Source organism: Burkholderia sp. BE12 (assembly GCF_002959955.1).
Classification (GTDB): Bacteria; Pseudomonadota; Gammaproteobacteria; order Burkholderiales; family Burkholderiaceae; genus Burkholderia.
This window is the reverse complement of sequence record NZ_PREY01000014.1, coordinates 111,588-166,658: the sequence shown is the minus strand read 5'-3', so window position 1 is coordinate 166,658 and position 55,071 is coordinate 111,588. Positions and strand designations below refer to the sequence as shown.

At 67.1% G+C, this 55,071-nt stretch carries 57 protein-coding genes and 6 tRNA genes (2 of these 63 running past the window's edge); 22 read left to right on the top strand and 41 right to left on the bottom strand.

The window, feature by feature from the left end:
* Window positions 1-207 carry the final stretch of a cytochrome c oxidase assembly protein gene (locus tag C4B30_RS18110; protein ID WP_027783955.1) on the top strand. 663 nt of this gene lie to the left of the window's left edge, so the window shows 207 of its 870 coding nt (coding positions 664-870); the start codon falls outside the window, past its left edge; it ends in the stop codon at window positions 205-207.
* Between the two features lie 22 nt (window positions 208-229).
* Here C4B30_RS18110 and C4B30_RS18105 read toward each other — a convergent pair whose 3' ends face one another.
* Window positions 230-721, bottom strand: coding sequence for a GNAT family N-acetyltransferase (locus C4B30_RS18105; protein WP_027783954.1), 492 nt, complete (start codon window positions 719-721; stop codon window positions 230-232).
* Between the two features lie 151 nt (window positions 722-872).
* Window positions 873-1,739 carry a pirin family protein gene (locus C4B30_RS18100; RefSeq protein WP_027783953.1) on the bottom strand — a complete coding sequence of 289 codons (867 nt, stop codon included), beginning with the start codon at window positions 1,737-1,739 and terminating at the stop codon, window positions 873-875.
* A gap of 111 nt (window positions 1,740-1,850) precedes the next feature.
* On the opposite strand from C4B30_RS18100, the gene C4B30_RS18095 reads away from it, so the two are divergent.
* Together C4B30_RS18095 and C4B30_RS18090 are read left to right on the top strand one after the other, a co-directional pair.
* Window positions 1,851-2,768: a LysR family transcriptional regulator gene (locus C4B30_RS18095; protein WP_027783952.1), complete on the top strand. Its 918-nt coding sequence runs from the start codon at window positions 1,851-1,853 to the stop codon at window positions 2,766-2,768.
* 102 nt (window positions 2,769-2,870) lie between these two features.
* The gene (locus C4B30_RS18090; protein ID WP_027783951.1) at window positions 2,871-3,374 is read left to right on the top strand and encodes a GAF domain-containing protein; all 504 of its coding nucleotides are present in this window, start codon (window positions 2,871-2,873) and stop codon (window positions 3,372-3,374) included.
* Between the two features lie 100 nt (window positions 3,375-3,474).
* Here the strand turns inward: C4B30_RS18090 and map are convergent, their stop codons facing one another.
* Both map and C4B30_RS18080 read right to left on the bottom strand, forming a co-directional pair.
* Window positions 3,475-4,281 carry a type I methionyl aminopeptidase gene (gene map, locus C4B30_RS18085; protein WP_105132788.1) on the bottom strand — a complete coding sequence of 269 codons (807 nt, stop codon included), beginning with the start codon at window positions 4,279-4,281 and terminating at the stop codon, window positions 3,475-3,477.
* Window positions 4,281-4,517, bottom strand: coding sequence for a ParD-like family protein (locus C4B30_RS18080; RefSeq protein ID WP_027783949.1), 237 nt, complete (start codon window positions 4,515-4,517; stop codon window positions 4,281-4,283). Before C4B30_RS18080 ends, map begins: the two co-directional genes overlap by 1 nt.
* Before the next feature lie 147 nt (window positions 4,518-4,664).
* On the opposite strand from C4B30_RS18080, the gene C4B30_RS18075 reads away from it, so the two are divergent.
* Window positions 4,665-5,285, top strand: a complete 621-nt coding sequence (locus tag C4B30_RS18075; protein WP_027783948.1) for a helix-turn-helix domain-containing protein — start codon at window positions 4,665-4,667, stop codon at window positions 5,283-5,285.
* 50 nt (window positions 5,286-5,335) lie between these two features.
* Complete coding sequence (locus tag C4B30_RS18070) at window positions 5,336-5,884, top strand: GNAT family N-acetyltransferase (RefSeq protein WP_027783947.1); 549 nt, start codon at window positions 5,336-5,338, stop codon at window positions 5,882-5,884.
* 100 nt (window positions 5,885-5,984) lie between these two features.
* Here the strand turns inward: C4B30_RS18070 and C4B30_RS18065 are convergent.
* The 6 genes from C4B30_RS18065 to uvrC all read right to left on the bottom strand — a co-directional run bounded on the left by C4B30_RS18065 (window position 5,985) and on the right by uvrC (window position 9,345).
* Window positions 5,985-6,058, bottom strand: a tRNA-Cys gene (locus C4B30_RS18065).
* Between the two features lie 99 nt (window positions 6,059-6,157).
* Window positions 6,158-6,233 (bottom strand) — tRNA-Gly (locus C4B30_RS18060).
* Window positions 6,234-6,284: 51 nt separating this feature from the next.
* Window positions 6,285-6,360, bottom strand: a tRNA-Gly gene (locus C4B30_RS18055).
* A 53-nt stretch (window positions 6,361-6,413) separates the two neighbouring features.
* Window positions 6,414-6,489: transfer RNA gene (locus C4B30_RS18050), tRNA-Gly, on the bottom strand.
* A gap of 138 nt (window positions 6,490-6,627) precedes the next feature.
* Window positions 6,628-7,215: a CDP-diacylglycerol--glycerol-3-phosphate 3-phosphatidyltransferase gene (gene pgsA, locus C4B30_RS18045; RefSeq protein WP_011544951.1), complete on the bottom strand. Its 588-nt coding sequence runs from the start codon at window positions 7,213-7,215 to the stop codon at window positions 6,628-6,630.
* Between the two features lie 90 nt (window positions 7,216-7,305).
* Entirely contained in the window at window positions 7,306-9,345 is a 2,040-nt protein-coding gene (gene uvrC / locus C4B30_RS18040) for an excinuclease ABC subunit UvrC (protein WP_027783946.1), read from the bottom strand.
* A gap of 76 nt (window positions 9,346-9,421) precedes the next feature.
* On the opposite strand from uvrC, the gene earP reads away from it, so the two are divergent.
* The 3 genes from earP (at window position 9,422) to C4B30_RS18025 (ending at window position 12,963) form a co-directional block, all read left to right on the top strand.
* Entirely contained in the window at window positions 9,422-10,615 is a 1,194-nt protein-coding gene (gene earP, locus C4B30_RS18035; RefSeq protein WP_027783945.1) for an elongation factor P maturation arginine rhamnosyltransferase EarP, read from the top strand.
* 137 nt (window positions 10,616-10,752) lie between these two features.
* The gene (efp, locus tag C4B30_RS18030) at window positions 10,753-11,310 is read left to right on the top strand and encodes an elongation factor P (RefSeq protein ID WP_006476487.1); all 558 of its coding nucleotides are present in this window, start codon (window positions 10,753-10,755) and stop codon (window positions 11,308-11,310) included.
* A 267-nt stretch (window positions 11,311-11,577) separates the two neighbouring features.
* Window positions 11,578-12,963 carry a sigma-54-dependent transcriptional regulator gene (locus C4B30_RS18025; RefSeq protein ID WP_006497719.1) on the top strand — a complete coding sequence of 462 codons (1,386 nt, stop codon included), beginning with the start codon at window positions 11,578-11,580 and terminating at the stop codon, window positions 12,961-12,963.
* A 171-nt stretch (window positions 12,964-13,134) separates the two neighbouring features.
* Here C4B30_RS18025 and nagZ read toward each other — a convergent pair whose 3' ends face one another.
* The 22 genes from nagZ to C4B30_RS17915 all read right to left on the bottom strand — a co-directional run bounded on the left by nagZ (window position 13,135) and on the right by C4B30_RS17915 (window position 32,949).
* Window positions 13,135-14,163 carry a beta-N-acetylhexosaminidase gene (gene nagZ, locus C4B30_RS18020; protein WP_027783944.1) on the bottom strand — a complete coding sequence of 343 codons (1,029 nt, stop codon included), beginning with the start codon at window positions 14,161-14,163 and terminating at the stop codon, window positions 13,135-13,137.
* Window positions 14,164-14,179: 16 nt separating this feature from the next.
* The gene (gene acpS, locus C4B30_RS18015; RefSeq protein WP_027783943.1) at window positions 14,180-14,614 is read right to left on the bottom strand and encodes a holo-ACP synthase; all 435 of its coding nucleotides are present in this window, start codon (window positions 14,612-14,614) and stop codon (window positions 14,180-14,182) included.
* 81 nt (window positions 14,615-14,695) lie between these two features.
* On the bottom strand, window positions 14,696-15,472 hold the full coding sequence (pdxJ, locus tag C4B30_RS18010) for a pyridoxine 5'-phosphate synthase (protein WP_027783942.1): 777 nt from the start codon (window positions 15,470-15,472) through the stop codon (window positions 14,696-14,698).
* Window positions 15,469-16,305, bottom strand: coding sequence for a DNA repair protein RecO (recO, locus tag C4B30_RS18005; RefSeq protein WP_027783941.1), 837 nt, complete (start codon window positions 16,303-16,305; stop codon window positions 15,469-15,471). The genes pdxJ and recO overlap by 4 nt, the downstream gene beginning before the upstream one ends.
* Entirely contained in the window at window positions 16,292-17,191 is a 900-nt protein-coding gene (era, locus tag C4B30_RS18000; RefSeq protein ID WP_027783940.1) for a GTPase Era, read from the bottom strand. The genes recO and era overlap by 14 nt, the downstream gene beginning before the upstream one ends.
* 60 nt (window positions 17,192-17,251) lie before the next feature.
* Window positions 17,252-18,481 carry a ribonuclease III gene (gene rnc, locus C4B30_RS17995; RefSeq protein WP_027783939.1) on the bottom strand — a complete coding sequence of 410 codons (1,230 nt, stop codon included), beginning with the start codon at window positions 18,479-18,481 and terminating at the stop codon, window positions 17,252-17,254.
* Between the two features lie 154 nt (window positions 18,482-18,635).
* Window positions 18,636-19,529 (bottom strand): signal peptidase I, encoded by an 894-nt coding sequence (lepB, locus tag C4B30_RS17990; RefSeq protein ID WP_027783938.1) that lies wholly within the window; start codon window positions 19,527-19,529, stop codon window positions 18,636-18,638.
* Window positions 19,530-19,545: 16 nt separating this feature from the next.
* The gene (gene lepA, locus C4B30_RS17985; protein ID WP_027783937.1) at window positions 19,546-21,339 is read right to left on the bottom strand and encodes a translation elongation factor 4; all 1,794 of its coding nucleotides are present in this window, start codon (window positions 21,337-21,339) and stop codon (window positions 19,546-19,548) included.
* A 195-nt stretch (window positions 21,340-21,534) separates the two neighbouring features.
* Window positions 21,535-21,771, bottom strand: a complete 237-nt coding sequence (locus C4B30_RS17980; RefSeq protein WP_027783936.1) for a glutaredoxin family protein — start codon at window positions 21,769-21,771, stop codon at window positions 21,535-21,537.
* Between the two features lie 7 nt (window positions 21,772-21,778).
* Complete coding sequence (locus C4B30_RS17975) at window positions 21,779-23,281, bottom strand: DegQ family serine endoprotease (protein ID WP_105132787.1); 1,503 nt, start codon at window positions 23,279-23,281, stop codon at window positions 21,779-21,781.
* 16 nt (window positions 23,282-23,297) lie between these two features.
* Window positions 23,298-24,350, bottom strand: coding sequence for a MucB/RseB C-terminal domain-containing protein (locus tag C4B30_RS17970; protein WP_027783934.1), 1,053 nt, complete (start codon window positions 24,348-24,350; stop codon window positions 23,298-23,300).
* 5 nt (window positions 24,351-24,355) lie between these two features.
* Complete coding sequence (locus tag C4B30_RS17965; protein WP_027783933.1) at window positions 24,356-24,973, bottom strand: sigma-E factor negative regulatory protein; 618 nt, start codon at window positions 24,971-24,973, stop codon at window positions 24,356-24,358.
* A gap of 86 nt (window positions 24,974-25,059) precedes the next feature.
* Window positions 25,060-25,659 (bottom strand): RNA polymerase sigma factor RpoE, encoded by a 600-nt coding sequence (gene rpoE, locus C4B30_RS17960; RefSeq protein ID WP_006490873.1) that lies wholly within the window; start codon window positions 25,657-25,659, stop codon window positions 25,060-25,062.
* Window positions 25,660-25,750: 91 nt separating this feature from the next.
* Window positions 25,751-26,215 carry a hypothetical protein gene (locus C4B30_RS17955; RefSeq protein WP_027783932.1) on the bottom strand — a complete coding sequence of 155 codons (465 nt, stop codon included), beginning with the start codon at window positions 26,213-26,215 and terminating at the stop codon, window positions 25,751-25,753.
* Between the two features lie 11 nt (window positions 26,216-26,226).
* Window positions 26,227-27,459 carry a beta-ketoacyl-ACP synthase II gene (fabF, locus tag C4B30_RS17950; protein WP_027783931.1) on the bottom strand — a complete coding sequence of 411 codons (1,233 nt, stop codon included), beginning with the start codon at window positions 27,457-27,459 and terminating at the stop codon, window positions 26,227-26,229.
* Between the two features lie 164 nt (window positions 27,460-27,623).
* Window positions 27,624-27,863 carry an acyl carrier protein gene (acpP, locus tag C4B30_RS17945; protein WP_004197638.1) on the bottom strand — a complete coding sequence of 80 codons (240 nt, stop codon included), beginning with the start codon at window positions 27,861-27,863 and terminating at the stop codon, window positions 27,624-27,626.
* A 144-nt stretch (window positions 27,864-28,007) separates the two neighbouring features.
* A complete protein-coding gene (gene fabG / locus C4B30_RS17940) occupies window positions 28,008-28,757 on the bottom strand; it encodes a 3-oxoacyl-ACP reductase FabG (RefSeq protein WP_006476504.1) in 750 nt (249 codons plus the stop codon).
* Window positions 28,758-28,793: 36 nt separating this feature from the next.
* Complete coding sequence (gene fabD, locus C4B30_RS17935; protein ID WP_105132786.1) at window positions 28,794-29,726, bottom strand: ACP S-malonyltransferase; 933 nt, start codon at window positions 29,724-29,726, stop codon at window positions 28,794-28,796.
* Window positions 29,727-29,809: 83 nt separating this feature from the next.
* Window positions 29,810-30,799 (bottom strand): beta-ketoacyl-ACP synthase III, encoded by a 990-nt coding sequence (locus C4B30_RS17930; protein WP_027783929.1) that lies wholly within the window; start codon window positions 30,797-30,799, stop codon window positions 29,810-29,812.
* Complete coding sequence (gene plsX, locus C4B30_RS17925; protein ID WP_027783928.1) at window positions 30,800-31,906, bottom strand: phosphate acyltransferase PlsX; 1,107 nt, start codon at window positions 31,904-31,906, stop codon at window positions 30,800-30,802.
* Between the two features lie 129 nt (window positions 31,907-32,035).
* On the bottom strand, window positions 32,036-32,215 hold the full coding sequence (rpmF, locus tag C4B30_RS17920; protein ID WP_006051932.1) for a 50S ribosomal protein L32: 180 nt from the start codon (window positions 32,213-32,215) through the stop codon (window positions 32,036-32,038).
* 98 nt (window positions 32,216-32,313) lie between these two features.
* On the bottom strand, window positions 32,314-32,949 hold the full coding sequence (locus tag C4B30_RS17915; protein ID WP_027783927.1) for a DUF177 domain-containing protein: 636 nt from the start codon (window positions 32,947-32,949) through the stop codon (window positions 32,314-32,316).
* Between the two features lie 231 nt (window positions 32,950-33,180).
* Between C4B30_RS17915 and C4B30_RS17910 the strand changes: the two genes are divergently transcribed.
* Window positions 33,181-33,813: a Maf-like protein gene (locus C4B30_RS17910; RefSeq protein ID WP_027783926.1), complete on the top strand. Its 633-nt coding sequence runs from the start codon at window positions 33,181-33,183 to the stop codon at window positions 33,811-33,813.
* On the top strand, window positions 33,810-34,532 hold the full coding sequence (locus tag C4B30_RS17905; RefSeq protein WP_027783925.1) for an SAM-dependent methyltransferase: 723 nt from the start codon (window positions 33,810-33,812) through the stop codon (window positions 34,530-34,532). Before C4B30_RS17910 ends, C4B30_RS17905 begins: the two co-directional genes overlap by 4 nt.
* Window positions 34,533-34,616: 84 nt before the next feature.
* Here C4B30_RS17905 and C4B30_RS17900 read toward each other — a convergent pair whose 3' ends face one another.
* From C4B30_RS17900 to C4B30_RS17885, 4 genes are read right to left on the bottom strand one after another with little or no spacing between them, the layout of a single operon-like run.
* Window positions 34,617-35,609 (bottom strand): S49 family peptidase, encoded by a 993-nt coding sequence (locus C4B30_RS17900; RefSeq protein ID WP_027783924.1) that lies wholly within the window; start codon window positions 35,607-35,609, stop codon window positions 34,617-34,619.
* Between the two features lie 12 nt (window positions 35,610-35,621).
* Window positions 35,622-36,032: a Rieske (2Fe-2S) protein gene (locus tag C4B30_RS17895; protein ID WP_027783923.1), complete on the bottom strand. Its 411-nt coding sequence runs from the start codon at window positions 36,030-36,032 to the stop codon at window positions 35,622-35,624.
* Window positions 36,029-36,688 carry an HAD-IA family hydrolase gene (locus C4B30_RS17890; RefSeq protein ID WP_027783922.1) on the bottom strand — a complete coding sequence of 220 codons (660 nt, stop codon included), beginning with the start codon at window positions 36,686-36,688 and terminating at the stop codon, window positions 36,029-36,031. Before C4B30_RS17890 ends, C4B30_RS17895 begins: the two co-directional genes overlap by 4 nt.
* Before the next feature lie 5 nt (window positions 36,689-36,693).
* Window positions 36,694-37,698 carry an RluA family pseudouridine synthase gene (locus C4B30_RS17885; RefSeq protein ID WP_027783921.1) on the bottom strand — a complete coding sequence of 335 codons (1,005 nt, stop codon included), beginning with the start codon at window positions 37,696-37,698 and terminating at the stop codon, window positions 36,694-36,696.
* A gap of 721 nt (window positions 37,699-38,419) precedes the next feature.
* Here C4B30_RS17885 and C4B30_RS17875 point away from each other — a divergent pair.
* The 6 genes from C4B30_RS17875 (at window position 38,420) to C4B30_RS17850 (ending at window position 45,659) form a co-directional block, all read left to right on the top strand.
* Window positions 38,420-41,563, top strand: a complete 3,144-nt coding sequence (locus tag C4B30_RS17875) for an Rne/Rng family ribonuclease (RefSeq protein ID WP_027783920.1) — start codon at window positions 38,420-38,422, stop codon at window positions 41,561-41,563.
* A gap of 132 nt (window positions 41,564-41,695) precedes the next feature.
* Entirely contained in the window at window positions 41,696-42,808 is a 1,113-nt protein-coding gene (moaA, locus tag C4B30_RS17870; protein ID WP_027783919.1) for a GTP 3',8-cyclase MoaA, read from the top strand.
* Between the two features lie 28 nt (window positions 42,809-42,836).
* Window positions 42,837-43,454 (top strand): molybdenum cofactor guanylyltransferase MobA, encoded by a 618-nt coding sequence (gene mobA, locus C4B30_RS17865; protein ID WP_027783918.1) that lies wholly within the window; start codon window positions 42,837-42,839, stop codon window positions 43,452-43,454.
* Window positions 43,455-43,565: 111 nt separating this feature from the next.
* Window positions 43,566-44,864, top strand: coding sequence for a molybdopterin molybdotransferase MoeA (gene moeA, locus C4B30_RS17860; RefSeq protein ID WP_105132785.1), 1,299 nt, complete (start codon window positions 43,566-43,568; stop codon window positions 44,862-44,864).
* Between the two features lie 37 nt (window positions 44,865-44,901).
* A complete protein-coding gene (locus tag C4B30_RS17855; protein WP_006476519.1) occupies window positions 44,902-45,177 on the top strand; it encodes a hypothetical protein in 276 nt (91 codons plus the stop codon).
* Window positions 45,174-45,659 (top strand): GNAT family N-acetyltransferase, encoded by a 486-nt coding sequence (locus C4B30_RS17850; RefSeq protein ID WP_027783916.1) that lies wholly within the window; start codon window positions 45,174-45,176, stop codon window positions 45,657-45,659. The genes C4B30_RS17855 and C4B30_RS17850 overlap by 4 nt, the downstream gene beginning before the upstream one ends.
* A gap of 90 nt (window positions 45,660-45,749) precedes the next feature.
* Here C4B30_RS17850 and rmuC read toward each other — a convergent pair whose 3' ends face one another.
* The 5 genes from rmuC to pncB form a co-directional block, all read right to left on the bottom strand.
* Window positions 45,750-47,228, bottom strand: a complete 1,479-nt coding sequence (gene rmuC / locus C4B30_RS17845; protein WP_089499824.1) for a DNA recombination protein RmuC — start codon at window positions 47,226-47,228, stop codon at window positions 45,750-45,752.
* Window positions 47,225-48,214 carry a 2-hydroxyacid dehydrogenase gene (locus C4B30_RS17840; protein WP_027783914.1) on the bottom strand — a complete coding sequence of 330 codons (990 nt, stop codon included), beginning with the start codon at window positions 48,212-48,214 and terminating at the stop codon, window positions 47,225-47,227. The genes rmuC and C4B30_RS17840 overlap by 4 nt, the downstream gene beginning before the upstream one ends.
* Before the next feature lie 79 nt (window positions 48,215-48,293).
* The gene (locus C4B30_RS17835) at window positions 48,294-49,724 is read right to left on the bottom strand and encodes a sodium:proton antiporter (RefSeq protein WP_105132784.1); all 1,431 of its coding nucleotides are present in this window, start codon (window positions 49,722-49,724) and stop codon (window positions 48,294-48,296) included.
* 43 nt (window positions 49,725-49,767) lie between these two features.
* Entirely contained in the window at window positions 49,768-50,430 is a 663-nt protein-coding gene (locus tag C4B30_RS17830; protein WP_105132783.1) for a LutC/YkgG family protein, read from the bottom strand.
* 85 nt (window positions 50,431-50,515) lie between these two features.
* On the bottom strand, window positions 50,516-51,715 hold the full coding sequence (gene pncB, locus C4B30_RS17825) for a nicotinate phosphoribosyltransferase (RefSeq protein WP_027783911.1): 1,200 nt from the start codon (window positions 51,713-51,715) through the stop codon (window positions 50,516-50,518).
* Between the two features lie 289 nt (window positions 51,716-52,004).
* On the opposite strand from pncB, the gene fdxA reads away from it, so the two are divergent.
* The 6 genes from fdxA to C4B30_RS17790 form a co-directional block, all read left to right on the top strand.
* Entirely contained in the window at window positions 52,005-52,328 is a 324-nt protein-coding gene (gene fdxA, locus C4B30_RS17815; protein WP_011544919.1) for a ferredoxin FdxA, read from the top strand.
* A 104-nt stretch (window positions 52,329-52,432) separates the two neighbouring features.
* Window positions 52,433-52,508 (top strand) — tRNA-Asn (locus C4B30_RS17810).
* A gap of 77 nt (window positions 52,509-52,585) precedes the next feature.
* Window positions 52,586-52,661, top strand: a tRNA-Asn gene (locus C4B30_RS17805).
* Window positions 52,662-52,787: 126 nt separating this feature from the next.
* The gene (locus C4B30_RS17800; RefSeq protein WP_105132782.1) at window positions 52,788-53,273 is read left to right on the top strand and encodes a CreA family protein; all 486 of its coding nucleotides are present in this window, start codon (window positions 52,788-52,790) and stop codon (window positions 53,271-53,273) included.
* A 62-nt stretch (window positions 53,274-53,335) separates the two neighbouring features.
* Window positions 53,336-54,280 carry an AraC family transcriptional regulator gene (locus C4B30_RS17795; RefSeq protein WP_105132781.1) on the top strand — a complete coding sequence of 315 codons (945 nt, stop codon included), beginning with the start codon at window positions 53,336-53,338 and terminating at the stop codon, window positions 54,278-54,280.
* A 120-nt stretch (window positions 54,281-54,400) separates the two neighbouring features.
* Window positions 54,401-55,071: the 5' portion of an AzlC family ABC transporter permease gene (locus tag C4B30_RS17790; RefSeq protein WP_105132780.1), read on the top strand. Its footprint extends 97 nt past the window's final position; only the first 671 of its 768 coding nucleotides appear in the window; its start codon is at window positions 54,401-54,403; the stop codon falls past the right edge of the window.

Below are 55,071 nucleotides of genomic sequence, written 5' to 3'. Positions count from 1 at the left end.
TGCGGCCGCGCGTTCACGTGGCTGAGCCCGCTGCGCGACCAGCAGATCGGTGGCCTGCTGCTGTGGATTCCCGGCTCGATGATGAGCGTGATCGGCGCACTGATCGCGCTGCGGCACTGGCTGCGGCTGTCCGCGCGCGGGCGCCTGATCGGCGAACGGGTCGCGCAGCGCGCGGACGAACCGCCCGTCGCACGCGGCGCGCACTGACGGCCGCGCAGCGCGGCGCGCGTCACGCGCGCGCGCTGCTCATCCAGACGTGCGGGATGCCGTCCTCGTCGTGCACGTCCGAACTCGGCGTGAAGCCGAATGCCCCGTAGAAACGCTGCAAGTGAGCCTGTGCATGCAGGCTCACCGGCGTATCCGGCCACTGCGCGCGGATATGCTCGAGCGCGCGCGACAGCAGCCCGTTGCCGAGCCCCGCGCCGCGAAACGCGGCGGTCGTCAGCACGCGACCGATGCGCACGTCGGTGTGCTGGGCGTCCGGCAGCAGCACGCGCAGATAGCCGGCCACGCGGCCGACCGGATCGAAGGCCGCCAAGTGCCACGCGGCCTGGTCCGCATCGTCGATGTCGCGATACACGCAGTTCTGTTCGACGACGAATACGGCGCTGCGCGCTTCGAGGATCGAATAGATTTCGCGCGCCGTCAGCGCGTCGAAGGATTTCCAGCGCCAGTCGAGATCGGCGGTGCTCGGGGATGCGGCGGGGGCGGATGCGTTCATGTGCGGTCCTGATTCGGGCGCGCCGACTAGCGCGCGGCAACCGTCGATTATGCCTCGAAGCGCGCATCGCGCGCGACCGCCTGCCCACGCGCGAAAAAAAGGCCCCGCATCGCGCGGGGCCTGCTCGTCATGCCGTCATGCCGTCATGCAGTCATGCCGGCATCTGGCCGAAGCGGCCGCTGTTGAAGTCGTCGATCGCGGTACGAATCTCCGCTTGCGAGTTCATCACGAACGGACCGTAGCCGACGACCGGCTCGTCGATCGGCTCGCCGCTCAGGATCAGCAGCTTCGCGTCGCCGTTCGCTTCGATCTCGACGTCGCGGCCATCGCGGCCCAGTTGCACGAACTGCGCTTCGCGTGCCACCGTCTCGCCGTTCACCTGCACGGTGCCGCTCAGTACGACCACCGCGAGCGTACGCCCGTCGGCGACCGGGAACCGCGCATGGCCGCCCGCCACGAGCCGCACGTCCCACACGTCGATCGGCGTGTGCGTGCGGGCCGGGCCGCGCCGCCCGTCGAGTTCACCGGCGATGATCCGCGCCCGCCCCGCGCCGTCCGGCAGCTCGACCACCGGGATATCCGCGTTCAGCAGCGTCTGGTAGCCGGGCGCGCCCATCTTGTCCGCGGCGGGCAGGTTCACCCACAGCTGCACCATCTCGAGCGGGCCGCCCTGCTTCGTGAACGCCTCCGAATGGAATTCCTCGTGCAGAATCCCGCTCGCGGCCGTCATCCACTGCACGTCGCCCGGGCCGATCGTGCCGCCCGCGCCGGTCGAGTCGCGGTGCGCGACTTCGCCGTCATAGACGATCGTCACCGTTTCGAACCCGCGGTGCGGATGCTGGCCGACACCGCGCGGCGCGGTCGTCGGTTCGAACGTCGCCGGGCCCGCGTAGTCGAGCAGCAGGAACGGGCTCAGATGCGTGCCATGAGACTGGTAGCTGAACATCGAACGCACCGGGAAACCGTCGCCGACCCAATGACCGCGCGGCGCACTGTACACACCCTGGATCTTCTTCATGGCCCTTCTCCATATTGCGGCGAAACCCGTGTTTCGCATCCTTGAATGACAATATAGAGATGGAACGATCGATCCGGTAGACTGCCGAAATCGCACTCAGCGTTCCATTTCATGAACGATAAAGCGCGGGATCTGAACGATCTCTACTACTTCGTGCAGGTCGTCGAACACGGCGGCTTCGCGCCGGCCGGGCGCGCGCTGGACATGCCGAAATCGAAGCTGAGCCGCCGCATCGCGCTGCTCGAGGCGCGGCTCGGGATGCGGCTGATCCAGCGCTCGACGCGCCGCTTCACGGTCACCGACGTCGGCCAGACCTATTACGCGCATTGCCGCGCGATGCTCGTCGAGGCCGACGCCGCCGACGAGGCGATCGCGCTGCTGCACGAGGAGCCGCGCGGCATCGTGCGTGTCAGTTGCCCGATCGTGCTGCTCGATTCGCTGGTCGGCACGATGATCGCCGCGTTCATGGCCGCGTGCCCGCGCGTCGAGATCCACCTGGAAGCCACGAACCGGCGCGTCGACGTGGTCGGCGAAGGGATCGACGTCGCGATCCGCGTGCGCCCGCCGCCGCTCGAGGACAGCGATCTCGCGCTGCGCGTGCTCGCCGAGCGCGGCCAGTGCCTCGTCGCGAGTCCCACGCTGCTGCGCGAGCACGGTGTACCGGCCGTTCCCGCCGATCTCGCGCGCCTGCCGAGCCTCGATCACGGCGTGCCGCAGTCCACGCACGTGTGGCGGCTGCGCGGGCCCGACGGCGCGCACGCGGAAATCCATCACCAGCCGCGCTTCGTGACGGGCGGCATGCTCGCGCTGCGCGCGGCGGCCGTCGCAAGCGTCGGCGTCGTGCAATTGCCGACGATGATGGTGCGCGATGAGGTTTCGCGCGGTGAACTGGTCACGGTGCTGCCCGACTGGGCGCCCCGCCGCGAAATCGTGCATGCGGTGTTCGCGTCGCGTCGCGGCCTGCTGCCCGCGGTACGGGCGCTGCTCGACTTTCTGGCCGAGCGGTTCGCCGAACTCGAACCCGACTGAGCGCGCCGCATCGCGCACGACCACGCGCTGCAGACCGCGCGCGCGTGCCGTAGACTGCGGTACGCGCAGTGCGCATTTTTCAACCCCTATCGCTTTCCCGCCATGTTCACGCTGTCCAACGACTCTACCGCCTCCAAGGCCGATCAATACGCGACGCTCGTCGAGCAGGCACGCGCGCTCGTCGAATCCGAACGCGACCTGACCGCGAACGCGGCGAATTTCTCCGCGCTCGTCTATCACTCGCTCGATCGCCTGAACTGGGCGGGCTTCTACTTCTTCGACGGCACCGAGCTCGTGGTCGGGCCGTTCCAGGGCAAGCCCGCGTGCGTGCGGATCGCGCTCGGCAAGGGTGTGTGCGGCACCGCCGCGCAGACGCGCGAGACGCAGGTCGTGCGCGACGTGCACGACTTCCCCGGCCATATCGCGTGCGATGCGGCGTCGGAATCGGAAATCGTCGTGCCGCTGGTGGCCGGCGACGGCACGCTAATCGGCGTATGGGACGTCGACAGCCCGGTCGCCGCGCGCTTCGACGACGAAGACCGCCGGGGCATGGAAGCGCTGTGCCGCGTGTTCGTCGAACACGCGTGGCAGAAGGCGCGCGGTTAAGCGTCGCGCCACAGCGCCGGCCGTCCCAAGCGAAACGGGCCCCGTGAAGGGGCCCGTTTCATCGCAACACCGCGCCGCCGCATGCAGCGCACTGCCGCCGTCAGGCCGCGTGCGTGCCGGAAAGCGCCGCGAACGCCTGCGGCTTCGCGTCCTCGGTCAGCACCTCGAAGCCCGTTTCCGTCACCACGACCATGTGCTCCCATTGCGCGGACAGCGAATGGTCCTTCGTGACGACCGTCCAGCCGTCGGCCAGCACGTGCGTATCGCGCTTGCCCGCGTTCAGCATCGGCTCGATCGTGAAGATCATTCCCGGCCGCAGCGGCAGGCCGGTACCCGGGCGACCGTAATGCAGCACTTGCGGTTCGTCGTGATAGACGTCGCCGATGCCGTGCCCGCAATACTCGCGTACCACGCTGAACCCTTCGCGATGGGCGACCTGCTGAATCGCATAGCCGACGTCGCCGAGCGTCGCGCCGGGGCGCACCGCGCGGATGCCGGCATGCATCGCCTCGTAGGTCGCCGCGACGAGCCGCCGTGCGAGTTCGTTCGGTTCGCCGACGAAATACATGCGGCTCGTATCGCCGAACCAGCCGTCCTTGATCACCGCGATATCGAGGTTCACGATGTCGCCGTCGCGCATCGGCCGCGACGTCGGAATGCCGTGGCAGACCACATGGTTGACCGACGTGCACAGCGTCTTCGGATAGCCGTGGTAGCCGATGTTCGCGGGAATCGCGCCCAGCTCGTCGACGATGTATTCGCGGCAGCGCGCATCCAGCTCGTCGGTGGTGACGCCCGGCTTCACGTGCTCCGTGATCATCGTCAGCACCTGCGACGCGAGCTTCGCGGCTTCGCGCGACTTGGCGATTTCCGCGGCGCCGCGGATCGGGATTTCGCGTTTCGCCATTACGCCACCTGCTCGATGTGCTGCGCGACCGGTTCCGCCGGCCCCACGTCGCCGCCACGCGCCTCTGCCTCGATCAACATCTTGCAGATGTCGCCGTAGGACAGCGCCGGATTGAGTTCCGCCAGCATCCCGACGCGCAGCCAGTGTTCGGCCTGCGCGTTGATCGAACGGCTCAGCGCCGTGCTCGTCGAGCGCAGCCGTTCATGCATGTGCTCGGAAATCTTGATGATGCCCATATATCCCCAATTAAACGAAACGTAGCTGTTTCGTATATTACGCCGTGCACGACGACGGGGCAAGCCGGTGTGTGCTGCGTCTCGTCCGATCGCACCCGGGAAATACCGTTGACATTGAATTCCAGTTTGCTGGAAAATAAATCCATCATGAAAGAATCAGCGACTACCACGACCGACGACACCGGTATCAACGAGCGCATTGCCCGGCGCGTGCGCGAGCTGCGCACCGTTCGAGGCTACACGCTCGATGCGCTGGCCGCGCGTTCCGGCGTCAGCCGTTCGATGATCTCGCTCATCGAACGCGCGTCGGCCAGCCCGACGGCCGTCGTGCTCGACAAGCTCGCGGCCGGCCTCGGCGTGTCGCTGGCCGGGCTGTTCGGCGGCGACCGGGACGACGCGCCCGCGCAGCCGCTGGCCCGCCGCGCGCAGCAGGCTGAATGGCGCGACCCGGCGTCCGGCTATGTGCGGCGCAACCTGTCGCCGGCCGGCTGGCCGTCGCCGATTCAGCTCGTCGAGGTCGATTTCCCGCCCGGCGCGCGCGTCGCGTATGACAGCGGCGGCCGCGAAAGCGCACTGCATCAGCAGGTGTGGATCATCAGCGGGCGCGTCGACGTCACGTTGGGCGATGCGCTTCACGAACTGCGCGAAGGTGACTGCCTGGCCATGCGGCTCGACCAGCCGCTGATCTTCAGCAATCCGTCGTCGCATGCCGCACGCTATGTCGTCGCGATTTGCGATGCATCCGCCGCCGCCGTGCGGAGCGCGTGATGCGCGCGTCGCGTGCGCAACCGATTTAGAGCCAACAGGAAGGAACCCGTATGAACTCCCCGACACAGCGCGACGACGTGCGCCTGATCGATTGCAGCGAGGCCGAACACGCAGCCGCGATTCTCGAAATCCTGAACGACGCGATCGCGAACTCGACGGCGCTGTACGACTACCGGCCGCGACCGCCGGAAGCGATGGTCGCGTGGTTCGCGACGAAGCGCGCGGGCGGCTTTCCGGTCTTCGGCGCCGTCGACGCGGCGGGCACACTGCTCGGCTTCGCGAGCTGGGGTACGTTCCGCGCGTTCCCGGCGTTCAAGTACACGGTCGAACACAGTGTGTACGTGCGCAACGATCAGCGCGGTCGCGGGCTCGGCGAACTGCTGCTGCGCGAGGTGGTGCGGCGTGCGCGCGAAGCGCAGGTACACGTGCTGGTCGGCTGCATCGACGCGACCAATGCCGGAAGCATCGCACTGCATACGAAACTGGGATTCGTGCACTCGGGCACGATCGCCGAGGCGGGATTCAAGTTCGGTCGCTGGCTCGATGCGGCGTTCTATCAGTTGAAGCTCGAGACGCCGGCGCAGCCGGTGGATGGGTGATTGCTTTGCGGGCGGCGCATGCATCGGGTGTGCGACGGCCGTAAAGCGATGCGGAAAAAAGAAAAAGCCCTGATTTCTCAGGGCTTTTTCTCTTCTTACTTGGAGGCGCGAGCCGGAGTCGAACCGGCCTAAACGGCTTTGCAGGCCGCTGCATAACCGCTTTGCTATCGCGCCAAAAGCGGACTGTCCGGATGCCGTGAGGCAAGCGACAGATTTTTATTCGAGGACCGGAAGTCCATCAAATAAAAAGGGAAGCGTGGCTTCCCCATTACCTGGAGCGGGAGACGAGTCTCGAACTCGCGACCTCAACCTTGGCAAGGTTGCGCTCTACCAACTGAGCTACTCCCGCATTGTCCTGCATCTGCAGCGCTTCGCCGTACCACACGCTGCCAGAAAAATCTGGAGCGGGAGACGAGTCTCGAACTCGCGACCTCAACCTTGGCAAGGTTGCGCTCTACCAACTGAGCTACTCCCGCATATGTCCTGCACCCGCAGCGCTTTGCCGTACCACACGCTGCCAGAAAAAATCTGGAGCGGGAGACGAGTCTCGAACTCGCGACCTCAACCTTGGCAAGGTTGCGCTCTACCAACTGAGCTACTCCCGCGTATTGCTACGCTACTACCTCCCCGTCACACATTTACTTCGTCGTGCAGCGGAGAAGCGAGATTATGTCGAAGGCACATTCGTGTGTCAAGGGCTTTTCCAGCCCTTTTTACAAAAACGCCCCCACATGCGACGCGGATCACGCGCCGCCGCGCTCGCGAATCTGCGGCCATGCGAGCTTCATGTAGTACAGCATCGACCAGATGGTCAGCACCGCGGCGAGATACATCAGCCACTCGCCCCACACGCGCGTATCGATCGTCACGACGCCGAGCGGCAGCGGCCCGTAGAACAGCAGCATCGGAATCGCGACCATCTGGCACGCGGTCTTGAATTTGCCAAGCTGGTTCACCGCGACGCTCTTCGATGCGCCGATCTGCGCCATCCATTCGCGCAGCGCCGAAATCGCGATCTCGCGACCGACGATCACGAGCGCGATCGCCGCGTCGACCCGCGAAATCTGCACGAGAATCAGCAGCGCGGCCGTCACCATCAGCTTGTCCGCCACCGGGTCGAGAAACGCGCCGAACGACGACGTCTGGTTCCACTTGCGGGCGAGGAAGCCGTCGAACCAGTCGGTCAGCGCCGCAAGGATGAAGATCGCCGCCGCCGCGAGATTGCGGTGCGCGCCGCCCATCACCGTGTCCGGCAGATAGAACACGCCGACGACGAGCGGAATCAGCACGATCCGTACCCACGTCAGGAAAATCGGGAAATTGAACGGCATGGCATGCGGGACAGTAAAGGATTCGCAATTGTGCCGTGTCGACCGGCCTGCCACAAGAACGCTGGCAATGCAGCCGGCCGCACGGGCTCGTCAATGAAGCTGCTTGTAGATCTGCTCGGCGAGCGCGTGCGAAATGCCTTCGACGCTCGCCAGTTCCTCGACACTCGCGGCCACCACGCCGCGCAACCCGCCGAAGCGCGCGAGCAGCCGCTGCCGGCGCTTCGCGCCGATGCCCTCGAGTTCCTCGAGCCGCGACGTCTGGCGCGCCTTCGCCCGCTTCGCCCGCATGCCGGTGATCGCGAAACGGTGCGCCTCGTCGCGGATCTGCGCGACGAGCATCAACGCGGCGCTCTCCTTGCCGAGTTCGAGCGGCGCGCGACCGTCCGCGAACACCAGCGTCTCGAGGCCCACCTTGCGCCCCTCGCCTTTCGCGACGCCGACCAGCATCGATGTGTCGAGGCCGAGCTCGGTGAACACCTGCCGCGCGATCTCGACCTGCCCCTTGCCGCCGTCGATCAGCACGATGTTCGGCAGCAGGCTCGATGCCTCGGCCTGGCGCGTCGACTCGCCGTCGATGCCGGCCGCTTCGTCGGCGGCCGCCGCCTGCGCGGCCTGTTCCACCATCTTCTCGTAGCGGCGCGTGAGCACCTGCCGCATCGCCGCGTAATCGTCGCCCGGCGTGATGCCCGTAATGTTGTAGCGGCGATATTCGCTCGATTGCATCTTGTGATGGTGATAGACGACGCACGACGCCTGCGTCGCCTCGCCCATCGTATGGCTGATGTCGAAGCATTCGATCCGCAGCGTCGCGAGATCGTCGCTGTCGTAGCTGAGTGTATCCGCCAGCGCACGCGTGCGCGCCTGTTGCGAGCCCTGCTCGGACAGCAGCCGCGCGAGCGCGAGCCGCGCATTCTGCTCGGCCATCGACAGCCACGCGCGCCGCTGCCCCTGCGGCTGCCGCACGAGCGACACCTTGTGGCCGGCCTGCTCGGACAGCAATTCCAGCAGGTCGCGGCTCGCGGGCGCATGACTGACGACGAGCACGGGCGGTACGCGGTTGCCGAGATAGTGCTGCGCGATGAACGCATCGAGCACCTCGGCCTCTACCGACGCCGACGCCGACGCCGTGCCGCGCGCGCCGCCGGACTCTTCCACCGGCTGATCGGGCACCGTGTCGGGCGTCGCATCGACCGCCTCCGCCGGCTCGGCCTCTTCACCGAGACCGCCTTCGGCGAGCGTCAGGGCGCTTTCGACGTGTGTCGGGAAATACGCTTTGTCCCCGAGGTGCCGTCCACCGCGCACCATCGCGAGGTTCACGCACACGCGGCCGCCCTGCGCGACGACGGCCAGGACGTCGACGTCGCTGTCGCCGCCGACCTCGATCGCCTGCTGGTGCAGCACCGTCGCGAGCGAGCTCATCTGGTTGCGCACGGCCGCCGCCTGCTCGAATTTCAGTTCGGCCGCGAACGCGTGCATCTTCTGCTCGAGCTCCTTCATCACTTCGGACTGCCGGCCGAGCAGGAACCGCGCGGCGTTCGACACGTCGACCGCGTAATCCTCGTCGGAGATCGCGCCGACGCACGGCGCCGTGCAGCGTCCGATCTGGTGCAGCAGGCACGGCCGCGTGCGGTTGTTGAAGACCGAATCCTCGCAGGTGCGCAACTGGAACACGCGCTGCAGGATCTGGATGCTCTCCCGCACGGCCCACGCGCTCGGGAACGGCCCGAAATACTGGTTCTGCTTGTCGACCGAGCCGCGGTAGTAGGCCATCCGCGGAAAGCGGTGCGCGGTGAGCTTCAGGTACGGATACGATTTGTCGTCGCGAAACAGGATGTTGTAACGCGGCGCGAGCGCCTTGATCAGGTTGTTCTCGAGCAGCAGCGCTTCGGCTTCCGAGCGCGTGACGGTCGTTTCGATGCGCGCGATGCGCGTGACCATCATCGCGATGCGTGGCGACAGTTGCGTCTTCGTGAAATAGCTCGACACGCGCTTTTTCAGGTCGCGCGCCTTGCCGACGTAGAGGACGGCGCCCGCCGTGTCGTAATAGCGATAGACACCCGGCATGTGCGGCAACTGCGCAAGGATCTTCTTCGGTTCGAACGGAATATCGGAGGCTTCTGGGGATGTCATGCGTGATCCGGGCGCCTTGTAACGCGGAACGGGTCTATTAGAATCGCCAGTTTAGAGCATTCACCGACCCGCTTCGATGCCACGCCTTTCCGCTGCCCCCTTCTCCGCCGTGCCGCTCGCGCCGGGCGAACCGATCGCCTGCGACCTCTTCTGCACGGTGATCGACAATTTCGGCGACATCGGCGTGTGCTGGCGCGTCGCGCGCCAGCTCGCGCACGAGCACGGCTGGCAGGTCCGCCTGTTCGTCGACGACCTGCAGACGTTCGCGCGCCTGCTGCCGCAGATCGATCCCGACGCGGCGCGGCAGACGGTCGACGCGATCGTGATCGAGCACTGGCATGCGGAAGTCGGCGACGCGCTGGACATCGCCGATGTCGTGATCGAGGCGTTCGCGTGCGAGCTGCCCGGCGCGTATCTCGCGGCGATGGCGCGGCGCGCGCGGCGGCCCGTGTGGATCAACCTCGAATACCTGAGCGCCGAGGACTGGGTCGCCGATTTCCATTTGCGGCCGTCGCCGCATCCGCGCTACCCGCTGCTGAAGACGTTCTTCTTCCCGGGCCTGTCGGCCGGCACGGGCGGCGTGCCGAAGGAGCGCGATCTCGACGCGCGCCGTACGGCTTTCGACACCGATCCGGCAGCGCGCACCGCGTGGTGGCAGCGCGCGACCGGCGGTGCGCCGCCGGCGCCCGGCACGACGGTCGTCAGCCTGTTCGCGTACGAGAACCCGGCCGTCGACGCACTGCTCGCGCAGTGGCGCGACGGCCCGTCGCCGGTCGTCGCGCTCGTGCCGGCCGGGCGTCTGTCGCCCGCCGTCGCGCGTTTTTTCGGGGTCGAATCGTTCGCCGCCGGCGTACGAGCGCGCAGCGGCAACCTCACCGCCCATGGCCTCGCGTTCGTTCCGCAGGCCGACTACGACCCGCTGCTGTGGATCGCCGATTTCAATTTCGTGCGCGGCGAGGATTCGTTCGTCCGCGCGCAGTGGGCGCGCAAGCCGTTCGCGTGGCACATCTACCCGCAGGCCGACGACGTGCACCTGCCGAAGCTCGACGCCGCGCTCGCGCACCTGTCGGCCGGTCTCGCCGATGCACCGCGGGCGGCGCTGGAGCGGTTCTGGCATGCATGGAACGGCGCCGGCACGCCCGACTGGGCCGATTTGTGGCAGCACCGCGCCGCGCTGGACGCCAATGCGACCCGCTGGGCCGACACGCTCGCGGCCGTCGGCGATCTCGCCGGAAAGCTGGCGGAATACGCAAAATCTCAGTTAAAATAAGCGGTTATCCGACGGCTGACCATGCAAGCGCTCGCGTTTGAGCTTTGGGGCGCCTGCCGGAACGCATCTGCTTGGCGCCTCACCCGTTGTGCACCGCTCAGGCACCTATTTATTTGATTTGATCAGGACAGTTTTTTATGAAAACCGCACAGGAACTCCGCGTAGGCAACGTCGTGCAGATCGGCAGCGAGGCATGGGTCATCGCAAAGGCGGAATACAACAAGTCGGGTCGTAACTCGGCCGTCGTCAAGATGAAGATGAAGAACCTGCTGTCGAACGCAGGTCAGGAATCGGTCTACAAGGCTGACGACAAGTTCGAAGTCGTCGTGCTCGACCGCAAGGAAGTGACGTACTCGTACTTCGCCGATCCGATGTACGTGTTCATGGACGCCGACTACAACCAGTACGAAGTCGAAGCCGAAATGATGGGCGAAGCGCTGAACTACCTCGAAGACGGCATGGCTTGCGAAGTCGTGTTCTACAACGAGAAGGCCATCTCGGTCGAACTGCCGACGGTCCTCGTTCGCGAAATCACCTACACGGAACCGGCCGTCAAGGGCGACACGTCGTCGGGCAAGGTGCTGAAGAACGCGAAGCTGGCGACCGGCTTCGAACTGCAAGTGCCGCTGTTCTGCAACACCGGCGACAAGATCGAAATCGATACGCGCACGAACGAATACCGCAGCCGCGCGTAATCGTCAGCGATAGCCGCATCGAACAAAGCGCCCTTCGGGGCGCTTTTTGTTTGTCCGGCGCCAACAGCTGCCACAAGTTGGAGCCATAAGCAGCACAAAAGCCACCGGTAAAGATATTCAATTTGTATCATCGGTAACTGTTTTATAGCGGCGGAGAAATAATGCGCGTGGCGCGTTCGGCGGGGCATAAAATCAATCTTTAATCCGACATGCGGCTGCGGTCCGCTGGCCGACAGCCCGCCTCTCTTGACTCGACTCGCGTCCACCATGCCACACGCCCTGATTGTCGAAGACGATCCCAACAGCCTGTCAGGCCTCACCGCACTGCTCGCCGCAGACGGCTTCTCGGTCGACACGGCCACGTCGCTCGCCGAAGCGCGCACGGCGCTCGGCCGCTCGATTCCCGACGTCGTGCTCGTCGACCTGAACCTGCCGGACGGCAGCGGGTTCGACCTGCTCCAGCACCTGCCGCAGCAACAGCCGAACGGCTCGCTGCCGGTGATCGTGCTGACGGGCAACGCGACGGTCGAGAGCGCCATCGAGGGCCTGCGCCACGGCATCTGGGACTACCTGCTGAAGCCGATCAACATTCCGCGCCTGCGCAGCCTGCTCGCGCGGATTCCCCGCCCGTACGAACTGATCGACGAAGTGCAGTCGCTGCGTGCGTCGCTGCGCCATCTCGGCCGCTTCGGCGCGCTGGTGGGCCGCAGCGACGCGATGCAGCACGTGTACGACATGATCGAGCACAACGCCCGCACCGAGACGGCCGTGCTGTTCTCGGGCGAGGCCGGCACCGGCAAGAAGCTGGCGGCGCGCACGCTGCACGAACTGAGCCGGCGCCGCAAGGGGCCGTTCGTCTCGTTCGACTGCCGCATGCTCGCGCAGGCCGGCCGGCACGGCGCCTCGCTCGACAGCGTGCTGTTCGGCCATGAACGCGGTGCGTTCGACGGCGCCGAGCGCCGCGAATCGGGCCTGTTCGAGCAGGCCGGCGGCGGCACGCTGTTCCTCGACGAAATCACCGCGCTGCCGCTCGTGCTGCAGGAAGCACTGCTGCACGCGCTCGATTCGCAGAACTTCATGCGGATCGGCGGCACGAGCTCGATCACCAGCGATTTCCGGCTGATCGCGGCCACGCGCCGTCCGGCGCGCGAGGCGGTGGCGAACGGCACGCTGCGCGAGGATCTGTGGCTGCGCCTCGACGCGGCATCGATCACGATGCCGCCGCTGCGCGAGCGCGACGGCGACGCGCTCGCGATCGCGGACGCGCAGATCGACGAACTGAACCGCGAAGCGCGCGCAACCGGCCGCAGCACGACCGACAAGCGGGCGGCGCCGGGCTTCGTGCGCGAATGCCTGTCCTACGAATGGCCGGGCAACGTGCGCGAGCTGCAGGAACGCGTGCGCTTCGCGTACGACGCGTCGGGCGACTTCATCGAGACGCTGCGCGCGGGCGAGGCCAGCTTCTCCGCCGGCGCCGCGCTGAACGGCAGCAGTGTGCAGATCAAGGTCGGCACGCCGCTGTCCGATGTCGAGGATCTGCTGATCCGCGCGACGCTCGACGCGGTCGGCGGTACGCGCCACCGTGCGGCCACGCTGCTCGGCATCAGCCCGAAGACGCTGTACAACAAGCTGCAGCGGATGAAGGTGAACTAAACGGGCGGCCCTGAATACGGGCGCTGGTCGGATTCGACCGTTAGTTGCGTCCAATTCCGTTCCAGCGACTACCCGAATCGGGCTGTCGCAATCCGTAAAAAAGCCGCGCTTGTTGCGCGGCTTTTCGTTTGGAGCGACCGAAACGGCGCGACTCGCGCCGTCCCCGCCCGCTTACGCCAGCGCGCTGCTCAACAGCGCCTGCGCCTGCAGATACTCGGGCTGCGCGACCAGCTTCTCCCACTTGAGCGCCTTGCCACGCGCTCGCATTCGCTTGATGCGTCGCACCGACTCGGCCGAGGCCCGCGCCTTCAATCCGTTCAGCACGACTTCGGCCGCGTCCGGCTGGTTGCAGACGAGCACCATGTCGCAACCGGCGGCGAGCGCGGCATCGGCTGCCTGCGTGAGCGTGCCGCCTTCGCGAGCCGCTTCCATCGACAGGTCGTCGCTGAAGATCGCGCCCGTGAAGCCGAGCTTCCCGCGCAGGATGTCCTGCAACCATACGCGCGAGAATCCGGCCGGCCGCTTGTCGACCTGCGTGTAGATCACGTGCGCCGGAATCACCGCGGCCAGCGACAGCCCGAGCCAGTCGTACGGCGCGACGTCCTGCTCGAGGATCGCCTCGAGCGTGCGGTCGTCGGTCGGCAGCGCGACGTGCGAATCGGCCTCCGCGAAGCCGTGCCCGGGGAAATGCTTGCCGCAGTTCGCCATGCCCGCGAGCGACAGCCCGTGGTTCAGACTCTTCGCGAGCAGCGTGACGACGCGCGGGTCGCTATGGAACGCGCGATCGCCGATCACCTTCGAGTGCCCGTAGTCGAGATCGAGCACGGGCGTGAAGCTCATGTCGATCCCGCACGCGCGCAATTCGGCAGCCAGGATGTAGCCGACGGCGGTCGCGACCTTCGTCGCGAGCAGCACGTCGCGATCCCACAGTTCGCCGAGGCGGCGCATCGCGGGCAGCACCGTGAAGCCGTCGGTGCGGAACCGCTGCACACGCCCGCCTTCGTGATCGACGGCGATCAGGATGTCTTCGCGCACCGCGCGGATCGAGTCGGTCAGCGCGGTCAGTTGCGCACGATTCTGGAAGTGCCGCGCGAACAGGATCACGCCGCCGGTATTCGGATGCGCGAGGCGCCGCGCATCGTCGCGCGACAGGGTCGTGCCGACGACGTCGAGCATGACCGGGCCGGGAGTCGTTTTCATCGAATCGGGAATTCCGTCAGGAGGAGGTTCGGGAAACAGGTGCGGGGGCAGGCGCGGCGTCCGTTTCGGCGACCACGAACGACACCGCGTAGTCGCGTTCGTCGCTGACCGTCACGCGCGCCGTGATGCCGCGCGCGGCCAGCCATTCGGCCAGCTCGCCCGATGCGACCACGTACGGCTCGCCGCTTGGATGGTTGAGCGTCTGCAGTGCGCGCCACGTCATCGGCCAGTGCATGCCGAGCCCGATCGCCTTCGAGAACGCTTCCTTCGCGGAGAAGCGCGTCGCGAGAAACGCGATGCCGCGCGCCTCGGAGCGGGCGCGCCGGGCGTGGAACACGCGCAGTTCGTCGGGGCCGAGCACTTTCTCGGCAAACCGGCCGCCCGTGCGTTCGAGCACGGCCGCGACGCGGCTCACCTGCGCGATGTCGGTACCGATGCCGTAGATCGCCATGTCAGTCTCCGCCGGGGCGGCCCGGCGAGGCCGGGTCAAGTGTGTCGCAAACGGCGTGCGGGGCGTGGCGGCATCGCATCGTCAGCGCGCGCCGCCATGCAGCGCGGCGACGCGTGCGGCCACCATGATCGCCTTCATCTCGCGTACCGCATTGTCCCAGCCCGCGAAGATGGCATGCGCGACGATCGCGTGACCGATGTTCAGTTCGACGATGCCGTCGATCGCGGCAATCTGCTGCACGTTCGTGTAGTGCAGCCCGTGCCCCGCATTGACCTTCAGGCCAAGCTGCGCGCCGGCCTGCACGCCCGCGACGATACGCTCGTATTCGCGCTGCTGCTCCGCTTCGTCGTGCGCTTCGGCGTAGCGGCCCGTATGCAACTCGATCACCGGCGCGCCCGCTTCGTGCGCGGCGCGGATCTGCGCGTCGTCCGGGTCGATGAACAGCGACACGCGCACGCCCACGTCGGCGAGTTGCTTGCACGCCGCGCGCACGGCCTCGAAGTGGCCGGCGACGTCGAGACCGCCTTCGGTCGTCAGTTCCGCGCGCTTCTCCGGCACGAGGCACGCATCGTGCGGACGCACTTCGCACGCGATGTCGAGCATCTCGGCCGTCACCGCGCATTCGAGGTTCATGCGCGTCTTCAGCAGCGGGCGCAGTTCGCGCACGTCGGCGTCGACGATGTGACGACGATCCTCGCGCAGGTGCAGCGTGATCGCGTCCGCACCCGCCTCTTCGGCGGCGAGCGCCGCGCGGATCGGATCGGGATAGCGCGTGCCGCGCACATTGCGCAGCGTCGCGACGTGGTCGATGTTCACGCCGAGGTCGATGGCGGTGGGCGTTGTCAGGAAGAAGCTCATAGGTTTTGCAGGTCGATCAGGATCTGGCGCGTGGCGAGCGGCGTACCGCCGAGATAGGTGTTCAGCAGGAAGCGCATCAGCGTCTTGCTCTGCGCAACCGTCTGGGCTCGATGGTAATCGTCCTGCTCCATGTCGAGCAACGTCTGCCCGGTGACGACCGGCCAGTGCGACGGCACGTCGTCGTCCGCATTGCGCACGCCGCGCTCGGGATCGAACACGTACCGGCGCTCGGGTTCGACCGCGCGGCGCGCGGCCGTGCGGTTCAGCGCCATCGCATAGCCGGTCTCGCGCAGCAGCACGCGCTCGAACGAGCGCAGCACCTGCACCGCCGGCTCGCCGTGCGCGAGGCGCGTGAGGGTCAGCACGTAATGATTGAACAGCGGCGGCTGGGGATCCTCGCGCGCGCAGAATTTCACGAGCAGCTCGTTCGCGTAGAAACCGCACAACAGCCCGTCGCCGCCGAGCGGCAGCATCCCGCCGACCCACTCGGCGCCCGTCAGCGTGCGCACCTCGGATTTGCCGGACCACGACAGCAGCAGCGGCTGGAAGGTCTGCAATACGCCGCGCAACGCGGAGTGCGGGCGCTTTGCGCCCTTCGCGACGAGCGCGAGCCGGCCGTGATCGCGCGTCAGCACGTCGACGATCAGGCTCGTTTCCCGGTATGGATAGCTGTGCAGCACGAACGCCGGCTGTTCGGCGACGCGGAAATCGGACGTGCGAGACGTCGCGCGCCGCGCCTTGCGCGGCGGTTCGGGCGGTGCCGGCAGCGGCGCGTCGTTCGCGCCGGCCGTCACCGCGTCTTCGGTCGACGTCAGCGCGTCATTCGTACCCATAGGCACGCAGCCCCGCCTCGTTGTCGGCCCAACCGCTCTTCACCTTCACGAAGGTCTCGAGGTACACGGGGCCGTCGAACAGCTTCTCCATGTCCATCCGCGCCTCGGTGCTGATCTGCTTGAGCTTCTCGCCCTTCTTGCCGATCACCATCGCCTTGTGCGAATCGCGCTCGACGAGGATCGTCGCGAAGATGCGCTTCAGGCGGCCCTCCTCCTCGAACTTGTCGATCAGCACGGTGCTCGTGTACGGCAGTTCGTCGCCGGTCCAGCGGAATACCTTCTCGCGCAGGATTTCGGCCGCGAGAAAGCGCGAGCTGCGGTCGGTCAGTTCGTCCTCGCCGTAGATCGGCTCGCCTTCCGGCAGGTACGGCTTGATCGTGTCCAGCAGGCGCTTGATGTCTTCCGGCCGCTGCGCCGACAGCGGCACGAGCTCGGTGAATTCGCGCAGTCCGCTCACCTTCTGCATGAACGGGAACAGCGACGCCTTGTCGTTCACGCGGTCGATCTTGTTCGCGATCAGCAGCGTCGGCATGCCGGGCGGGATCAGGTCGAGCACCTTCTGGTCGTCGGGCCCGAAGCGGCCGGCCTCGATCACGAACAGGATCACGTCGACCGACGTCAGCGTCGACGTGACCGCGCGGTTCAGCGAACGGTTCAGCGCGGTGCTGTGACGGGTCTGGAAGCCGGGCGTGTCGACGAACACGAATTGCGCGTCGTCGAACGTGTTGATGCCGGTGATCCGGTGGCGGGTCGTCTGCGCCTTGCGCGACGTGATGCTGATCTTCTGGCCGACGAGTGCGTTCATCAACGTCGACTTGCCGACGTTCGGGCGGCCCACGATCGCGATCATGCCGCAACGGAAACCGGTAGGAGCGGGAGTGTTCATATCGTTTGGGAGACAGGTTCGGAAACGGCCGCGCGGCGCGCGGCACGATCGATGGGCAATTCAGTGGTCGGCATCGGCCACGCGCGCCTGCGCGGCGGCAAGACTCGCGCCGCCTGGCGGCGTCTCGGCGTCGGGCGCCGCGGCATCGCGTGCGCGCGCCGGCGGGCGCGCGGCGGAGTCGGTACTCGCGGAGGGCTTGTCGGCCGACGACGATGCCGAATCGGCTGCGTGGCCGGCCGGCTTGTCGGCTGCGCGCGGCGCGGCCTCGGCGGGTTTTTCCGCAGCCTTGTCGGGCCGCTCGGCCGGTTTGTCGGCAATCTTGTCGGTGGCCGGCTTCGCCGCCCGCTCGCCCTTGTCCGCTGCCGGCTCGACATGCGCCGCGCGAATCGCGGCCATCGGCGCGACGGCCGGCTCGGCGCCCGCGGCCGTAGCCGCAGCGGTCGCAGCCGGCACCGCGCCAGCCGCCCTGGCCTCGCGCGCCGCCGCACGCTCCTTCCGCTCCGGCGAGCGCAGGTCGAGCGCTTCCTGCACGCCCTTCACGCCCGGCACGATCTCGGGTTCGACGTGCTTGGACCCGCGTGCGTTTTTCGAGCGCTTCGGCTTCGCGGCCAGCATCGGCGCGGCCGCCATCACTTCGTCGAGCGCCTTCTTCGCGGCGGCCTGCTCGGCCGCGCGCCGGCTGGCGCCGGAACCCGATACCTTCACGTCCAGCTTCGGCACCGTGCACTCGACCTCGAACTGCTGATTGTGCGCCGCACCATGCGTCGCGACGACCGTATAGGTCGGCAGCGCGATCTTGTGCCCCTGCAGGTATTCCTGCAGCAGCGTCTTCGCGTCCTTGCCGAGCGTGCGCGGATCGATGTGGTCGAGAATCGGGATATAGAGCCGCTTGATGACCCCTTGGGCGGCTTCGAAGCCGCCATCGAGGAACACGGCCCCGATGATGGCTTCGAACGCGTCCGCAAGGATCGACGGGCGACGGAATCCCCCGCTGCGCAACTCGCCCTCGCCCAGCCGCAGGCCGTCCGAGATATTCAGGGCCTGAGCAATTTCATACAGCGACTGCTGTTTGACGAGGTTGGCGCGTACGCGCGACAGGTCACCTTCGTCCAGCTTGCTGAAACGCTGGAACAAAAGGGCGGCCACCGCGCAATTCAGAACGGAATCGCCGAGAAACTCGAGCCGTTCGTTGTGCGTGGCGCTGTGACTGCGATGGGTCAAAGCCTGGCGCAACAATTCCGCATTGCGAAATTCGTAGCGCAGCCGGCTTTCCAACTGGGATAGGGGCATGTACAGGAGTATAACGCGGGCGCCCGGTCGGGCCGAAACGGCACGGCCGGACACGAAAAGGCGTGACGAGGCGGTGTTACCGCCGGTTCTTAAAGTAGTTCGACAATACGCGACGCGGCCCGTGCGTCGCGTATTGCGTGTGAAGCGAATGCGGTCAGTTGAAGGAACCGATGCGCTTCAGGTCGCTGAAGTTCATCCAGATGAAGAACGCGCGGCCGACGATGTTCTGGTCCGGCACGAAACCCCAGTAGCGGCTGTCCGCGCTGTTGTCGCGGTTGTCGCCCATCATGAAGTAGTGACCGGGCGGCACCTTGCAGATCACGCCGCGGCTGTTGTACGTGCAGTTGTCGCGATACGGATAGTCGTATGCGCCCATCACGAACGGCGGCACGGCCGGGTTGTTGAGGATCGCGTTCTTCTTGTTGCCGATCGTTTCCTCGAACTGCTTCGCGTAATTCTGGCGCTCGTCGTCGAAGAAATCGGGCAGCGGCGCTTCGGGCACCGGCTGGCCGTTGATCGTGAGTTGCTTGTCCTGGTACGCGACCGTGTCGCCCGGCAGGCCGATCACGCGCTTGATGTAGTCGACCGACTCGTCCTTCGGATAACGGAACACGACGACGTCGCCGCGCGACAGCGGGCTGCCCTGCGTGATCTTCGTGTTCGTGACCGGCAGCCGCAGCCCGTACTCGAACTTGTTGACGAGGATGAAGTCGCCGACGAGCAGCGTCGGCACCATCGAGCCCGACGGAATCTTGAACGGCTCGACGACGAACGAACGCACGACGAACACGGCCAGGATCACCGGGAAGAAGCTCGCCGTGTACTCGAGCCACCACGGCTGGCGCAGCTTTTCGTCACGCAGCTTCGAACGCGTCTGCACGGCGTTTTCGTCCGCGAAACGCTTGTCGATGCGCGCCTGCTGGCGATCGAACTCCTCGATCGCCGAGTCGGCCGCCTTGCGACGCCGCGGCAGGAACACCAGTTTGTCCAGCACCCACGCTACGCCCGTCACGACGACGAGCACAAAAAGAATCAGCGCAAAATTCATAAAAGGATCAGTCCTGTTATTTGTCTTCGACGCGCAAGATCGCGAGGAACGCCTCCTGCGGGATCTCGACCGACCCCACCTGCTTCATGCGCTTCTTACCCGCCTTCTGCTTTTCGAGCAGCTTCTTCTTCCGCGTGATGTCGCCGCCGTAGCACTTCGCCAGCACGTTCTTGCGCAGCGCCTTGATGTTCTCGCGCGCGATGATGTGCGCGCCGATCGTGGCCTGGATCGCCACGTCGTACATCTGGCGCGGAATGATCTCGCGCATCTTCGCGGCCACTTCGCGGCCGCGGTACTGCGACTGCGAACGGTGGACGATGACCGACAGCGCATCGACCTTGTCGCCGTTGATCAGCATGTCGACCTTCACGACGTCGGCCGTACGGTATTCCTTGAACTCGTAGTCCATGGAAGCGTAGCCGCGCGACACCGACTTCAGCCGATCGAAGAAATCGAGCACGATCTCGGCCATCGGAATCTCGTAGGTCAGTTGAACCTGTCGGCCGTGGTACTGCATGTTGATCTGCGAGCCGCGCTTCTGCTCGCACAGCGTGATCACCGAGCCGACGTAGTCCTGCGGCATGTACAGGTTCACCGTGACGATCGGCTCGCGGATCTCCTCGATCTTCGGCGGCTCCGGCATCTTCGCCGGATTCTCGACCTTGATGATCGAGCCGCCGCTCATCACGACCTCGTAGACGACCGTCGGCGCGGTCGTGATGAGATCCATGTCGAACTCGCGCTCGAGCCGCTCCTGCACGATTTCCATGTGCAGCAGGCCGAGGAAGCCGCAGCGGAAGCCGAAGCCGAGTGCCTGCGACACTTCCGGCTCGTACTGCAGCGATGCGTCGTTGAGCTTCAGCTTTTCGAGCGATTCGCGCAGCGCGTCGTACTGGTTCGCCTCGACCGGATAGAGCCCCGCGAACACCTGCGGCTTCACTTCCTTGAAGCCCGGCAGCGCCTCGGCGGCAGCCTTGGCCGCGTGCGTGACGGTATCGCCGACCTTCGCGGCCGTCAGCTCCTTGATGCCGGCGATGATGAAGCCCACCTGCCCGGCCGACAGCGATTCGAGATTGCGCGACTTCGGCGTGAACACGCCGACGTGCTCGACCGGATACTGCGCACCGGTCGCCATCATCTTGATCTTGTCCTTCGGGCGCAGCGTGCCGTTGACGATGCGCACCAGCATCACGACGCCGACGTAGTTGTCGAACCACGAATCGATGATGAGCGCCTGTAGCGGCGCGGCCGGATCGCCCTTCGGCGGCGGCACTTTCGCGATCAGCGCTTCGAGCACGTCCTCGACGCCGAGGCCCGTCTTCGCGCTGCAGCGCGTCGCGTCGGCCGCATCGATGCCGATTACGTCCTCGATCTCCTCGATCGCGTTCTCGGGGTTCGCGGCCGGCAGGTCGATCTTGTTCAGCACGGGCACGACCTCGACGCCGAGCTCGATCGCCGTGTAGCAGTTCGCGACCGTCTGCGCCTCGACGCCCTGGCTGGCGTCGACGACCAGCAGCGCGCCTTCGCACGCGGACAGCGAACGGCTGACCTCGTACGAAAAGTCGACGTGCCCCGGCGTGTCGATCAGGTTCAGGTTGTAGACCTTGCCGTCGCGCGCGCGATAGGACAACGCGGCAGTCTGCGCCTTGATCGTGATGCCGCGCTCGCGCTCGATATCCATCGAGTCGAGCACCTGCGCCTCCATTTCACGGTCGGCGAGGCCGCCGCATACCTGGATGATGCGATCCGCGAGCGTCGACTTGCCATGGTCGATGTGGGCGATGATCGAGAAATTGCGAATATGATCCATTCAGTGCCGATCAAGCGAAAAAGGCGCGCTCACGACTGCGGAGCACGCCTTGTAAGTCGGTGAAAAAACGGCTTATTTTAGCCGAAAAGGCTTACGCCGGGCGGGATTTCGGACGCCCCGTCACGCGGGGGCCCGACGGAGCCGCCCGCCGGATCATGCCCCGTGCGAAGCGGCGCCGGCCGGCGGGGACCAGGTTCAGCCCCGAGCCGCCAGCGCGTCGCGCACCCGCGCGTCGTCGAACCGGTGGCGGCACACTTCCGCGCCGTCCAGCAGCAGCACGGGCACGTCCTCGTCGTAACGCGCGACGAGCGCCGCGTCGGTGTCGATGTCGACGTAGTCGACCGCGACGCCGAATTCGGCCGCCACCGGCGCCAGTGCGTCGCGCATGTCGTCGCACAGGTGGCACCAGCCGCGGCCGTAGAGCGTGAACATCGGCGCGTTACTTCTGGCGCGGCCGCACGGGCACGAACTGCGTGTTGTCGCCACGCCGCACGAGCACCGCGACCGCCTTCTGCGGATCGAGCTGCGCGGTCACGTCGGCGAACTGCTTCGCGTTCGTGATGTCGGTGTCGCCCACACGCAGCACGATGTCGCCGCGCTGCAGGCCTGCACGGGCGGCCGGGCCGTCGACGCCGTCGATCTGCACGCCGTTCTTCAACTTCAGCGTCTTCATCTGCTCCGCCGTCAGGTCGCTGACCGTCAGGCCGAGCGAATTGGTCTGGCGCGGCTTCTGCGGCGCGTTCTTGCGCTGCTCGGTCTTCGCCGTCGACTCGGTCGGCGTCTCGGCGATCGTGATCGGCAGATCGCGTGCCTGACCCTTGCGCCATACGCTGACCGTCGCCTTCGTGCCGGGCTTCGTGTCGCCGACCATGCGCGGCAGATCCGACGCCGCCTCGACCGGACGGCCGTTGAACTTCAGGATAATGTCGCCCGGCTGGATGCCGGCCTTGTCGGCCGGGCCGCCCGGCTCGACGCTGCTGACGAGTGCGCCTTCGGCCTTCGGCAGCCCGATCGAGTCGGCCACGTCCTTCGTCACCTCGCCGATCGCCACCGCGATCCGGCCGCGCGTGACCTTGCCCGTCGCCTTCAGCTGGTCGGCCACGCGCATCGCCTCGTCGATCGGAATCGCGAACGAAATGCCCATGAAGCCGCCGGTCCGGCTGTAGATCTGCGAGTTGATGCCGATCACCTCGCCCTGCATGTTGATCAGCGGGCCGCCCGAGTTGCCGGGGTTCACGGCGACGTCGGTCTGGATGAACGGCAGGTAGTCGCCCGTGTTGCGGCTCTTCGAGCTGACGATGCCGGCCGTGACCGTGTTGTCGAGGCCGAACGGCGAGCCGATCGCGACGACCCACTCGCCGACGCGCACCTTGTTCGAATCGCCGATCGCGACGACCGGCAGGTTCGACGCCTGGATCTTGACGACCGCGACGTCGGTGCGATCGTCGACGCCGATCAGCTTCGCCTTGAATTCGCGCTTGTCGGTCAGCGTCACGTAGATGGTGTCCGCATCGTCGACGACGTGCGCATTGGTCATCACGTAACCGTCGGCCGACACGATGAAGCCCGAGCCGACGCCGCGGTTCTGCTCGGTGTCGGGCGGATTGTCCGGCGCCGGCGCATTCTTCGGGTTGCTGCCGTTGCCACCGTTGCCGCCGTTGCCGGGCGCCTGCGGCAGCGGAATGCCGAAGAAGCGCCGGAAGAATTCCGACATGTCGCCGTTGTCGAAGCCCGGCGGGAGCATGCCGCGCGGGCCGCTCGTCGGCACGTTGGCGGTGGTCCGGATGTTCACGACGGCCGGCCCGACCTTTTCGACCAGATCGGCAAAGTCGGGCAGGCTGGCAGCGGGAGCCGTCACTGCGAATGCGGTATGCGGCACGAGCGGCAGGCAGGCAGACAGCGCCGCCGCCGCGAGCCATTTGCGCAGCGTGAGTTTCATCATGTCGGGAGCCGTAGCGTTACTTGGAAGCCTTGTATTCTATGGCAGACGCGAACTGCTGCAACGTAGCCGGCGGCACTTCGCCGAGCACGGTGATCCAGTAGTCGCCGCGGCGCTTCACGAGAACGTGCGTCGCGCCGGTGCTGCCCGCGCCTTCCTTGCGCGTATTCTTTTCGGCCGGCTCGATGAAAACCGAGATCGTCGCGAGGCCGTCGGTGAAGACGGCCTGATCGACCGGGATCGGCGGATCGCCCGCGTCGCGCGCGGCCATCGGCCGGCGCACTTCACGGATCTTCTGGAAGCCGGCGACGCTCGGCGCAAGCTGCCAGCCCTGCGCCTCCATGTCGACCGTCGCGACCGGCGGGCGCACGACCGTCCAGCCGCTCAGGTTGCGCATGCCGGCTGCAATCGCGGCCTTGTCGCCGCTTGCGCCGCCCGTCTGCAATTGCGAGAACGCGATCTGTTCGAGCACGTGATCGTTCGCGTCGAGCGTCTGCGAACGCAGCAACAGCCCCGTGCGCGCATCGGCCCACAGCTTGTACGTGAAACGGTACGCATCCTTCGGCACGAGCTCGACGACCTGCGCGTCGATTCCGGCCACACGGTCCTTGCCGAGCGACTTCGCGTCGTACACGGACATCACGTGCTCGCCGCTCGCGCCGAGCAGCGCGGGGAACGAGTCGCGCGTCTGACGGCGCTCGACCACGCACAGCTTGCGCTCGGGCACGAACGTGTACAGCTCGTCGTTGTGCCGCAGCAGCTTGCGCGGCTTGCCGTCGAGCGTCTCGATCCGCTCGAACTCGCCGTCGCGGGACGACACGTGCGCGATGCGCGACGACTGCACATACCCGCCGCGCTGGTAGACGAACGTACCTTCGTAGCTCTGTTGCTGCGCCGCCTGCTGCACGCGGTCGAGCCAGTCTGCGGCGCCCTTGCGGGTCGCGACGGGATCGTCCGGTTGCTGGGCGCTGGCGGGAAGGGATTGAACGGACAACAGGGCGGCTGCGCAAAGCAGGAGGGCCGGCAGCCGCTTCCATCCGGAGATGGCGTGATTCAACTGCAATGTCCGCATCGGGTTTATTGGCCTGGCGTGGTGGTCACGGCGGCGCGGATCAGCGGCATCGGACCCGTGACGACGGGCTGCTGGGCGAATTGCTGGTGCGCTTCAAGGTATTGGTCGAGGCTGGCGTCGCGAATGATGTTGACGTCCTGCAGACCCGGCTGGGCCGATGCCTGCGCAACCGTCACGCGCTGCAGGTTGCCGTTCTGCGGCGCGCCGACCGATGCGACCTGGACGGCGCCCGGGGCACCGGCCGTCTGCATCTGCGGGACGACGATCCACGTCAGCGTGGCGGCCGCGGCGGCCACCGCGAACGCGGGCACGACGCGGCGGCGCAGCGACAGCAGCTTGCCTGCGACCGGCGCGGCCGCCGGCGCCAGCAGATGCGGCTCGCTTTCGAGCGCAGCCGACATGCGCGCGGTGAACGCGACGCTCAGCGCGGGCGGCAGCGCGAGCTCGTCCGAGCGCAGCGCATCGCCGATCAGGTGGTAATGGGCCCACACGGCGCGATCCGCGCGGTCGAGCTCAGCCAGAAACTGCCCGTGATCCGGGCCATCGAACATTTCGCCGTCGACCAGCGCGGAAAGGCGCTCGCCGCGCGAGCACGCTTGCGATTGCGTATTGACCGACCCCATGATGCTCCCCATCTTGCACACCCCGTCGTGAATTCACGACTCTATCCGTAACTAGACCCCGACCCGCGTCGTTCCGCCCGTCGCGCTTACCAGCGCTTGCCTTCGGGCGTATCGAGCAGCGGACGCAATTTGGCAGCGATTGCCTCGCGCGCGCGGAAGATTCGCGACCGGACCGTCCCGATCGGACAGCCCATCATTTCCGCGATCTCTTCGTAGCTCAGGCCCTCGATCTCGCGCAGCGTGATTGCCTGGCGCAGTTCTTCGGGCAGCAGAGCCATTGCAGCGTTGACCGTTTCGGCAATCTGCTTGCTCATCAACATCGACTCAGGCGTGTTGATATCCCTTAGTTGGTCTGCGTCGGAGAAAGTTTCCGCTTCCTCCGCATCGGCCTCGGTCGAGGTCGGCGCCCGGCGGCCTTGCGTCGCAAGGTAGTTCTTCGCCGTGTTCACGGCAATTCGGTACAACCACGTATAGAACGCCGATTCGCCGCGGAATTGCGGCAGCGCACGATACGCCTTGATGAACGCGTCCTGGGCCACATCCTCGACCTCGGCGGGATCCCGCACGAGGCGCGAAATCAACCGAATGATCTTGCGGTGGTATTTGGAGACCAGGAGTTCGAACGCCGCCTTGTCGCCCTTCTGTACGCGCTCGACCAGAGCCTGATCGATTTCTTTTTCACTCACCTGACAAATCCGTTAACTAGGGATGCAACGCGGAGCGTTATTGTAGCGTTCCGGCGCCGGACGCTGGTTACGGCCGGTAACCGCGCGGCCGTCATGCCCGCCCCGCCGCGCCTGCCGTCCTCGCCAGCACCGACAGCGCGCTGAACGATGCGGCATCGAGCGCATCGGCCGGAATCAGCAGCGGCCGGGCCCGCCGGACGCCCTGCCCGACCGACAGCACCAGCAGCAGGCTGCTCCAGTGCGCGTGGCCCGTCACCCGGCCGCGGGCCAGCAACCGCCCGGTGCGGCCAAACGCCGCAATCTCCCCGAACGCATCGATCCGCAGCTCGGCCGGCAGCCGGCGGGCGCAGGCCCGTGCCGCCCATACGGCCAGCAGTGCCGCCGTCGCGGCCGACACCCCCGTGCCGGCGGCAGCGCCCGCGCGCGGCGCCCAGAACAGATACGCCGACGCGGCAGCCGACGCGACGAACGCGGCCAGCACGAGATACGACACGGCCGAGGCCCGCAACGCAAAGCGCTGCGGACGCCCGGCCGGAGCATCGAATGGACTCGTCAAGTGATTCGACGTCAGACGCGCTTGAACACCAGCGTGCCGTTGGTACCGCCGAAGCCGAAGTTGTTCTTCACGGCAACGTCGATCTTCATGTCACGCGCGGTGTTCGCGCAGTAATCGAGATCGCACTCGGGGTCCTGGTTGAAGATGTTGATGGTCGGCGGCGACACGTTGTTGTGCAGCGCCAGCACCGAGAACACCGATTCGAGGCCGCCCGCGCCACCCAGCAGGTGGCCCGTCATCGACTTCGTCGAGTTCACGACGAGCTTGTACGCGTGCTCGCCGAAGGCCGCCTTCACCGCGTCGGACTCGTTCTTGTCGCCCAGCGGCGTCGACGTGCCGTGCGCGTTCAGGTACTGGACCTCGTCCGCGTTCAGGCCGGCGTCGCGCAGCGCCGCGACCATGCAGCGGCGCGGACCGTCCATGTTCGGCGCGGTCATGTGGTACGCGTCGCCCGTCATGCCGAAGCCCGCGACTTCCGCGTAGATCTTCGCGCCGCGCGCCTTCGCCGCCTCGTACTCTTCGAGCACCATCACACCCGAGCCCTCGCCCAGCACGAAGCCGTCGCGGTCCTTGTCCCACGGACGCGACGCGGCAGCCGGATCGTCGTTGCGGGTCGACAGCGCGCGCGCTGCCGCGAAACCGCCGATGCCGAGCGGCGACACCGTCGATTCGGCGCCGCCCGCGACCATCACGTCGGCGTCGCCGGCCTGGATCAGGCGCGCGGCGAGGCCGATGCTGTGCAGGCCGGTCGTGCAGGCCGTCACGGCCGCGAGGTTCGGGCCCTTCAGGCCGAACATGATGCTCAGGTGACCCGAGATCATGTTGATGATCGAACCCGGCACGAAGAACGGCGAAATCCGGCGCGCGCCGCGATCGACGTAGGTCTGGTGCGTATCTTCGATCATCGGCAGGCCGCCGATGCCGGAGCCGACCAGCACGCCGATGCGTTCCGCGTTGGCTTCGTTCACTTCCAGCCCGCTGTCCCGGATGGCCTGGACGCCGGCGGCGATGCCGTAATGGATGAACGTATCCATGTTCCGGGCTTCCTTCGCCGGGATGTATTCCTCGGCGCTGAAACCCTTCACTTCGCCCGCGAAATGGCAGGCGAGGTTCGACGCATCGAACTTCGTGACGGTGGCGATACCGGACTTGCCGGCGACGAGATTGGCCCAGCCGTCGGCAACATTATTGCCAACAGGCGAAATCAGCCCCAGGCCTGTAACGACAACACGACGGCGGCTCACGGTAACCTCTTTTCCATTATTGGATGACAAAAACAAAAGCCACAGTGGCCACAGGAACCAGCCCTGCGAGCCCTGTGGCTGTTAGTCCATCCGGCGCGAAGCCGGCAGGATGGCGCGTCAATCGCGAAGATCGCGGCGACGTGGCGGACAAGCGCGAAAGGCGCTTACGCCTTGACGTTTGCGCGAGCGTAGTCGATCGCTTGCTGAACGGTCGTGATCTTCTCTGCTTCTTCGTCCGGGATTTCCATGCCGAACTCGTCTTCGAGCGCCATCACCAGTTCGACCGTGTCGAGCGAGTCGGCGCCCAGGTCGTTCACGAACGAAGCTTCGTTCTTGATCTCGGCTTCCGCGACGCCCAGTTGTTCAGCGACGATCTTCTTGACACGTTGTTCGATGTTGTCCATTACCCCTCCGAGGGAAAGTTCAGATTTACAAGTGCGCGCATTTTATCAGGTTTGCTGACGCCAAAACGCGCGTTGGCTTGATGGTCGATCAAGCGCCGATCCGCCTGAAAAACGGGATACGGCGCGGATGGTAAACGAAAATCGTTACGACATGTACATGCCGCCGTTCACGTGCAGCGTCGTGCCGGTGATGTAACCGGCCTGCGGCGATGCGAGGAACGCGACGGCATGGGCGATGTCCTCCGGGCTGCCGAGGCGGCCGAGCGGAATCTGGGTCTTGAGCGCGGCCTGCTGTTCTTCCGGCAGCGTCTTCGTCATGTCGGTGTCGATGAAGCCCGGCGCCACGCAGTTCACCGTGATGCCGCGGCTGCCGATTTCGCGCGCGAGCGCACGCGTCATGCCCGCGACGCCGGCCTTCGCGGCCGCGTAGTTGACCTGACCCGGATTGCCGGCCGAGCCGACCACCGACGTGATGTTGATGATACGGCCGCCGCGCGCCTTCATCATCGGGCGCAGCACCGCACGCGACAGACGGAACACCGACTTCAGGTTGGTGTCGATCACCGCGTCCCAGTCCTCGTCCTTCATCCGCATCGCGAGCTGGTCCTGCGTGATGCCCGCGTTGTTGACGAGCACGTTCAGCGCGCCGAATTCCTTCACGGTCGCGTCGATCAGCGCCTCGGCGGCGGCTGCGTCGTTGACGTTCAGCACCGCACCGCGGCCCGTGACGCCCGCTTCCGCGAACGCCGCGGTGATCGCGGCGGCGCCCGATTCGCTCGTCGCCGTGCCGATCACCGTCGCGCCCAGGCGCGCGAGCTCGAGCGCGATCGAACGGCCGATGCCGCGCGACGCGCCGGTCACGATCGCCACCTGTTTATCGAGAGTCTTGTCCATGAATCGAATATCCGTTGCTTGGGAAAAGGCGCCGCGTCAGGCGGTCACCAGCTTGAGCGCTTCGTCGAGCGAAGCCGGATCGAACACCGACGCACCCGTCAGGTTGGCGTCGATGCGCTTCGTCAGGCCGGCGAGCACCTTGCCCGGACCGCATTCGATCACGTGCGTGACGCCCGTGCCCGCGATGTGCCGCACGCACTCGACCCAGCGCACCGGGCCCGCGGCCTGGCGCACCAGCGCATCCTTGATCGCGGCCGGATCGCCGACCACGGCGACGTCGATGTTGTTGATGACCGGAATCTGCGGCGCCTTCACGTCGACGTTCGCGAGATAGTCGCGCAATTGGTCCGACGCCGGCTTGAGCAGCGACGAATGGAACGGCGCCGACACCGGCAGCGGCAGCGCACGCTTCGCGCCCTTCGCCTTCGCGATTTCGCACGCCTTTTCGACCGCGGCCTTGCTGCCTGCGATCACGACCTGCGCGGGCGCATTGAAGTTCACCGCTTCGACGACGCCCGCTTCCGCGGCTTCGGCGCACACCGCGCGCACCGTGTCGTCGTCGAGGCCCAGGATCGCGGCCATGCCGCCCTGGCCGACCGGCACGGCCGTCTGCATCGCCTGCGCGCGAAAGCGCACGAGCGGCACCGCGTCCTTGAACGCGAGCGCGCCGGCCGCGACGAGCGCCGTGTATTCACCGAGGCTGTGGCCGGCGACGATCGACGGCGCCGGACCGCCTGCCTGCTGCCACGCGCGGTAGCACGCGTACGCCGCGGTCAGCATCACGGGCTGCGTGTTGGTGGTCAGATTCAGCTCTTCGGCCGGACCTTCGGCGATCAGCTTGCCGAGATCCTGATTGAGTGCATCGGACGCTTCCTGGAGCGTCTCGCGTACAACGGCCAGATCGGCGAATGCGTTGAGCATGCCGATCGTCTGCGAGCCCTGCCCCGGAAAAACGAATGCAAATTTCATATCGTCCCCAATTGAATCGATTCGGACGGCGCGCACGAACGGCGCGCCGACGGGATCCGCGCGCGGCAATCGCGCGCTGCGGATCAGAAGCGGAAGACCGACGCGCCCCAGGTGAAGCCGCCGCCGACGCCTTCGATCAGCACGTGCTGGCCACGCTGGATGCGGCCGTCGCGCACCGCGACGTCGAGCGCCAGCGGGATCGACGCGGCCGACGTATTGCCGTGCTGGTCGACCGTCACGACCATGCGCTCCTGCGGCAGGCCGAGCTTGCGGCAGGTACTGGTCATGATGCGGATGTTGGCCTGGTGCGGAATCAGCCAGTCGATTTGCTCGGGCGCGAGATTCGCCTTCGCGAGCGCTTCGATCGCGACCTTTTCGAGCACGTTGACCGCGAGCTTGAACACGGCCTGCCCGTCCATGTGCAGGAACGCGCTGCCGTCGATCACGCCGCGATTGACGTTGCCCGGCGTGCACAGGATGTTCGAGTAGCTGCCGTCCGCGTGCAGCGCGCTGCCGAGCACGCCCGGCTCTTCCGATGCGGACAGGATCACCGCGCCCGCGCCGTCGCCGAACAGCACGCAGGTCGTGCGGTCCTTGAAGTCGAGAATGCGCGAGAACGTCTCCGCGCCGATCACGAGCGCCGTACGGTGCTGGCCGCTGCGGATGAAGCTGTCGGCCGTCGCCATCGCATACGCGAAGCCCGAACACACGGCCTGCACGTCGAATGCCGCACCGCCGTTCTTGATGCCGAGCTTGTTCTGCAGCAGGCACGCGGTGCTCGGGAACACGAAATCGGGGGTCGAAGTCGCGACGATGATCAGGTCGATCGACTGCGGATCGATACCGGCCGCTTCGATCGCACGACGCGACGCCTCGAGCGCGAGATCGCTCGTCGTGACGTCGGGTGCGGCGAAATGGCGCGCATGGATGCCCGTGCGCGCCACGATCCATTCATCGCTCGTCTCGATGCCTTCCTTCGCGAGACGATCGGTCAACTGCTGGTTGGTGACGCGGTCGGGCGGCAGGTAGCTGCCCGTGCCGAGCACGCGGGAATAGAGAGTCGATTGGGCCATTTATGCTTTAGAGGATTGCGCAGCGGAAGGTTCGGCGTGATGGCCTGCGGCCGGGCTTGCATGGCCCGCGCCGCCCGCGTCGTGCTCGCCATCGCCGAGCGACACTGAATTATCCGCCATCGCGCGCGTGAGGCGCTCCAGCACCCCGTTTTTGACGGCATCATACCCGCGTTTGATCGCCCACTCAAACGCGTAGGCGTCGGCCGAACCGTGGCTCTTGATCACGAGGCTCTTCAGCCCCAGCAGCGCAGCGCCGTTGTACTGGCGGTGGTCGACGCGCTTCTTGAAACGCATCAGCACGGGCAGCGCGAGCAGCGCCATCAGCTTCGACATCAGCGAACGGCCGAACTCCTCGCGGATGATGTCCGACAGCATCTGCGCGAGCCCTTCGGACGTCTTCAGCGCGACGTTGCCGACGAAGCCGTCGCAGACGATCACGTCGACGGTGCCCTTGTAGATGTCGTTGCCTTCCACGTTGCCGCGGAAATTGAGCGTGCTGGCGCGCAGCAGCTCGCCTGCGCGCTTGATCGTCTCGTTGCCCTTGATGACCTCTTCGCCGATGTTCAGCAGGCCGATCGTCGGGCGCTCCTTGCCTTCGAGGGCGGCCACGAGCGCGTGCCCCATCTCCGCGAACTGCAGCAGATGCTGCGGCTCGCAGTCGACGTTCGCGCCGAGGTCCAGCATCATCGTGTAGCCGGTCGGGTTCGGCAGCGCGAACGCGATCGCGGGCCGCTCGATGCCGGGCAGCGTCTTGAGTACGTAACGGGAAACGGCCATCAGCGCGCCGGTGTTGCCGGCCGAAATGCAGGCCTGCGCCGCGCCTTCCTTGACGTGGTTGAGCGCCACGCGCATCGAAGAATCCTTCTTCTTGCGCAGCGCCACTTCGACAGGGTCGTCCATCGCCACGATTTCGGTGGCGGGCACGATGGTCAACGCGGGATCGTCGAGGGCTTTCAGCTTCTTCAGCTGAGCGCGAATCGCGCTTTCGATGCCGACGAGCATCAGGTGCGCATCGGGATGCGCGCGGACGAACTTGACTGCCGCGGGAACGGTCACGGACGGGCCGTGGTCGCCTCCCATGCAATCGATTGTGAGCTTTACGGTCATGGAATGCGACGAATTTCAGGCACAAAAAAGCGGCAGTTGAATGCCGCCTTTTTGTTGAGCCAGGAAAGTGTCAAGCGAACCAGTTGTCACGCGAACGGCGAACGTAGCGCGCAACGCGTGACTTGACGCTTAGTCGTTCTTCGTCTTGACGACTTTCTTGCCGCGATAGTAGCCGTTCGGGCTGACGTGGTGACGCAGGTGCACTTCACCCGTGCTCGGCTCGACTGCCAGCGGCGCTGCCGTCAGGAAATCGTGCGAACGATGCATGCCGCGCTTCGACGGCGACTTCTTGTTTTGCTGGACTGCCATGACTAACTCCTAAATAATTTTCCGGATTCTAACACAGCCCGATCCGGCGCTTAACTACCCTGGCCCAAAGCCCTTACGCCTTCCCGCGCCACAACTGCTTAATGTTTCTTGGTGCCGTCACCGTCCTTCTTCAACGCTTGCAGCGCTGCGAACGGATTCGGCCGTTTGCCTTCGTCCCCGGCTTCGTCGGACTCCTCGTCCGCCTCTTCCACGGGACCGCTCGCGCCCGACACGAGGCTTTCGTGAACTGCCGGGCAAACCTCGTGCTTGGGCACGAGCGGCAACGAAAGCAGCAATTCCTCTTCGATCAAGTCGACGAGATCGAACTGGCGTGAGCCCACGATCACATCGGCTTCATCGTCGTCGAGCGGAAATTCCTCGGCTTCTTCTTCGGTCGCGACGACCCGGTACGTCATGTCGACGTCGAACGTCTGGTCGTACGGCGTCACGCAGCGCTGGCACGTGAGCCACGCATGGCCGTGCACCGCGAGGCGCAGATACGGCTGCTGCCCGTCGGCGCCGTCGTCCTGCAACTCCTTCTGCGTGAACCCTTCCGCCTGCCACGTGAAGACCGTGTCGCGATCCGGCGCGTCCGTCGGCACTTCGTTTAACATGCGCGGCAGCTGCGAGAGGCGCACCGCCCCGGCTGCCTGCCGCCCGCTGCGGGCGAACTCGAACAGGTCGACCGCATGCGGATCGAGGGCCGCTGCAGGTTTGCCAGAAGAAGTGTTCATGTGCGCTCCTGCCTACAGGCTGACTTGCGGGATCCGGCTTGGCACCGCTCGCGTACGGCTCATCGAAGGATGACGTACTTTACTTCCGAAGACCCGGCAGGCGCCACCACAACGAAAGCCTGCCGACGAAAAGCGGGAAAGCATACCTGTTTTACCTTTTGCGGTCAATCACTTAAGCTTGCGTCCGCGCAACGCCGCGCCCCACCTGACGATTCACCGACCCAACCGACCATGCCGGATACCGTTTGCCGCCCGCCGCGGCTGATTCTTGCCTCCAGTTCCCGCTATCGCCGCGCGCTCCTCGAGCGCCTCGGCGTACCGTTCGACGTCGTGTCGCCCGACCTCGACGAAACCCCGCTCGCCGGCGAAACGCCGGCCGCGACCGCGCTGCGTCTCGCCGGCGCGAAAGCGCGCGCCGTGGCCGCGACGATCGACGCGCCGGACGGCGTCCTCGTGATCGGGTCGGACCAGGTCGCGACCTTCGACGGGCACCAGATCGGCAAGCCTGGCACGCATGAGCGCGCGCTTGCGCAACTCGTGTCGATGCAGGGCCGTGAAGTCGAATTCCACACCGCACTCTGCCTGTACGACAGCCGTACGGACGATGCGCAGATCGAGGACATCGTCACGCACGTGCGCTTCCGTTCGCTGCCCGAAGCCGAGCTCGACGCCTACCTGCGCGCGGAAACGCCGTACGACGTGGCCGGCAGCGCGAAATCCGAAGGGCTCGGCATCGCCCTGCTCGACGCGATCGATTCGGACGACCCGACCGCGCTCGTCGGCCTGCCGCTGATCGCCCTCACGCGGATGCTGCGCGCCGCCGACTACCCGCTGTTTGCAATCACCCGAGGAGACCGCGCATGACCGCCGGCACGCTTTATCTTGTCCCGAACACGCTCGGCGAAGGCGACGAATCGATGCTCGCCGCCGTGCTGCCCGCCGCCGTGCAGGCGCGCGCCGGCACGCTCGGCTATTACATCGGCGAAAACGCGAAAACGACCCGCGCGTTTCTGAAGAAGATCGGCACGACGCGCCCGATCCAGGAAATCGAGATCAGCGAACTGAACGTCAATACGCCGGGCGGCGCCATCGACCGGCTGCTCGCGCCCGTACTGGCCGGCGCGGACGCCGGCCTCGTGTCGGAGGCCGGCTGTCCTGCCGTCGCCGACCCCGGCGCGCTGCTGGTGCGCCGCGCGCACGAGCGCGGCGTGAAGGTCGTGCCGCTGGTCGGGCCGAGTTCGATCCTGCTCGCGCTGATGGCGTCGGGCCTGAACGGCCAGAGTTTCGCGTTCAATGGCTACCTGCCGGTCGATGCGGCCGCGCGCGCGAAGCGTCTGCGCGAACTCGAGCAACTGTCGCGCAAGGCGCGCCAGACGCAGATCTTCATCGAAACGCCGTACCGAAATCACGCGATGCTCGACACGCTGGTCGCGACCTGCGCGCCGTCGACGCAGATCTGCGTCGCGGCCGACCTGACCCTCCCGACCGAGACGATCGCGAGCCGCACGGTGATGGACTGGAAAAAGGCGCCTGCGCCGAATCTGCACAAGCGCCCCGCGATCTTCCTGCTGCTCGCGAACTGATGCCGCGACCGGCGATCGGCTGACCGATGAAAGTGAAAGGCGGGCCATTTCGGCCCACCGATTACTGCCGTCGTCGGTCAGCCGTCAGCGCAGGCTGACCGACGCGCCGCCGGCCGTCAGCGCCTTCATCGCGGCGCCCCCGACGGCCGCGCCGAACTTGCGCGCGACCCGATTCGTCAGGCTTTCCTTCACCGTGTAGTCGACCAGATCCGGCGCCTTCAGCACGTCGCGCGCGACCGTGTCGGTCGTGCCGTAGCCGTCGGCGAGCCCGAGCTCGACGCTCTTCTCGCCGGTCCAGAACAGGCCCGAGAACATGTCGGGCGTCTCGTGCAGCCGCTTGCCGCGGCCATCCTTCACGGCCTTGATGAACTGCGCATGCACCTGGTCGAGCAGCGCCTGCGCGTGCGCGTCCATCTTCGGCGTTTCCGGCGAGAACGGATCGTAGAAGCCCTTGTTTTCGCCCGACGTATGCAGGCGCCGCTCGACCCCGAGCTTGCCCATCAGCCCGGTGAAGCCGAACCCGTCCATCAGCACGCCGATCGACCCGACGATGCTCGCCTTGTCGACGAAGATCTTGTCGGCCGCGGACGCGATGTAATAGCCGCCCGACGCGCACATGTCGGTCACGACGACGTACAGCGGCTTGTCCGGATACTTGCCGCGCAACCGCCGGATCTCGTCGTAGACCATGCCGGCCTGCACCGGACTGCCGCCCGGGCTGTTGATCCGCAGCACGACGCCGGCCGTGCCATCGTCGTCGAACGCGGCGTCGAGCGCCGTGTTGATGTCGTCGGCGTTCGCGTTGACGCCGGCCGCGATCTCGCCGTCGATCGTCACGAGCGCCGTATGCCGCCCGCTCGACGAGAACTTCGAATCGCTCGAGAAATCGATCAGCGCGAACGCGAGCAGCACGAACACGCCGAGAAACGCGAAGCGGAAGAAGATCTTCCAGCGCCGTGCCGCGCGCTGCTCCTTGACGGCCGCGAGCGCGATCCGCTCGAGCGCCGCGCGCTCCCAGCTCGGTTCACGGTTGTCGGGACGGGAGGAGGAATCCGGGGAATTCGGTTGGTCGGCCATGCAGTGGTGTCGTCAGTCGGTCGTGGCGGGAGTGGCGGGAGTGGCAGGATGCAGATCGGCATCGGGCACCCAGAATACCGCACGGCCGTCGGGCGTGTCGCGCTCGTCGACCTCGACCGGGCGCAGGCGGCCGCCGCGGCACGGGCCGCCGACGCACTTGCCGGTATCCGGTGCATAGATCGCGCCGTGCGTCGCGCACATCAGATAGAGGCCCGACGACTCGAAGAACTGCCCTTCGGCCCAGTCGAGCTCCATCGGCACGTGCGCGCAGCGGTTCAGGTAGCCGTAGGCGCGGCCGTCGTAGCGCACGAAGAACACGACGGCCTGCTCGCCGCGCAGCGTCGCGTCGACGCGCACGCCGGCGCCGCCGTCGGTCAGCGCGTCCGATGCGCACACACGCACGGCCTGCGGCGCCGCGCTCACGCGTGCTCCCGCAGCCATGCGGCCAGCGCGCCGACGTCCGGCGCGACGAAGCGCGGCGTGAGCGCCGCCAGCGCATCGGCCGTGTGCGCGCCGTACGCCACGCCCACGCCGGCCGCGCCGGCACTGGCGGCCATCTGCAGGTCGTGCGTGGTGTCGCCGATCATCACGGTGCGCGACAGATCCTGCCCCAATTCGCGCGACAACTCGTGCAGCATCGCCGGATGCGGCTTCGAGAACGTTTCGTCCGCGCAGCGCGTCGCATCGAACCAGCTCGTCAGCTTCGACTGGTCGAGCACGCGGTTCAGCCCGACGCGCCCCTTGCCGGTCGCCACGGCGAGCAGGTAGCCCGTGTCGCGCAGCTCGGCGAGCAGCTCGCGCACGCCGGCGAACAGCGCGATGCGCTGGTCGTCGAGCAGATAGTGATAGCGGTAGCGCTCGGCGAGCCGCGTGTAGTCGGACGGATCGAGGGTCGGAGCGGCGATCTGCAACGCATCGCGCAGGCCGAGGCCGATCACGTAACGGGAAGCCTCGTCGGACGGCGTGGGCAGGCCGAGATCGCGGCAAGCGGCCTGGATGCTGTGCGCGATGTGCGCAGTCGAATCCATCAGCGTGCCGTCCCAGTCGAAGACGATCAGGTCAAATTGCTGTCGAGCCATGCGGTTCAGGCGGTATCGCGCAATGCGCTGAGTTGATCGAGAAAGCGCCTGCATTCGGCGGGCAGCGGCGCATCGAACTGCAGCGCCTCGCCGGTCAGCGGATGAGCGAGCCGCAGCCGGTGCGCATGCAGGAACATCCGTTTCAGCGACGGCTGCGCGTTCGCGCGCGCCAGCGCCTTGTTCAGTGCGAAATCGCCGTACTTGGCGTCGCCGGCGATCGGCAGGCCGAGATGCGCGAGGTGCACCCGGATCTGATGGGTCCGACCCGTTTTGAGTTCCGCTTCGACGAGCACATAGTCGGACCAGCGGTCGACGAGGTTGAACACCGTATGCGACGCCAGCCCGTCGTCCTGCACGCGCACGCGGCGCTCCCCTTCCGGGGTCGAATACTTGAATAGCGGCGCCTTCACCGCGCGGCGCCGGCCCCAGTCGGGCTGCCATTCGCCGTGAGCGCACGCGAAGTAGCGCTTGTCCATCCGGTTCTCGCGGATCTGCTCGTGCAGGCCCACCAGCGCCGTGCGCTTCTTCGCGAGCATCAGGATTCCGGACGTCTCGCGGTCGAGCCGGTGCACCAGTTCGAGGAATTTCGCACGCGGGCGCGCCTGGCGCATCTGCTCGATCACGCCGAACGCGACGCCGCTGCCCCCGTGGACCGCGACCCCGGCCGGCTTGTCGATGACGAGCATCGCGTCGTCCTCGTACAGCACGTCGAAATTCGCGGGCGGCACGACCGGCGTGTCGGCGCGCGCGAGGTCGGCCGCCGCCACGCGCACCGGCGGCACGCGAACGAGGTCGCCCAGCGCCAGGCGGTACTGCGCGTCGATCCGGCCCTTGTTGACGCGCACTTCGCCGCTGCGGAGGATCCGGTAAATATGGCTTTTCGGCACGCCTTTACAGACGCGCAACAGAAAATTGTCGATCCGCTGACCGGCCGAGTTTTCGTCGATCTCGATCATCGATACCTGGCCGCTTGCGACCGAATTCTGGGATATTTTGCCTAACTCATTCATACTGAATATAATTTTGCCCAGCCTGACGTTGTGGGTGGCCTGATCGGCCGGCCCCGGCTGAATTGGGCAAGGCGCAAGCGCAAACTGCTATTTTACTTGCGCCGGGGGTCCGCTGCTCGCCCCTAATCAAAGAGAAGCAGCAAGTTGCACGCACGGCGCCGCCCGTCGGCAAGGATCGCGCCCACAGGCGGATTCGGTCGGCAAGGCGCCGCGGTAACGGAAAGTTGGTTGAAAAGAATTTGATCGGTAGCCCGACGGCGCGAAGTGTGTCCGCAGGCTGCCGGTTGCGAAAATTACGGCGTTGCGCCTGATTTGGCCCCGCGAAGCGTGCGGGGCTTGGCGACGTCAAACCAGGGAAGTACACCCCAAGCGGGAAAGTCGGGCTGGATTCGATACTCCCCGCTGCGGCCCAAGCCGCAGCATCTGCCGCCCGTCGGCGCGCGCGACGCATTGCGCGCGCCCGTGGCAATGCCCGGATCAGGCTTAGCGCGCTTTTGCAGCGTGCGGTGTGTGAACGCCGTGCTTTGAAGCCGTATTCGCAGGTGCCCTATGGCCGCCGGCCCCGTCTTTCGGGCCCAAGCGCCTCTTCAGGCAATTCTCCCCGCCAGCGTTCCCGCTCCAGCGTGCTCGTGACAACACAACAAGGTGCGGCCTGTCGTCGTTCCCGCCCTCGCGCCTGACAACCGCGAGGCGTCGGCAGCGGAGCCGCCTGGAGTCGTTCATGAAACGCATGCTGTTCAATGCGACGCAGCAGGAGGAGCTGCGCGTCGCCATCGTCGATGGGCAAAAGCTCATCGACATCGACATCGAAACCGCCGGGCGCGAACAGCGCAAAGGCAATATCTACAAAGGTGTCATCACCCGTATCGAGCCGTCGCTCGAAGCGTGCTTCGTCAACTACGGCGAAGACCGCCACGGCTTCCTGCCGTTCAAGGAAGTCGCCCGCCAGTACTTCAAGGATGGCATCGACATGCGCTCCGCGCGCATTCAGGATGCCCTGCGCGAAGGCCAGGAGCTGATCGTCCAGGTCGAGAAGGAAGAGCGTGGCAACAAGGGCGCCGCCCTCACCACCTTCATCTCGCTCGCCGGCCGTTACCTCGTGTTGATGCCGAACAACCCGCGCGGCGGCGGCGTGTCGCGCCGGATCGAAGGCGACGAGCGCCAGGAACTGCGCGAAACGATGGCGCAACTGCAGATTCCGGACGGCATGAGCATGATCGCCCGTACCGCGGGCATCGGCCGCAGCGCCGAGGAACTGCAGTGGGACCTGAACTACCTGCTGCAACTGTGGCGCGCGATCGAGGCCGCCTCGCAAAGCGGCAACGCCGGCCAGCCTATGCTGATCTATCTGGAATCGAGCCTCGTGATCCGCGCGATCCGGGACTATTTCCAGCCCGATATCGGCGAAATCCTGATCGACACGAACGAAATCCATGATCAGGCCCGTGCCTTCATGGACATCGTGATGCCGGACAACGTCGCGAAAGTGAAGCGCTATCACGACGACGTGCCGCTGTTCTCCCGCTTCCAGATCGAGCACCAGATCGAAACCGCGTACTCGCGCACGGTCCCGCTGCCGTCCGGCGGCGCGATCGTGATCGACCACACCGAAGCGCTCGTCGCGATCGACGTGAACTCGGCCCGCGCGACCAAGGGCGCGGACATCGAGGAAACGGCCACCCGCACGAACCTCGAGGCGGCCGACGAAGTCGCCCGCCAGCTGCGGCTGCGCGACCTCGGCGGCCTGATCGTGATCGATTTCATCGACATGGAATCGGCGAAGAGCCAGCGTGAAGTCGAGCAACGCCTGAAGGACGCGCTCAAGCACGACCGTGCGCGCGTCCAGATGGGCAAGATCTCCCGCTTCGGCCTGATGGAGCTGTCGCGCCAGCGCCTGCGTCCGGCGCTGTCGGAAGGCAGCCACGTGACGTGCCCGCGCTGCAACGGCACCGGCCACATCCGCGATACCGAATCGTCCGCGCTGCAGGTCCTGCGGATCATTCAGGAAGAAGCGATGAAGGAAAACACCGCGGCGATCCACTGCCAGGTGCCGGTCGAGGTGACCGCCTTCCTGCTGAACGAAAAGCGTCAGGAAATCAACAAGATCGAGTCGCGCTTCAAGGTCGGCATCGTGCTGATCCCGAACAAGCACCTCGATACGCCGCACTACAAGCTCGAGCGCCTGCGTCACGACGACGCACGCCTCGACGATCCGCGCGCGTCCTGGAAGATGGCCGAGGAAGCAGCCCGCGAGCTCGAGTCGGAAACCGGCTACAGCAAGCGTGCGGCCGAAGTGAAGCCGAAGCAGGAAGCCGCGGTCAAGGGCATCACGCCCGAGCGTCCGGCGCCGAGCGCGCCGCAGCGTCCGGTCGAGCCGGTTGCGGCACCCGCGCCCGCCCCCGTCGCCGCGGCAAGCGGTGGCTTCATCGGCTGGCTGAAAGGTCTGTTCGGCGTATCGCAGGCACCGGCGCCCGCACCGGTCGCACCGGCCCCGGCGAAGGAGCAGGCAGCCCGTCCGGCTCGCGAGCGCACCGAAAAGACCGAGCAGCGCGGCGGCGATCGCAATCGCAACCGCCGCAGCGGCGCCCAGCAGGCGCAGGGCGGCCGCGACCACGCAGCCGCAGGCCGTGGCCAGCCGCAGCGCCAGGAACGCGAAGGCAAGGAAGTGCGCGAACCGCGTGAAGGCCGTGAGCCGCGCGAGGGTCGTGAACTGCGTGAAGGCCGGGAAAACCGCGAAGGTCGCGAAAACCGTGAGGGTCGCGAGGGCCGTGGCACGCGCGAACCGCGCGAAGGTCGCGAGCCGCGTGAAGGCCGTGAGCCGCGCGAACCGCGCGAAAACCGCGAACCGCGCGAGCGTGTCGAGCAGCCGGAAGGCGTCGAAGCCACCGGCCGTGGCGAGCGCCAGGAGCGCGGCGAGCGTCGCGAGCGCGGCGAACGCCGCAAGCCGACCCAGCATGCGGCCACGCTCGAAACCGTCACTCGCGGCGAAAACCATCCGGAATCGGAAACCGACAAGGCTGTTGCGGAAGCCCTGCCCGGCGCGGAACTGGGAGCCGATGCGGAAGCCAGCGCACGTGACGGCGAAGAACGTCGCCGTCGCCGTCGCGGCCGCCGCGGCGGTCGTCGCGAGCGCGAGGAAGATGGCGCAGTCGACCAGACCGAGCAAGGCGCCGAAGGCGAAAGCGAAGTCGCAGCGCAAGCCGTAACGCCGAACGCGCCGGTCGCAGCCGAACCGGCCCACACGGCCGCACCGGCAGTCGTCGCAGCCGTGGCAAGTGCGGTCGCCGTGGAAGCCGTCGCCGAGCAGCATGCCGCACCGGCCGCTGTCGAAGCGCAGCCGGCGCCGGCACATGCCGAAGCGGCTCCGGCCGCCCCGGTCGAGCCCGCCGTCGCCGTTCAGGCAGCAGAACCGGCACCGGTCGCACCGGCAGTCGAGGAAGCGGGTCCGGCGCCGGTCGCGGTGTCGCCGACCGATGCGTTCGAAGTGCCGGCAGCCGCTCCGGCCGCTGTCGAGGCTCCGCAAGCCGCGCCCGTCGAGCCGGCCGCACCGGCCGTCGCGATCGAAGCCGCTCCGGCGGCGATCGAGGCGCCTGTCGAGGCAGCACCGGCCGAGGCCGTCGCTGCACCGGCACCGGCCCCGGCTCCCGCCCCCGCGCAACCGGCAGCCGCGCCCGCTTCGGCGAGCCTGGATGTCGTGCTGGAGCAGGCCGGTCTCGTCTGGGTGAACACGGACGCCGACAAGTTCGCGGCCGCGCAGGAAGCCGCGTCGCGACTCCCGCGCCCGGCCCGCGTGCCGCGCGAACGCAAGGTGCTGCCGCCGGCCGATACGGCCCCGATGCAGCAGGTCGAAACGACGCACCACTGAACGGCGCATCGCACGACCAGGAAAAGCCCGCCTCCGGCGGGCTTTTTTTATGTCCGCGCTGCGGGTTTCCGCCCACCGGCCCCGCCAGCCGGTTGCGGCTAAAATAGCAGTCTGGTTCGCACTTCTTCCAACATGTCCCGACGCATCATTCCTCTCGCCAACGTCAGCGGGATGCCGGACGTCTCCGGCGTCGCGCATGCCCCCGACGGCACGCTGGCCGACACGTTCGCCAGGCCGCTGCGCGACCTGCGCATTTCGGTGACGGATCGCTGCAATTTCCGCTGCGTGTACTGCATGCCGCGCGCGGTCTTCGACAAGGACTACCCGTTCCTGCCGCACAGCGCGCTGCTCACGCACGAGGAAATCGAGCGCGTGGCGCGCGTCTTCGTCGCCCACGGCGTCGAGAAGATCCGCATCACGGGCGGCGAGCCGCTGCTGCGCAAGAACCTCGAATTCCTGATCGAGCGGCTCGCGCGTCTGACGACGCACGCCGGCCGCCCGCTCGACCTGACGCTGACGACCAACGGCTCGCTGCTCGCGCGCAAGGCGCGCGCGCTGAAGGACGCCGGGCTCACGCGCGTCACGGTCAGCCTCGATGCGCTCGACGATACGCTGTTCAAGCGCATGAACGATGCCGAGTTCGCGAGCGCCGACGTGCTCGACGGCATCTTCGCCGCGCAGGCCGCGGGCCTCGCGCCGGTCAAGGTCAACATGGTCGTGAAGCGCGGCACCAACGACAGCGAGATCCTGCCGATGGCCGAGCGGTTCCGCGGCACCGGCGTGATCCTGCGTTTCATCGAATACATGGATGTCGGCACGTCGAACGGCTGGAACATGACCGAGGTGCTGCCGTCGGCGGAGGTCGTCGCGCGTATCGCCGAACGTTTCCCGCTCGTGCCGCTCGAGCCTCACACGGCGGCAGAAACCGCGCAGCGCTGGGGCTATGCGGACGGCAGCGGCGAGATCGGCGTGATCTCGAGCGTCACGCAGGCCTTCTGCGGCGATTGCACGCGCGCGCGGCTGTCGACCGAAGGCAAGCTGTACCTGTGCCTGTTCGCGTCGACGGGCCACGACCTGCGCGCGCTCGTGCGCGGCGGCGCGAGCGATGCCGATATCGCGACCGCGATCGCCCGCATCTGGCAGGCACGCACCGACCGCTATTCGCAGCTGCGCGGCAGCGCATCGTCCGACGCCGCGCCCGACGGCGCCGGCAAGCGCGTCGAGATGTCGTATATCGGCGGCTGACGCACGCCGCTCTTCGCGCCCACGCACGATGCCCGCTCCCGCCACTCCGTCGATCGCCGGCCTGCTGCTCGCAGGCGGGCGCGCCACCCGCATGGATGGCGTCGACAAGGGCCTGCAACTGCTCGACGGTACGCCGCTCGCGCTGCACGTGCTGCGCCGGCTGTCGCCGCAGGTCGACGAGACGCTGATCAGCGCGAATCGCCATGCCGATCGCTATGCCGAACTCGGTGCGCCGTTCGACGCACGCATCGTCGCCGACGAAACGCCCGACTTCCCCGGGCCGCTCGCGGGCCTGCTTGCCGGCATGCGCGCGGCGCGCGCGCCGCTGCTCGCGTGCTCGCCATGCGATACGCCCTATCTGCCTGCCGACCTCGTCGCGCGGCTGCATGCGGCGCTCGACGCGCAGCAGGCCGACATCGCGATGGCGATCACCGTCGACGCGCAGCAGATGCGCTCGCCGCAGCCGACGTTCGCGCTGCTGCGCACGTCGCTGGCCGACGACCTGGCCGCCCGGCTCGCGGCCGGCGACCGCAAGGTGCGTGCGTGGTACGCACGCCACACGACGGTCGAAGTCGAGTTTCGCGACGAGCGTGCGTTTTACAATGCCAACTCCTGGCAGGAACTCGCCGCGCTGGCCCGTCGCTGACGGCGCCGTGCCGTTCCCGCCCGGCGCCCGCCACACGCGAAACCCGCGCCCAGGCACCCTCCTCGCGCCACCGGCCACGAACCCGATACGCCTCGCGGCGCAGTCCGACTGATGATCACGCAATCCTCGCCCGCTTCCCGAACCGCACCCGACCCCGATGCCCCGCTGTCGCTCGCCGACGCGCAGGCGCTCGCGTGCCGTTTCGCTGCGCCGGTCGACGCGTGCGACACGGTGACGCTCCGTGATGCGCTCGACCGCGTGCTCGCGGCCGATGTGAGCGCGCCGTTCGACATTCCCGCGTACGACAACTCGGCAATGGACGGTTATGCGTTCGACGGCGGCAGCGCGGCACTCGCGTCGGCGCAGGGCGAGGTCGCGATGACGATCGCCGGCACCGCGTTCGCCGGCCATCCGTTCGACGGCGCCGTGGCGGCCCGTGCATGCGTGCGCATCATGACGGGCGCGCCGATGCCGGCCGGATGCGACACGGTGATTCCGCAGGAACGCGTGCGCGTCGATGGCGACACGATCCACTTCGCCGCGCACGCCGTCGCGCGCGGCGCGAACTGCCGCAAGGCCGGCGAGGATCTCGCGCGCGGCGCCTGCGCGCTCGCCGCGGGCCGTACCCTGCGGCCATCGGATCTCGGCCTGCTCGCGTCGTTCGGCGTCACCGACGTCACGGTGCGCCGGCGCGTGCGCGTCGCCGTGTTCTCGACTGGCGACGAGCTGCGCGAGCCCGGCGAACCGCTCGGCCGCGGCGCGCTGTACGACAGCAATCGCGGAATGCTGATCGCGATGCTCGAACGGCTGCACGTGGACACGATCGATCTCGGGATCGTCCGCGACGACCCCGCCGCGCTCGAAGGCGCATTGCGCGAGGCCATCGCCGCGCAGGCCGATGCGGTCATCACGTCGGGCGGCGTGTCGGTCGGCGAGGCCGACTTCACGCGCGACGTGATGGCGCGGCTCGGCGACGTGACGTTCGCCAGTCTCGCGCTGCGGCCCGGCCGGCCGCTCGCGTGCGGCACGCTCGCACGCGAAGGGGACAGCGCCGGCCACGCGCTGTTCTTCGGGCTGCCCGGCAATCCGGTCGCATCCGCCGTGACGTTTTACGCGATCGTGCGCCCCGCACTGCTGACGCTGGCCGGCGCACGGACGCCGCCGCCGGCCATGTACACGGCGCTCAGCACGCAACCGTTGAAGACGCGTCCCGGTCGCACCGAATACCTGCGCGGCATCGCGACGCGCGCCGCCGACGGCCAATGGCACGTCGCGCCGGCCGGATCGCAAAGCTCCGCGTCGCTGAGCGGTCTTGCAGCCGCCAACTGTTTCATCGTCCTGGGTCACGATACCGCGGCAGTCGACGCGGGCGCCCCGGTCGACATCCTGCCGCTCGACGGCCTGATCTGAATTCCAATCGGTATATCACTACGGGGGCAATCCGCACATGAAGAAACAAATCTCGTCGATCGCCGCGGGGCAGACCGCCAAGGCGCTGATCCTCGTCTACCTGACGTTCAGCGTGCCGATCGTGCTGCTCGGCATTCTCGTCGCCTATATCCGCTACGGGATGGTCGAGTTGAGCACGATCCTGAGCGCGCTGCTGCTGAACGCGATCCTCGGTTTCGTGCTGCTGTGGATCGCGTGCCATGCGTACAACTGGGTCGCGTCGCGCTTCGGCGGCATCGAGATCGTGCTGTCCGATCCGCCGGAGGAAGCGTGAGCGGCGCGCCGCTGATCCGCGCGGCCGACACGCGCGACGTCGGCGCGATCCTCGCGCTGATGCGCGAGCTGGCCGAATTCGAGAAGCTCACGCACCTGTTCGTCGCGACCGAAGCCGATCTCGCCGACGCGCTGTTCGGCGAGCACCCTGCCGCCGAGGCACGGGTGGCCGAGCAGGACGGCGCGATCGTCGCGTATGCGCTGTTCTTCCACAACTATTCGACGTTCCTCGGCCGCCGCGGGCTCTATCTCGAGGATCTGTACGTGCAGCCGTCGCAGCGCGGCACGGGCCTGGGCACCGCGATGCTGCGTCATCTCGCGGCGCTCGCCGTCGAGCGCCGTTGCGCGCGCTTCGAATGGTCGGTCCTCGACTGGAACCAGCCGGCGATCGATTTCTACGAGAAGATGGGCGCAACCGTGCTGCCGGAATGGCGCATCGTTCGCGTGACGGGCGACGCGCTGGACACGCTCGCCGCGCATTGAGCGCGAGCCGGCCGCGCCGGCGATCGCTGCAAAGGAAAACGGGCGCCGCGGCGCCCGTTTTTTCCGTCCGGCGGCTGCCGGCAGCGCGCATCACGCGTCGTCCGCATCGGCGCCTTCGGCCCCTTCCGCGCCGAGCAGGCCGGCCGCCGCATCGCCCGGCAGCGCCTCGACCTGCTTCAGCTTGCGGCTCATCACGCGCGTGCGCTGCTCGGCAGACTCGATCGAGCGCGTGACCGTTTCGAGCTGCGCCTTCGTGCGTGCGAGCACGTCGCCGAACTTGCCGAACTCGGTCTTGACCGCGCCGAGCACCTGCCACACCTCGCTCGAGCGCTGCTCGATCGCGAGCGTGCGGAACCCCATCTGCAGGCTGTTCAGCAGCGCGGTGAGCGTGGTCGGCCCGGCGACCGTCACGCGATAGTCGCGCTGCAGCAGGTCGGTCAGCCCCGGGCGGCGCAGGATCTCCGCATAGAGCCCCTCGGTCGGCAGGAACAGCAGCGCGAAATCGGTCGTGTGCGGCGGCGCGACGTACTTCTCGGCGATCGTGCGCGCTTCCATCCGCACCCGTGCCTCGAGCGCACGCGCCGCCTCCTCGACCGCCACCGCATCGGCGCGTTCCTGGGCGTCGATCAATCGCTCGTAGTCCTCGCGCGGGAATTTCGCGTCGATCGGCAGCCACACCGGCGGCGCGTCGCCCGTGCCGGCAGCGCGGCCCGGCAGCCGGATCGCGAATTCGACGCGCTCGGTACTCTTCGGCACCGTCGCGACGTTCTTCGCGTACTGGTCCGACGTCAGCACCTGTTCCAGCAGCGCCTCGAGCTGCACTTCGCCCCAGGTGCCGCGCGTCTTCACGTTGGTCAGCACCTTCTTCAGGTCGCCGACGCCGGCCGCGAGCGTCTGCATCTCGCCGAGCCCGCGATGCACCTGTTCGAGCCGGTCCGACACGAGCTTGAACGATTCGCCGAGCCGCTGCTCGAGCGTCGCGTGCAGTTTCTCGTCGACGGTGCGGCGCATCTCCTCGAGCTTCGCCGCGTTGTTCGTCTCGATTTCCTTCAGCCGCTGTTCGAGCGTCGCACGCACCTCGCCCATCCGGCGGTCGTTCGCCTCGGTCAGTTGCGTGAGCTGCCGGTTCAACGTGTCGCCGAACAGCCGCAGCGCGCCCGTCTGTTCCTCGCGCGCCTGCTGGGCCTGGCGCTGCACGCTCTCGCGCATCGCATCGAACTGCTGCGCATTGCCGGCGACGAGCTTGCCGAGCTGCTGCGCGAACCCCTCGATCTGGTTGTTCTGCACGGTCGCCACGCTCGTCAGTTGCGCGGCGAGCGTCTGCTGCAACTGGGCAAAGCTGCCGGCCAGCTCGGTACGCGACCCGCGTGCGTTTTCGACGATCTCGCCGCGCAATTCGCGTTCGAGCCGCTCGACCGCGCGCGCCTGCGCATGCGCGGCATCCTCGATCTGGTCGCCGAGCACGGCCGCGTCGTCGTGGCGGCCGCCGCCGCGCACGAGCGCGACGATTGCCACCGCGAGCGCGACGGCCAGCACGACGACCGCAGCAAGCAACAACGTCATCGTCATGCGCGCGGCTTCCCGATCACGTCAGGGTTGATCGGATTCGGCGGCTGCCCCGCACGCGGCCCCTCGCCCAGCGCGGCGATCAGGTTGTCGGCGGCGAGATTCGCCATCGCGCGGCGGGTCTTTTCGGTCGCGCTCGCGATATGCGGCGTCAGCACGACGTTCGGCACCTCGAGCAGCGCCGGATGCACGCTCGGCTCGCCCTCGTACACGTCGAGGCCGGCCGCGGCGATCGTCCCGTCGCGCAGTGCGGCGGCCAGTGCCGCATCGTCGACGATCCCGCCGCGCGCGATGTTGGTCAGCGTCGCCGTGGGTTTCATCTTCGCGAGCTCGGCCGCGCCGATCGTGTGATGGTTCTCTTTCGTGTACGGCAGCACGAGCACGACATGATCGGCGCGCGCGAGCAGCGCATCCTTCGACACGTATTCGGCATTCAGCTCGGCTTCGATCTCGGGCGCGACCCGCGACCGGTTGTGATAGATCACCTGCATCCCGAAGCCGCGCGCGCGGCGCGCGAGCGCCTGGCCGATGCGGCCCATCCCGACGACGCCGAGCGTCGAGCCATGGATGTCGGTGCCCAGGAAGCCGTCGTACGCCCACTTTTGCCAGTGACCGGCGCGCAGCCAGTGTTCGGATTCGGCGATCCGGCGCGCGGCGGCCATCATCAGCGCCCAGCCGAAATCGGCGGTCGACTCGTTCAGCACGTCGGGCGTGTTGGTACCGAGTACGTTCGCCGCGTTGAATGCGGCCATGTCGAAGTTGTTGTAGCCGACCGCCATGTTCGCCACGACGCGCAGGCGCGGCGCGGCCGCGAGCGTTGCCGCGCCGACCGGGTCGCCGGCCGTCAGCGCGCCGTCCTTGTCGGCCAGACGCGCGGCGAGCGCGTCGGGCGCGAGCGCGTCGCCGTCGTTCCAGTCGACTTCGAAATACTGCTTGAGCCGTTCGATCACGTCCGGAAAGATCGGACGCGCGACCAGGATCTTCTGCATCGCCATCTCCGCATGCCGCGGACGGGTCGTGGCGCCGTGCGCCGCCGGGACCGCCCGCTCGGGGTTGAAAATCGTCAGCTTACGCCGGGAAGAAAAGCCACGACGTCAGCAGGAATACCGGTATCAGCACGACGAGCGCCCAGCCGAGGTACGCGAAGAAGCTCGGCATCTTCACGCCGCGCGATTCGGCGATCGCCTTCACCATGAAGTTCGGCGCGTTGCCGATATAGCTGTTCGCGCCCATGAACACCGCGCCGGCGGAAATGGCGGCGAGCGTCGACGCGCCGGTCGTCATCAACGCCTGCGCATCGCCGCCGGCGAGGTTGAAGAACACGAGATAGGTCGGCGCATTGTCGAGGAACGACGACAGGATGCCCGTCGCCCAGAAGTACATCGCGTCGATCGGCTTGCCGTCGGGCCCCGTGACGAGATGGACGATCTGCGCGAACGCGCCGTCCGCACCCGCGCGCAGGATCACGATCACCGGCGCGATCGTCACGAAGATGCCGGCGAACAGCTTCGCGACTTCCTCGATCGGCGCCCAGTTGAACGCGTTGCCCTCGCGCGCGGAACGCGGCGTCAGCGCGAGCGACGCGAGCGTCACCACCACGAGCGCGACGTCGCGCACGAGATTCTGCAACGCCACGTGCGTGCCCCACACGTCGAACGAAATGCCCGGCTTCCACACGCCGCTCATCAGCACGAGCGCGATCACGGCCGCCAGCAGCACGAAGTTGATCTTGCCGTCGATCGACAGCGCCGCGCCGTCGGGCGTCGGATCGAGCGCGGCCGGCCGCTCCTCGCCGCCCTTCCGGTAGAAGTACGTATCGAGCGCGAAGAACAGCGTCAGCAGCACCACGCAGATGAACAGCATCGGCAGCGCGAGATGCGTGGTCGTCCAGAAGAAGCTCACGCCGTTCAGGAAGCCGAGGAACAGCGGCGGATCGCCGAGCGGCGACAGCGATCCGCCCGCGTTCGCGACGAGGAAGATGAAGAAGATCACGACGTGCACGACGTGCTTGCGGTTGTCGTTGGCGCGCAGGAGCGGCCGGATCAACAGCATCGCGGCGCCCGTCGTGCCCATCACGCTCGCGAGCAGCGTGCCGAGCGCGAGAATCGCGGTATTCAGTTTCGGCGAACCATGCAGATTGCCGTTCACGCAGATGCCGCCCGCGACCGTATAGAGCGCGGTGAGCAGCACGATGAACGGAATGTATTCCTCGAGCAGCGCATGCACGAGCGTGCCGAACGCGGTGCCGGCGCCGAACGCGACCGCGAACGGCACCAGGAACACGATCGCCCAGCCGGCGGCGATCTTGCCGAAGTGGTGATGCCAGAACACGGGGGCGATGAGCGGGAACAGCGCGATGGACAGCAGGATCCCGGCGAAGGGGATACCCCAGAGCGCGGACAGCGTGGCACCGTCGAGCGTGGCGGCCGATGCGAGCGCGGGAGCGGCGCCAAGCGCGATTCCCGACGCCATGCCCGCCCAGGCGGCGTGTCGTTTCATGCGGAACTTCCTTGTGCGAGTGAGGGTGAATGCAGCGGGCGCGTCATGCGCCCCGTACGACAATCGCATGCACGCGGTATGGGCCGTGTGCACCCAGAATGATCGTTTGCTCGATGTCGCCCGTGCGCGACGGGCCCGACACGAAATTGACCGCGCGCGGCAGTTCGCCGCGCTCCGCGCGAATCAGCGCGAACGCGTCTTCATGACCGGCGACGATGCGCGACGCCGGCACGATCGCGATGTGGGTTTCCGGCAGCAGGCCGGCCGATGGATAAGTGTCGGGGCCGGACAGCAATACCAGCGACCCCGTTTCGGCGGTCGCGCAAAAGCAGCCGGTCAGGCCGACGAGATCGCCGTCACGCGGCTTGCGGCACTCGACCGACAGGCCGGCGGCGGCCCAGTCGAGATCGGCCAGCGTGCGCCACGCGACGGCCTGCGTCGGCAGACCGTGAGCGGCAAGATAGCGGGCAGCGGCGGCAGGCGCATCGGCGAGCGTCGCGACTTCGTCGACCGTGGTCGACAGGCGCCCCGCTTCGTCGACGAAAGCGACGACGAGGTCGGCCGGCGCCGGCGGGCGCGGGCCTTGCGGATGACGGGCGAGATAGTCGGCGACGCCGTCGCGCTCCGCTGCATCGGGTTCGGCCGCGCGCCCCTGCGCCGCGCGAATGCGCGCGAGGATCTGGCGACGGGCAGCGGAAGTGTCCATGAACGGTCCTCGTGACGTTGGCGTGCAATACGTCGGATTATACCGGCCACCCCTGCTGCCACACCCTCGGCCGAACGGCCGGCGCCTACTTCGACGCGTCTTCCTCGACCGGCTGCGCGATGCCGAACACCTGACGCAGGTACGCGAGATACGCCTTGTCGTCGCACATGCTCTTGCCCGGCGAATCCGACAGCTTCGCGACCGGCTGACCGTTGCAGCGAACCATCTTGATCACGATCTGCAGCGGCACGTAGCCGAGATCGTTGGTGAGGTTGGTGCCGACGCCGAACGCAAGCTTGCAGCGGCCGCGGAACCGTTCGTACAGCTGCATGACCTTCGGAATGTCGAGCGCGTCCGAGAACACGAGCACCTTGGTGCGCGGGTCGCACCGGTTCGTCTCGTAATGGCGCAGCATCCGCTCGCCCCAGTCGAACGGATCGCCCGAATCGTGGCGCGCGCCGTCGAACAGCTTGCAGAAATACATGTCGAAGTCGTTCAGGAACGCGTCCATGCCGTAGACGTCCGACAGCGCGATCCCGAGGTCGCCGCGATATTCCTTCGCCCACATCTCGAAGCCGTAGATCTGCGAATCGCGCAGCCGCGGGCCGAGCGCCTGGCACGCCTGCAGGTATTCGTGCGCCATCGTGCCGAGCGGCGTGATGTCGTGCTTCATCGCGTACAGCACGTTGCTCGTGCCCGCGAACTGCGGGCCGAGCCCGTCGCGCAGCGTGAGCGCGACTTCCTCGTGCCAGACCTTCGAGAAGCGCCGGCGCGTGCCGTAGTCGGCGATCTTGCAGTCGGCGAATTCGGGTTTCGCGCCGAGCAGCTTGATCTTCTCGCGCAGCCGTTCGCGGCCTTCGCGATAGTCGGGCTCGCGCTGCGTGTTGCGGAAATAGACTTCGTTGACGATCGCGAGCACCGGAATCTCGAACAGGATCGTATGCAGCCACGGCCCCTCGATCACGATGTCGATCTCGCCGTTGCCCTTCGGCGACGGCGTGATCGAGATGTACTTCTCGTTCAGGTGGAACAGCGCGAGGAAGTCGACGAAGTCGCTCTTGATGAAGCGCATGCGCCGCAGGTAGTCGAGTTCGACATCGGAAAAGCGCAGCGAGCACAGGCCGCGCACCTCGTCGCGAATCTCGTCGATGTACGGCACGAGATCGACGCCGGGCGTGCGGCACCGGAAACGGTATTCGACGTTTGCAGCGGGAAAGTGATGCAGGACGACCTGCATCATCGTGAACTTGTAGAGATCCGTGTCGAGCAGCGAAGTGATGATCATGATGACGGCAGCGCCAATATCGTGACCGGGCCCCGACGCACCGCGCCGCCCGGTCTGTCGGTCATGTTACCCGAATGCGGGCCGGACCATCGTGAAACCGCCCCGCCGCGATGCCGCATCGCGCTCGTGCCAGGCGCGCCGGTATCCGCGTTGCGCCCCCCCATAAACTAATCACGAAACGATATAAGCCGGATAGCCGACCACGTCATGCGGGTTTTGCGCTTCAGTTACAATGCCGCTTTTGGCGCAAACGCCACCCCCATATATACCGCCGAGCAGGAGCGTTTTAATGACTCACGTTGTGACCGAAGGCTGCATCAAGTGCAAATACACGGATTGCGTGGATGTGTGCCCGGTGGATTGCTTCCGTGAAGGTCCCAACTTTCTCGCCATCGATCCGGACGAGTGCATCGACTGCGCCGTGTGCGTCGCCGAATGCCCGACCAATGCGATCTATGCCGAAGAAGACGTTCCGGGCGACCAGCAGCAGTTCACCGAGCTGAACGCCGAGCTGGCGAAGAACTGGCCGTCGATCACGAAGACCAAGCCGGCACCGGCCGACGCGGACGAGTGGAAGGACGTGCAGGACAAGCTGCACCTGCTCGAGCGCTGATCGCACGGCGGCGACTGCAAAAAAATTTATGCGTCGCGGCTCCAAGGTATTGACAGGTTAGCGAACGCTCCATACAATCTCGTTTCTCTGCTGTTGTTGTTTGTTCCCCGATAGCTCAGTCGGTAGAGCGCCGGACTGTTAATCCGTAGGTCCCTGGTTCGAGCCCAGGTCGGGGAGCCAAAAACGCAAAGGCCCGTTGAAAGTGGACGGGTTTTTTGTTGGACCAGACCAGACAACACGCAGATGTACCGATTTATTCCCCGATAGCTCAGTCGGTAGAGCGCCGGACTGTTAATCCGTAGGTCCCTGGTTCGAGCCCAGGTCGGGGAGCCAAGTAGCAAAGGCCCGTCATTCGACGGGCCTTTTGTTTTTCCGGTCGCCGTTCTGCCCTTCTGCTTTTCGTGGGGCGGCCATGCGCATGCTAGAGTCTCTGTCCCGCATTCGCATCCGGTTCCGTCGATGAAGCATCGCCTCCCGCGCTCCGCCCCCCTTGCCCTCGTGCTCTCCGCATTCGCCGCCGCACCGTTCGCGCACGCGGAGGAAGTCGGCAGCGTCAACACCCATTTCCGCGTCACGGGCTCCGATCGCGTGGTCGTCGAGGCCTATGACGATCCGGTCGTCAACGGCGTGACCTGCTACGTGTCGCGCGCCCGCACCGGCGGGATCAAGGGCACGCTCGGCGTCGCCGAGGATCCGAGCGAAGCATCGATCGCCTGTCGGCAGGTCGGCCCGATCAGCTTCAAGGAACCGCTCAAGCAGCAGACCGACGTGTTCAGCGAACGCATGTCGTTCATCTTCAAGACGCTGCACGTCGTGCGCGTGGTCGACAAGAAACGCAACACGATCGTCTACCTGACCTACAGCGACCGCATCGTCAGCGGCAGCCCAAAGAACGCCGTCACCGCGGTGCCGATGCCGGCCGGCACAACGATTCCGGTCAAGTAAGCCCGCACCCGCCGGGCGCGCAAGCGATACACTGTCGATTCGACCGCTCCCGTCGCCCGATCATGTCCGCCACCCGCCTTCCCGATTCCGCGCGCTACTGGCGCACGCCGCTCGTGCCGGACGCGGATCTCCTCACGGCCACCTATCGCGATCACACGTTCGCGCCCCACTGGCACGACGCGTACACGATCCCCGTGATTCTTGAAGGCGCGGAACGCTTCACCTATTGCGGCACGGGCCATGTCGCCGAAACGGGCACCGTGCCCGTGATCAATCCCGGCGAAGTCCATACGGGGTCGCGCGCCGCCGACGAGGGCTGGTGCTATCGCGTCAGCTACATGCCGGTCGAATTCATCCGCGAACTCGCCAGTTCGATCGCGGGCCGCCCGCAGGATGCGCCGTGGTTTGCCCCCGACGTGATTCGCGACGCCGATCTCGCGGCCCGGCTCACGCTCGCGCACCGGATGCTGGAAGCCGGTAGCGAGCGCGCCCTGTCGTCGCAGGCGCCGGGGTCGCCAGCCCACGCGCCCGCGGCCGGCGACCCGGTGGCCGACGACCCGGTGGCCGGTGCTCCCGCCACCGGCGTGCCGCGCATCTACGATCCGCTTGCCGCCGAAACCGCGATGCTCGACGCGCTGTCGACGCTGATCGCGCGCCACGCCGACGTGCGGCCGCAGCCGGCACCGCTCGCGGCCGACGAACCGCGCGTCGACGCGATGCGCGAGCGGCTCGCCGCCGACCTGACGTGCACGGTGACGCTCGACGACGTCGCGCAGGCGGCCGGCCTGTCGCCGTTTCACGCGGCGCGCCTGTTCACCCGTACGGCCGGCATGCCGCCGCATGCGTGGCGCAACCAGCTGCGGCTGCAGCGTGCACTGGCGCCGCTGCGCGCGGGCGTGCCCGTCGCCGATGTCGCGGCAGCCAGCGGCTTCGTCGACCAGAGCCACTTCACGCGGCATTTCAAACGGATGTTCGGCGTGCCGCCCGGGCGCTGGCAGGCAAGCTGACGCGCGGCTTCCCGCAGCCGCCGGCCGCGCCGCGACCCGCGCCGGCCGACACGCGGCACCGCTCCCGCAGGCGCAAGAACATACAAGCCGGCTCGCCGCCGGCCCGCTATCCTCCACGTCATGGAGGAGCGCTTCTTGAATACGACACCCGCATCGCCCCCGCGCCGCCCGCTCAACGAATGGCTCGACGGCGCACGCGACACGATTCCGATGATGATCGGCGCGGCGCCGTTCGGCGTGATCTTCGGCACGCTCGTCGGCGGCGGCCCGCTCGCCGCATGGCACGGCGCGCTGATGTCGCTCGCGGTGTTCGCGGGCTCCGCGCAGTTCATCGCGCTCGGCCTGATCGCCGGCAGCGCGGGTTTCGCCGTCGTGCTCGCCACGACCCTGATCGTGAATCTGCGCCATCTGCTGTACAGCGCGACGCTCGCGCCCTATGTCGCACACCTGCCGCTGCGCTGGCGCGCGACGCTCGGCGCGTTGATGACCGACGAGGTGTTCGCGGTCGCCTACGGACACTACCGGCACTACCCGCCCGGTACGATCGGCCCCCACTACTTTTTCGGCTCCGGGCTCGCGATGTACCTGAACTGGCAGGTCTGGACGCTCGCGGGCATCGGCTTCGGCACTGCATTCCCGGGCCTGCAGTCGCTCGGTCTCGATTTCGCGATGGCGGCGACCTTCATCGCGATCGTCGTCCCGCAGCTCGGCACACTGCGCTACTTCTCGGCGGCCGCCACGGCCGGCACGCTCGCGTACTTCTGGCAGGGCTGGCCGTACAAGCTCGGGCT

Excerpts from the sequence above, each read along its gene's own strand:
- nagZ (WP_027783944.1), bottom strand. The coding sequence starts at position 14,163 with ATGAAAACGACTCCCGGCCCGGTCATGCTCGACGTCGTCGGCACGACC.
- rnc (WP_027783939.1), bottom strand. The coding sequence starts at position 18,481 with ATGCCCCTATCCCAGTTGGAAAGCCGGCTGCGCTACGAATTTCGCAAT.
- moeA (WP_105132785.1), top strand. The coding sequence starts at position 43,566 with ATGATCACGCAATCCTCGCCCGCTTCCCGAACCGCACCCGACCCCGAT.
- pgsA (WP_011544951.1), bottom strand. The coding sequence starts at position 7,215 with ATGCCGTTCAATTTCCCGATTTTCCTGACGTGGGTACGGATCGTGCTG.
- fabD (WP_105132786.1), bottom strand. The coding sequence starts at position 29,726 with ATGAAATTTGCATTCGTTTTTCCGGGGCAGGGCTCGCAGACGATCGGC.
- C4B30_RS18080 (WP_027783949.1), bottom strand. The coding sequence starts at position 4,517 with ATGGGCATCATCAAGATTTCCGAGCACATGCATGAACGGCTGCGCTCG.
- C4B30_RS17910 (WP_027783926.1), top strand. The coding sequence starts at position 33,181 with ATGCCGGATACCGTTTGCCGCCCGCCGCGGCTGATTCTTGCCTCCAGT.
- fabG (WP_006476504.1), bottom strand. The coding sequence starts at position 28,757 with ATGGACAAGACTCTCGATAAACAGGTGGCGATCGTGACCGGCGCGTCG.
- C4B30_RS17930 (WP_027783929.1), bottom strand. The coding sequence starts at position 30,799 with ATGGCCCAATCGACTCTCTATTCCCGCGTGCTCGGCACGGGCAGCTAC.
- recO (WP_027783941.1), bottom strand. The coding sequence starts at position 16,305 with ATGGGTACGAATGACGCGCTGACGTCGACCGAAGACGCGGTGACGGCC.
- C4B30_RS17875 (WP_027783920.1), top strand. The coding sequence starts at position 38,420 with ATGAAACGCATGCTGTTCAATGCGACGCAGCAGGAGGAGCTGCGCGTC.
- C4B30_RS18095 (WP_027783952.1), top strand. The coding sequence starts at position 1,851 with ATGAACGATAAAGCGCGGGATCTGAACGATCTCTACTACTTCGTGCAG.
- C4B30_RS17885 (WP_027783921.1), bottom strand. The coding sequence starts at position 37,698 with ATGAATGAGTTAGGCAAAATATCCCAGAATTCGGTCGCAAGCGGCCAG.
- rpmF (WP_006051932.1), bottom strand. The coding sequence starts at position 32,215 with ATGGCAGTCCAGCAAAACAAGAAGTCGCCGTCGAAGCGCGGCATGCAT.
- C4B30_RS17800 (WP_105132782.1), top strand. The coding sequence starts at position 52,788 with ATGAAGCATCGCCTCCCGCGCTCCGCCCCCCTTGCCCTCGTGCTCTCC.
- C4B30_RS18070 (WP_027783947.1), top strand. The coding sequence starts at position 5,336 with ATGAACTCCCCGACACAGCGCGACGACGTGCGCCTGATCGATTGCAGC.
- earP (WP_027783945.1), top strand. The coding sequence starts at position 9,422 with ATGCCACGCCTTTCCGCTGCCCCCTTCTCCGCCGTGCCGCTCGCGCCG.
- C4B30_RS17835 (WP_105132784.1), bottom strand. The coding sequence starts at position 49,724 with ATGAAACGACACGCCGCCTGGGCGGGCATGGCGTCGGGAATCGCGCTT.
- C4B30_RS17855 (WP_006476519.1), top strand. The coding sequence starts at position 44,902 with ATGAAGAAACAAATCTCGTCGATCGCCGCGGGGCAGACCGCCAAGGCG.
- C4B30_RS18075 (WP_027783948.1), top strand. The coding sequence starts at position 4,665 with ATGAAAGAATCAGCGACTACCACGACCGACGACACCGGTATCAACGAG.
- C4B30_RS17795 (WP_105132781.1), top strand. The coding sequence starts at position 53,336 with ATGTCCGCCACCCGCCTTCCCGATTCCGCGCGCTACTGGCGCACGCCG.
- era (WP_027783940.1), bottom strand. The coding sequence starts at position 17,191 with ATGAACACTCCCGCTCCTACCGGTTTCCGTTGCGGCATGATCGCGATC.
- C4B30_RS17890 (WP_027783922.1), bottom strand. The coding sequence starts at position 36,688 with ATGGCTCGACAGCAATTTGACCTGATCGTCTTCGACTGGGACGGCACG.
- pncB (WP_027783911.1), bottom strand. The coding sequence starts at position 51,715 with ATGATCATCACTTCGCTGCTCGACACGGATCTCTACAAGTTCACGATG.
- plsX (WP_027783928.1), bottom strand. The coding sequence starts at position 31,906 with ATGACCGTAAAGCTCACAATCGATTGCATGGGAGGCGACCACGGCCCG.
- C4B30_RS17975 (WP_105132787.1), bottom strand. The coding sequence starts at position 23,281 with ATGATGAAACTCACGCTGCGCAAATGGCTCGCGGCGGCGGCGCTGTCT.
- map (WP_105132788.1), bottom strand. The coding sequence starts at position 4,281 with ATGGCGAAACGCGAAATCCCGATCCGCGGCGCCGCGGAAATCGCCAAG.
- C4B30_RS17970 (WP_027783934.1), bottom strand. The coding sequence starts at position 24,350 with ATGCGGACATTGCAGTTGAATCACGCCATCTCCGGATGGAAGCGGCTG.
- fdxA (WP_011544919.1), top strand. The coding sequence starts at position 52,005 with ATGACTCACGTTGTGACCGAAGGCTGCATCAAGTGCAAATACACGGAT.
- C4B30_RS17905 (WP_027783925.1), top strand. The coding sequence starts at position 33,810 with ATGACCGCCGGCACGCTTTATCTTGTCCCGAACACGCTCGGCGAAGGC.
- acpP (WP_004197638.1), bottom strand. The coding sequence starts at position 27,863 with ATGGACAACATCGAACAACGTGTCAAGAAGATCGTCGCTGAACAACTG.
- efp (WP_006476487.1), top strand. The coding sequence starts at position 10,753 with ATGAAAACCGCACAGGAACTCCGCGTAGGCAACGTCGTGCAGATCGGC.
- lepB (WP_027783938.1), bottom strand. The coding sequence starts at position 19,529 with ATGAATTTTGCGCTGATTCTTTTTGTGCTCGTCGTCGTGACGGGCGTA.
- C4B30_RS17830 (WP_105132783.1), bottom strand. The coding sequence starts at position 50,430 with ATGGACACTTCCGCTGCCCGTCGCCAGATCCTCGCGCGCATTCGCGCG.
- pdxJ (WP_027783942.1), bottom strand. The coding sequence starts at position 15,472 with ATGAGCTTCTTCCTGACAACGCCCACCGCCATCGACCTCGGCGTGAAC.
- lepA (WP_027783937.1), bottom strand. The coding sequence starts at position 21,339 with ATGGATCATATTCGCAATTTCTCGATCATCGCCCACATCGACCATGGC.
- C4B30_RS18105 (WP_027783954.1), bottom strand. The coding sequence starts at position 721 with ATGAACGCATCCGCCCCCGCCGCATCCCCGAGCACCGCCGATCTCGAC.
- rmuC (WP_089499824.1), bottom strand. The coding sequence starts at position 47,228 with ATGACGATGACGTTGTTGCTTGCTGCGGTCGTCGTGCTGGCCGTCGCG.
- C4B30_RS17840 (WP_027783914.1), bottom strand. The coding sequence starts at position 48,214 with ATGCAGAAGATCCTGGTCGCGCGTCCGATCTTTCCGGACGTGATCGAA.
- moaA (WP_027783919.1), top strand. The coding sequence starts at position 41,696 with ATGTCCCGACGCATCATTCCTCTCGCCAACGTCAGCGGGATGCCGGAC.
- C4B30_RS18025 (WP_006497719.1), top strand. The coding sequence starts at position 11,578 with ATGCCACACGCCCTGATTGTCGAAGACGATCCCAACAGCCTGTCAGGC.
- C4B30_RS17900 (WP_027783924.1), bottom strand. The coding sequence starts at position 35,609 with ATGGCCGACCAACCGAATTCCCCGGATTCCTCCTCCCGTCCCGACAAC.
- C4B30_RS18100 (WP_027783953.1), bottom strand. The coding sequence starts at position 1,739 with ATGAAGAAGATCCAGGGTGTGTACAGTGCGCCGCGCGGTCATTGGGTC.
- C4B30_RS17980 (WP_027783936.1), bottom strand. The coding sequence starts at position 21,771 with ATGTTCACGCTCTACGGCCGCGGCTGGTGCCACCTGTGCGACGACATG.
- acpS (WP_027783943.1), bottom strand. The coding sequence starts at position 14,614 with ATGGCGATCTACGGCATCGGTACCGACATCGCGCAGGTGAGCCGCGTC.
- mobA (WP_027783918.1), top strand. The coding sequence starts at position 42,837 with ATGCCCGCTCCCGCCACTCCGTCGATCGCCGGCCTGCTGCTCGCAGGC.
- C4B30_RS18090 (WP_027783951.1), top strand. The coding sequence starts at position 2,871 with ATGTTCACGCTGTCCAACGACTCTACCGCCTCCAAGGCCGATCAATAC.
- uvrC (WP_027783946.1), bottom strand. The coding sequence starts at position 9,345 with ATGACATCCCCAGAAGCCTCCGATATTCCGTTCGAACCGAAGAAGATC.
- C4B30_RS17915 (WP_027783927.1), bottom strand. The coding sequence starts at position 32,949 with ATGAACACTTCTTCTGGCAAACCTGCAGCGGCCCTCGATCCGCATGCG.
- C4B30_RS17965 (WP_027783933.1), bottom strand. The coding sequence starts at position 24,973 with ATGGGGTCGGTCAATACGCAATCGCAAGCGTGCTCGCGCGGCGAGCGC.